The sequence below is a fragment of the Pseudomonas azotoformans genome, assembly GCF_001579805.1.
Taxonomy (GTDB): Bacteria; Pseudomonadota; Gammaproteobacteria; order Pseudomonadales; family Pseudomonadaceae; genus Aquipseudomonas; species Aquipseudomonas azotoformans_A.
Genome location: NZ_CP014546.1, coordinates 6,792,760 through 6,849,947 on the forward strand (window position 1 = coordinate 6,792,760; position 57,188 = coordinate 6,849,947).

Here is a 57,188-nt window from a genome sequence, read left to right on the forward strand (position 1 = left end):
CCTGCTGCTGGACGCCACGCCGATCACCGACGCCGGCGCCCTGCTCACCCTCTACCAACCCAACCGCATCGGCGAACAGCTGTCGGCGCTGCACCATGACCATGCCGAAGGCTTTGACGCGCTGCTCGGTGAATCCCCTGTCATCCGCACGCTCAAGGCCCGCGCCCAGCGGGTAGCGGCGCTGGATGCCCCGTTGTTGATCCAGGGCGAAACCGGCACCGGCAAAGAGCTGGTGGCGCGGGCCTGTCATGCCATCAGTGCGCGCCACAGTGCGCCGTTCCTGGCCTTGAACTGCGCGGCGCTGCCGGAGAACCTCGCGGAAAGCGAGTTGTTCGGTTATGCACCGGGCGCCTTTACCGGCGCGCAACGCGGTGGCAAGCCGGGGCTGATGGAGTTGGCCAACCAGGGCACGGTGTTTCTGGATGAGATCGGTGAGATGTCGCCGTACTTGCAGGCCAAGCTGCTGCGGTTTCTCAACGACGGCAGCTTCCGCCGCGTGGGCGGCGACCGTGAAGTGAAGGTCAATGTGCGCATCCTCAGCGCCACCCACCGCGATCTGGAAAAAATGGTCAGCGAAGGCACCTTTCGCGAAGACCTGTTCTATCGCCTCAACGTGCTCAACGTCGAAGTGCCGCCATTGCGCGCACGCGGCCAGGACATCCTGTTGCTGGCCCGTTATTTCATGCAGCAGGCCTGCGCGCAGATCCAGCGTCCGGTGTGCCGCCTGGCACCCGGCACGTACCCGGCGCTGCTCGGCAACCGCTGGCCGGGCAACGTTCGGCAACTGCAGAACGTGATCTTCCGCGCCGCCGCCATCTGCGAAAGCAGCTTGGTGGACATTGGCGACCTGGATATCGCCGGCACGTCAGTGGCGCGCCAGAGCGACGGTGAAATCGACAGCCTGGAACAGGCGGTGGAAGACTTCGAGCGCAACCTGCTGGAAACGCTATACACCAGCTACCCTTCGACGCGCCAACTGGCCAGCCGGTTGCAGACCTCGCACACGGCGATTGCCCATCGGCTGCGCAAGTACGGCATCCCGAATAAGGTCTGAGAACGACATCGACTGTACTGAAAGCGCTACAGCGTAACGATATCGCTACAACCCTGTTTTTTGCGCGCCATGCAAGGCTTTGATCCGCATAGGCTTTTTTTCCTGCGCCCAGCTGTAGCGAAATCGCTACAGTCATAATGCATAACGCTATAACCAATTTTATTAACTCATTGATTTATAACGAATAAATAAGATTGGCCGCGATATTGCTAAGCAACTCCCCATTATTCCAATCCCGTCCACCAGACGAATCTGGCCTTGAGGAGTTTCCATGAGCGAGTTGCGTTTCACTGAAGATCACGAATGGCTGCGCGCCGAAGCTGACGGCAGCGTCACCGTGGGTATCACCGCTTTCGCGCAGAACGCGCTGGGTGATGTGGTTTTCGTGCAACTGCCGGAGTTGCAGGCCTATGACAAGGGCGCCGAGGCGTCCACCGTTGAGTCGGTCAAAGCGGCCAGCGGCGTGTACATGCCTTTGGACGGTGAAGTCCTTGAAGTGAACGACAAATTGGATGGCAGCCCGGAGCTGGTCAACGAAGACCCGATGGGCGAAGGTTGGTTCTTCCGCTTTAAGCCGGCCGATGCCGGTGCAGTCGCTAAACTGTTGGATCAGGACGCGTACGACCGCCTGATCAAAGCCAACGCTGAAGCCTGAGGAGCGCGCCATGTCGATCAACATCAGCACCGCCAACGAATTCATCGCCCGTCACATCGGCCCGCGCCAGGAAGATGAGCAGCAGATGCTCGCCAGCCTGGGCTTCGACTCCCTGGAAGCATTGAGCGCCAGCGTGATCCCGGAAAGCATCAAGGGCACCAGCGTGCTCGGCCTGGAAGACGGCCTGAGCGAAGCCGACGCACTGGCCAAGATCAAGGCCATCGCCCGCAAGAACCAACTGTTCAAGACCTACATCGGCCAGGGCTACTACAACTGCCACACGCCGTCGCCGATCCTGCGCAACCTGCTGGAAAACCCGGCCTGGTACACCGCCTACACCCCGTATCAACCCGAGATTTCCCAAGGCCGCCTGGAAGCGCTGCTGAACTTCCAGACCCTGATCAGCGACCTCACCGGCCTGCCGATCGCCAACGCCTCCTTGCTCGACGAAGCCACCGCCGCCGCCGAAGCCATGACCTTCTGCAAGCGCCTGAGCAAGAACAAGGGCAGCAACGCCTTCTTCGCCTCGATCCACAGCCACCCGCAAACCCTCGACGTGCTGCGCACCCGTGCCGAGCCGCTGGGCATCGACGTGGTGGTGGGCGATGAGCGCGAACTGAGCGACGTCAGCCCGTTCTTCGGCGCCCTGCTGCAGTACCCGGCGAGCAACGGTGACGTGTTCGACTACCGCGCACTGACCGAGCGCTTCCACGCCGCCAATGCCCTGGTGGCCGTGGCCGCCGACCTGCTGGCCCTGACCTTGCTGGCCCCGCCGGGCGAATTCGGCGCCGACGTGGCCATCGGCAGCGCGCAACGCTTCGGCGTGCCGCTGGGCTTTGGTGGCCCGCACGCGGCGTATTTCTCCACCAAGGATGCGTTCAAACGCGACATGCCGGGCCGTCTGGTCGGTGTGTCCGTCGACCGTTTCGGCAAGCCGGCCCTGCGCCTGGCCATGCAGACCCGCGAGCAACATATCCGCCGCGAGAAAGCCACGTCGAACATCTGCACCGCCCAGGTGCTGCTGGCCAACATCGCCAGCATGTACGCCGTGTACCACGGCCCCAAAGGCCTGACCCAGATTGCCCAGCGTGTGCACCAGCTGACCGCGATCCTGGCCAAGGGCCTGACCGCCCTGGGCTTGAAGGTCGAGCAGGAACACTTCTTCGACACCCTCACCCTCAACACCGGCGCCAACACCGCCGCGCTGCACGACAAGGCGCGTGCCCAGCGCATCAACCTGCGTGTGGTGGATGGCGAGCGTGTGGGTGTGTCGGTGGACGAAACCACCACCCAGGCCGATATCGAAACCCTGTGGGCGATCTTTGCCGACGGCAAGCCCCTGCCCGCTTTCGCCCAGACGGAAAACACGCTGCCAGCCGCCCTGCTGCGCCAGTCTCCCGTCCTCAGCCACCCGGTGTTCAACCGTTATCACTCGGAAACCGAGCTGATGCGCTACCTGCGCAAGCTGGCCGACAAGGACCTGGCGCTGGACCGCACCATGATCCCGCTGGGCTCGTGCACCATGAAGCTCAACGCCGCCAGTGAAATGATCCCGGTGACCTGGGCCGAGTTCGGTGCCCTGCACCCGTTCGCCCCGGCCGAACAAAGCGCCGGCTACCTGGAGCTGACCTCCGACCTGGAAGCCATGCTCTGCGCGGCCACCGGTTACGACGCGATCTCCCTGCAGCCGAACGCCGGTTCCCAGGGCGAGTACGCAGGCCTCTTGGCCATCCGTGCCTATCACCAGAGCCGTGGCGATGAGCGCCGCGACATTTGCCTGATCCCATCGTCCGCTCACGGCACCAACCCGGCCACCGCCAACATGGCGGGCATGCGCGTGGTCGTGACTGCGTGCGATGCACGCGGCAACGTCGACATCGAAGACCTGCGCGCCAAGGCCATCGAGCACCGCGACCACCTGGCCGCGCTGATGATCACCTACCCGTCCACCCACGGCGTGTTCGAAGAAGGTATCCGCGAAATCTGCGGCATCATTCACGACAACGGCGGCCAGGTGTACATCGATGGCGCCAACATGAACGCCATGGTCGGCCTGTGCGCACCGGGCAAATTCGGCGGCGACGTGTCCCACCTGAACCTGCACAAGACCTTCTGCATCCCTCACGGTGGTGGCGGCCCGGGCGTCGGCCCGATTGGCGTCAAGTCGCACCTCACGCCGTTCCTGCCCGGCCACGCGGCTATGGAGCGCAAGGAAGGCGCGGTGTGTGCGGCGCCATTCGGCAGCGCGAGCATTTTGCCGATCACCTGGATGTACATCAGCATGATGGGCGGTGCGGGCCTCAAGCGTGCTTCGCAACTGGCGATCCTGAATGCCAACTACATCTCCCGTCGCCTGGAAGAGCACTACCCTGTGCTCTACACCGGCAGCAACGGCCTGGTGGCGCACGAATGCATCCTGGATCTGCGCCCCCTCAAAGACAGCAGCGGCATCAGCGTGGACGACGTGGCCAAGCGCCTGATCGACTTCGGCTTCCATGCGCCGACCATGTCGTTCCCGGTGGCCGGCACCTTGATGATCGAGCCGACCGAAAGCGAATCCAAGGAAGAACTGGACCGCTTCTGCAACGCGATGATCGCCATCCGCGAAGAAATCCGCGCGGTGGAAAACGGCACCTTGGACAAGGACGACAACCCGCTGAAAAACGCGCCGCACACCGCTGCTGAACTGGTGAGTGAGTGGACGCATCCGTACACCCGCGAGCAGGCGGTGTACCCGGTGCCGTCGTTGATCGAAGGCAAGTACTGGCCGCCGGTTGGGCGGGTGGACAACGTGTTTGGTGATCGCAACCTGGTGTGTGCGTGCCCGTCGATCGAGCTTTACGCGTAAAGCAGTTTTAAGCGGCAAGCTTCAAGCGGCAAGTTAGAAGCCCCAGCGGCTCTTCCTTGCAGCTTGTGGCTTGTAGCTTGCGGCTGCCACATAACAAGAAACCGGAGAACAACCATGTCCCTTAGCGTGTTCGACCTGTTCAAGATTGGCATCGGCCCCTCCAGTTCCCACACCGTTGGCCCGATGCGTGCCGCCGCTCGATTCGTCGAGGGACTCAAGCGTGACGACCTGCTGAGCGCCACCACCAGCATCAAGGTGGAACTCTACGGATCGCTGGGCGCCACCGGTAAAGGCCACGGCAGCGACAAGGCCGTGCTGCTGGGCCTGGAAGGCGAACACCCGGACACCGTGAATACCGAAACCGTGGCCACCCGCCTGGCGCAGATGCGCAAGGACGGCTGCCTGAACCTGCTCGGCGAACACAGCATTGCGTTCAACGAGAAAGAACACTTGGCGATGATTCGCAAACCCCTCGCCTACCATCCCAACGGCATGATTTTCCGTGCCTTCGACGCCGCCACTATCCAGATCCGCAGCCGCGAGTACTACTCGGTCGGCGGTGGGTTTGTGGTGGATGAAGACGCCGCCGGCGCCGACCGGATTGTCGAGGATGCCACACCACTGACCTTCCCCTTCAAGCATGCCAAAGACCTCCTCGGCCATTGCACCACCTACGGGCTGTCCATCAGCCAGGTGATGCTGACCAATGAGAGCGCCTGGCGCCCAGAGGCAGAAACCCGCGCCGGGCTGCTGAAGATCTGGCAGGTGATGCAGGACTGTGTGGATGCGGGCTGTCGCAACGAAGGGATTTTGCCCGGCGGTTTGAAGGTCAAGCGTCGCGCCGCGGCCCTGCATCGCCAGCTGTGCAAGCACCCGGAGTCGGCGCTGCGTGACCCATTGTCGGTACTCGACTGGGTCAACCTTTACGCCCTGGCCGTCAATGAAGAAAACGCCAACGGCGGCCGCGTGGTCACGGCGCCCACCAACGGCGCGGCCGGCATCGTGCCGGCGGTGCTGCATTACTACATGCGCTTTATCCCTGGCGCGAACGAAGACGGCGTGGTGCGTTTCCTGCTCACCGCCGCTGCCATCGGGATTTTGTACAAGGAAAACGCGTCGATTTCCGGCGCCGAAGTCGGCTGTCAGGGCGAGGTCGGCGTGGCCTGTTCCATGGCGGCCGGGGCGTTGTGCGAAGTCTTGGGCGGCAGCGTTTCCCAAGTGGAAAACGCCGCTGAGATCGGCATGGAACACAACCTCGGCCTGACCTGCGACCCGATTGGCGGGCTGGTGCAGGTGCCGTGCATCGAGCGCAATGCGATGGGCTCGGTCAAGGCGATCAATGCGGTGCGCATGGCCTTGCGCGGTGATGGGCAGCACTTTGTGTCCCTCGACAAGGTCATCCGCACCATGCGCCAGACCGGCGCCGACATGAAAAGCAAATACAAGGAAACCGCCCGTGGCGGTTTGGCGGTCAACATTATCGAGTGCTGACGCCTAACGGCGCGCCAGCACGTTTTTCAGGAGCTGAATATGTCCACCGAAACCCTGTTGAAAACCCCTCTGCACGCCCTGCACATCGAACTGGGCGCCCGCATGGTGCCCTTCGCCGGCTACGACATGCCGGTGCAATACCCCTTGGGCGTGATGAAGGAACACCTGCACACCCGTGATCAGGCCGGGCTGTTCGACGTGTCCCACATGGGCCAGATCCGCCTCACCGGCGCCAATGCCGCCAAAGCCCTGGAAACCCTGGTGCCCGTCGACATCATCGACCTGCCGGTGGGCATGCAGCGCTACGCGATGTTCACCAACGACCAGGGCGGTATTCTCGATGACCTGATGGTGGCCAACCTGGGTAACGACGAACTGTTCCTAGTGGTCAACGCCGCCTGCAAGGACCAGGACCTGGCCCACCTGCGCCAGCATATCGGCGACCAGTGCACCATTGAGCCGCTGTTCGAAGAACGTGCGTTGCTGGCCCTGCAAGGCCCTTCGGCGGTGAAGGTACTGGCGCGCCTGGCACCGGAAGTCACCAAGATGACCTTCATGCAGTTCGCCACGCTGCGCCTGCTGGGCGTGGACTGCTACGTCAGCCGCTCGGGCTACACCGGCGAAGACGGCTTTGAAATCTCAGTGCCCGCCGCCAATGCCGAAAGCCTCGCGCGCAGCCTGCTGGCCGAGACCGAAGTACAGGCCATCGGCCTGGGCGCCCGCGACTCGCTGCGCCTGGAAGCCGGCCTGTGCCTGTACGGCCACGACATGAACACCGACACCACACCGATCGAAGCCAGCCTGCTGTGGGCGATCTCCAAGGCCCGTCGTGCCGACGGCGCCCGTGCCGGCGGCTTTCCGGGTGCCGACAAGATCTTCACCCAGCAGCAAACCGGTGTGAGCCGCAAACGTGTAGGCCTGTTGCCACAAGAACGCACGCCGGTGCGTGAAGGCGCAGAAATCGTCGACGCCGACGGCACCGTGATCGGCAGTGTGTGCAGCGGCGGCTTCGGTCCGACCCTCGGCGGCCCGCTGGCCATGGGTTACCTGGACAGCGCCTTCACCGCACTGGATACCGAAGTCTCTGCGTTGGTACGTGGGAAAAAGGTGCCACTACGTGTAAGTAAAATGCCATTTGTGCCGCAACGTTACTACCGTGGTTGATTGACTGTTTCTATAAGTAACGCGATTGCGTTAACGCGCACTAATTTGTAACGCAATCGCCATAAAACAGTGCACTCTCGATAGTCTTTTTTATAGGGATCAAGCTATAACAAGTGACCAACTCTATCGAATAAGTCGGATCCAGAACATTCACCCAAGTGTCATAAGCCCCAGCAAAACCTGGGCTTTTGGCAGGGCTTGTTTTTTCTCTATTAGTTGGCGTAGAGTTTGCCCACTGTGTTTGCATGGGTCGCTTGGAACCTGGACCTGGGCAGTAGCTGAAGTAGTTGTGCTACAACCCGTTCGACGTCTCTTACTTTCCTGCAACCCAGCCCAGTACTCTTTCCTGCGAAAGGGGCTGTCATTAATTTTTAGCGTCAAGGAAATAAGAAAATGGCTGAACGTCAGAGCGGTACCGTCAAGTGGTTTAACGACGAGAAAGGGTTTGGTTTTATCACTCCAGAAAGCGGTCCGGATCTGTTCGTGCATTTCCGCGCTATTCAGGGCAACGGCTTCAAGAGCCTGAAAGAAGGCCAGAAAGTGACGTTCGTTGCTGTGCAAGGCCAAAAAGGCATGCAGGCTGACGAAGTACAAGCGGAAGGCTGATCCCTCCTGCGACAAAAAGCCCCTGATGGTGACATCAGGGGCTTTTTTATGTGCGTTTGCTCGTAAAATGGCTTTTTTCACAAGAGAGCCCTGCCATGTCAAAACCCCTGCTGAGCCCTCAAGGCGAATTTCCCGCCGTTGGCCTGGGCCGTCGCCTGGCAGCGATGTTCTATGACTTTCTGTTGTGCACTGCCCTGCTGATCGTTACCGCGTTCGTCTACAAACTGATCTGGATCGCGTTTGTCGGTGAAGCGAAGATGCGCACCCTGACCGAATCCGGCGCGCTGGACGGCGACCCGTTGCTGTCGACGATTCTGCTGTTCGTGCTGTTCGGTTTTTTCGCCAAGTTCTGGACCCATTCCGGGCAGACCCTGGGCATGCAGGTGTGGGGCGTGCGCGTGCAGAACGCCGATGGCTCACGGATCAGCCTGTGGCAGGCGCTGTTGCGCTTTGTGGTATCGATTGCGTCGTGGTTGTGCGTGGGGCTGGGGTTTATCTGGTCGCTGGTTGATAAGCGCAAACGCAGCTGGCATGACATCTATTCCGACAGCCAGCTGGTTCGCATCCCCAAACAGAAAAAGTAACGACTCAGGCGTTGCCGGCCAGTTTCAGGCGGGCAGCCTGAGTGAAATCAAGCATGCGCTTGAGCGGGCGCACGGCCTGCGGGATCACTGAGGGCTCGACGAAGATCTCGTTGCTACCCTCGCGCAGGCACTGCAGCGTGCGTTCCAGCGTGTTCATCGCCATCCACGGGCAATGTGCGCAACTGCGGCACGCCGCGCCGTTGCCGGCAGTAGGCGCCTCGACAAAGACTTTATCCGGGCACAGCTGCTGCATCTTGTAGAAGATGCCGCGGTCGGTGGCAACGATGAAGGTCTTGTTCGGCAGGCGCTGAGCGGCAGCAATCAATTGGCTGGTCGAACCTACGGCATCCGCCAGTTCGATCACCGAGGTCGGCGACTCAGGGTGCACCAAAATCGCTGCATCCGGGTACAGCGCCTTCATGTCTTCAAGCTGCTTGGACTTGAACTCTTCGTGGACGATGCAGGCACCGTCCCACAGCAGCATGTCGGCACCGGTCTGGCGCTGGATGTAGGTGCCCAGGTGTTTGTCCGGGCCCCAGATAATCGTTTCGCCGTTGTCCATCAGGCTTTCGACGATTTCCAATGCACAACTGGAAGTCACCACCCAATCCGCCCGGGCTTTGACCGCCGCCGAGGTGTTGGCGTACACCACCACGGTGCGCTCGGGATGTTGGTCGCAGAACGCTGAAAACTCTTCCACCGGGCAACCCAGGTCCAGGGAACACGTGGCTTCCAGGGTGGGCATGAGGATGCGCTTTTCGGGGGTGAGGATCTTGGCGGTCTCGCCCATGAAACGCACGCCAGCGACCAATACGGTCTTGGCCGGGTGGGCAGCGCCGAAGCGAGCCATTTCCAGGGAGTCGGAGACGCAGCCGCCGGTTTCTTCGGCCAGGGCCTGGATCACCGGGTCACAGTAGAAGTGGGCCACCAGCACCGCGTCTTGAGCCTTGAGCTCAGCGGCGATGGCGGTACGCAGGCTCGCCTCTTCAGCGGCGCTGAGGGCCTTGGGCTGCTTGGCGTCGAGGTGGGCTTGAACCAGAAGGCGTTCGGAAATTTGCGTCATGTTCGCAAGACCTGCAGGCGCAGTTGCGCGAAAGTCGAGTGTACCACCGGCTCTGGAGCCCTTCGGGCGCCGCCGGACGAAGTGATTGTGTTCATCAAGCACGGGTTAAGGTGAAGCTGCGCAAGGCTACAGAATATCCAAGGGTTTCAAAAGCCTAATCTGGCATTCGTCGGTGCGTCTGCCGGGCAAAAAAAAGGCGCCTCCATCACTGGAGACGCCTTTTTTACAGCCGCGTCAGCGTGCCAGTGCGGACGGATCTTCCTGCAACATCACCGAAGCATGCAGACTGGCCAGGGCTTCCTTGACAGTGGACTCCTCCAGCGCATCCTTGGACTTCTTGCTTTCCTTGGCCGCGTATTCGAGCAACACCAGATAGTCGCGCTTGACCGACGCCTCTTTCGGCACCGTGGTGTCTTCCACCAACTTGCCCATCACATATTGCTGCGTGCGGGTGTTCTGGCTGGCACTTTGATCGAGGGTTGCACTGGCCAGCAGGCCGTCCTTGTAGGAAAGCTTGGCCGAACTGCTGGCCTTGTCCTGCACTTGTACGTAGCGATAGTTCTGCGACTCTGCGTTGCCGTCCAGGGCAGGCGCTTTGCCGCCCTTAAGCCCCTTATGGAAACTCGCGGACAGGCTCGACTGCTGGTCCTGGCTGACACTACGATCCAACAGGCTGTTGCCGCCGACGCGGGTCTTTTGCGAGACCTCGTAGGCGAAGCTGTCCACCTCAGACGGGCGCATCGGGTTAGGCGATTCGCTGGCCTGTTTGATGGATGCCTTGAAGTCCGCCAAGCCGGTCAGCAAGCCCTGGTCGGTCGAATTGCGCGTCAACGCTTCGGGCAGGGTAACGCCCTGTGGGTAATGGCTGTTCATGGCACTGAAAGCGTCTTTGAACATCGCCATCAGCTCTGGCTTGGCACTGCCGCGCTCCTGCGCCCGGTCGAATTGGGCGAGATAGCTTTGCAGGGCCTTGGCTTGTTGCTTGGCGTTGCCGAGGATCGCGGCGTTTTTCAGGTCGACGGCCAGGTTCAGCTCGCCGAGCGGGCCACTCATGCGGGTGGTGCGGCTTTGGCTGTCGGCGTGGAAGGCCAGGCTCAGGTCCTGGCCGTCCAGGGATTTGAGCGTGGCATTGAGGTCCACCGACGCCAGCAGCTTGGTGTCAAACTGCGTCAATTGGCTCAGGTCGAGCTTCGGTGGCATTGCCGTCAACCCATCCACGGCGGACTGGAAGGCGCTGCCCAGTTTGCCGACGGCCTTGAGCTCCTCATCGGTCAAGGTGCCACCGTCTACCGTCGCTTGCACACCCAGGCCATCGGTCTGGCTCGAGAGGCTGAAGGTGACGGTCTTGCCGCTGGCGGTCTTGATGCTGAGGCTGACCTGATTGTCGGCCTTGGTGTGCAGCAGGCCCTGATCAACTTTGATTTCACCCGCGTTCGCCGCGCGGTCGGCACTCGCGAACATCACCGACTGGGAAACCGCTGCCCCGCCCTTGGCGAACTGCGCAATCAGGCCGGCGCCCAAGCCACTGAAGCGGCTGGCCGTCGACTGCGAATTGAAGTTGGCGTTGAGCGACTTGCTGAGCGCGTCCTGGCTGTCACTTTCCCAGGCGCGCACGGTTTCTTGACCCGGTAATTGTCCGCGACGGGAATAGGTGTCGGAAAGCGTATCGGAGACGACGTTGCCCAGGCTGACGACTAAAGAGGGCCTCTTCAGGCTGACTTCAACGTTGTGCGTCAGGGTTGCAGGCGGCGTTTCTGTCGGACGGGCGATAAGCGTATTGCCGGTATTAATAGGCGAAAGCGTGGTCATGACGATCCCTGTCTTGAGCTGGACAATGCTCAATTTAACCAAGACTTCGATCGATTGACAGCACGTAGATAGCAAAGAGCCATGCCAAAAAGCTGGCTCCTTGCGGTTTTGCGAAAGTCAGAACCGGTAAGTCACCGATCCACCGAACCCATTGGCGCTGTTTTCATACTTGGCATCGTAGGTCAGCCCCACCTGGGAAAGGTTCTGATGGACCTTGATCGGCTCCTCCTTGAGGTAGGAATACGCCACATCGAACGTCAGGTTGTCGACGGGCGTCCAGCCGGCGCCCAGGCTGAAAACAGTGCGATCCCCCGTAGGAATCCGCACGGAACGGTCGGTGTTGTTGGTCGGCGTCTGGTCCACCGAGAAACCGGTCCGTAGTACCAGTTGTTTGTTGACCCGATACGCCGCGCCGATGGCGTGGGACCAGGTGTCATGCCAGTGCTGTTGTTCGGTGATCGAGCCCAGGCCGCCGAATTGAGCGGTAAGGTCGGACACGCCGTCGTTGTTGATGGTGATCTTCTTCAACTGGCTCCAACGGGTGTAGGTGCTGCCGAGGTAGAGGGTCCAGTCGTCATTCAGTTGATGGGTGACCGAGAAATCCACCGAGGAAGGCGTGGTCACGTTCAAACTGGCGTCATAACGCTGCGGGCCACCGTCAAAGGCATCGGAAATCAACCCGGAGGCGTGGGTCTTGCCGGTGAGGTGGTACACCACCTGCGAGTGGTAGGTCACGCCGATACGCGTACTTTCGAGGGGTTGCACCAGGATACCGGCGTTGAACCCGGTGGCGTTGTCGTCGCCTTTGACCTTCACGCTTTCGCCGGCTCCGCCACCCAGCGGCACATTGGAATCCAGCTCGCCACTGATGCGGTTGAAGGTCGGGCCGAAGCCTACCGACACCTTGTCGTTGAAGGCATAGCTGACCGTCGGCTGCACGGTGATGACCGAAACCTTGCTCTTGTTGCCGAAGCCATTGCCCTGGAAGCTGTGCTCATAGTCAGTCACCAGGCCGAACGGCGCATAGATGCCCAGGCCAAACGCCCAGTGCTCATCGATGGGCGTGACCAAGTAGCCCATCGGCACGGCAATACCGGGCACCATATCGCCCTTGTTGGTGCCTGGGTTGTCGGCACCGAACTGCGAGGAACTGGCGTTCTTGATATCGGTTTTGGCATCGAGGTAAGTCGCACCGAGACTGACTTCATTCTGCTTCAAGCGAGACATGCCGGCGGGGTTGCCGAACACGGTACTGGCGTCTTCGGCCGATGAGGAGCGACCGGCATAGCCCGTGCCCATTGAACTGATACTTTGTTCATTGAGCGCGAAACCACCGGCGAACAGCGGGGTTGAGGCAAGGGAAACGGCGAGCGCCAAGGCGCCTTTAAGAGTTTTGTTATTCATTATTAGGACTCGAATTGTGGGGCAGCGACGAGGAAGCTACCAACGTTCGAGCGGGGGGTTTATGAAGAGTTTTTCATGCGGAGGATTGTCGGACAATCCTATGTATATCAAAGACTTTTGTTGTTTTATCGTTTCTTTTTCTGACCTTTAACCCCGGTTGTGACCAGGCAGTTCCAGGCAGCCAACAGAGACCGCTGGCTGCCGGGTCGCCCTACACGTTCCAGTATTTATTCGCCGCCGCAATCGTCGCAAATTCCGTCGCGACCACATGGCCAATGCTGATCAGCATTGCCGCGTCATTGGCATACACATCGCGCAAGCGACCGCGTACCGCTTCATCGGGTTGGGTAGCCTTGATCACCAGCCGCGCCATTTTGATAGCCAGCTCGCGCCCCTCTTCGGGAGTTGCGGTGACCAGTGAATTGTTGGGTATCAGACTCATCAGGCATTTCCTTTTTTTAGATCGCACAGTGCGATGGCGCAGAGGATTCTAATCACTGTCGAGCCATATTGACAATATTTGTTGTCGTTATTGTTTTTTCTCCATGAACTGGATTTGTTAACGCTATACTCGCCCCTCCCAATCGCCAGCGAACCTGACCGCCCGTGAGTACCAAAAGTGACATCCTGCAGCTTCTCCAGCGCGAGCCACTGACCGTGGTGCAGCTCTGCGAACTTCTGGCCGTGACCCGCAATGCCGTGATCGTGCAGCTCAAACAGCTGGAGTCGGAGGGGTTGGTGCGCCGCAGCAAGATCCGTCCGCCTAACACTGTGGGCAAGCCTCCCGTGATCTTCGAAGCCGCACCGGGCAGCGAAGACGTCACCTCAACGGCTTATCAAATTCTGCTCACGCAGTTGCTGGCCACCCTGAAGGACCGCTACAACGTCGACGAGCTGGGTGATGTGCTGGAACAAACCGGCCGCCAGTTGGCCCAACGCGCTGGCCTAGCCAACCCCGTGGATTTTGACAGCGGCTTGCGTGCGGCCATGACGGCCGCCGACGCCTTGGGCGCGAGTACCGAGGCGGTGCCCCAGGGAGGTGGTGTGATGGTGCGCAACTTCACCTGCCCAGTGGGCAGCGTGGTGCGTGAAGAACAGTGTGTGTGCAGGGCGATGGCCGCGTTCTTTTCCGAAGCCACCGGGATGCCGGCGAGCGAACAGTGCTTGCGGGAGGATCGGCTGATTTGTCAGTACTTTATTGAGCACAGCGCCTGACAGGATTTCCCGAGAAATAAAAAAGGCCCCGGACTCTTTACGAGCCGGGGCCTTTAACGTTTCGAACAGGCAAAAAAAAACCCGGAAATCCTCACTTGCGTGGGCCTTCCGGATTTTCTAAACCGCCAAAAATGGTGGGTCGTGTGGGATTCGAACCTACGACCAATTGGTTAAAAGACAATTGAGGCGTTGGATTACGGAAGTTTCAGCAAAAGCCTCTACAACGCGCGTTCTGTCTGGCGTCGCAGCCTCTAATGAACCCACATTAGAGGCTACAGACCATGAAAACCACTGCTATCGCAGATACCAAAGGCGGCGTGGGCAAGACCACCGTCTGCGCGAACCTTGGCGCTTTCTGCGCCGACGCCGGGCTTCGAACACTGCTCATCGACCTTGACCCTACTCAACCCTCCCTCTCGTCGTATTACCCCCTGCTCCAAGAGGCAGAGGGCGGTATTTACGACATGCTCGCGTCCAACGTCATTGATCCTGCTCGTGTCATTTCCAGCACCACGATCTCGAATCTGTCGTTGATCCTCTCGAATGACGTTAACAACCAACTGAACAACCTACTTCTACAAGCGCCCGATGGACGGTTGCGTCTCCACCACCTAATGCCAGCATTCCAGGATCAATTCGATCTGGTGTTGATCGACACTCAGGGGGCCAAGTCGATCCTGGTGGAGATGGCAGCCTTGGCGTCGGACCTGGTGGTCTCGCCCCTTGAACCGAACATGCTCGCTGCTCGGGAATTCAACCGCGGGACGTTGCAGATGCTGGATGGCCTTCGCGCTTACGAACGGCTGGGTATGAAGATCCCGCCCGTGAAGATCGTATTCAACAGCACCGACCTGACCAACGACGCAAAAATGATCGAGCAATCGGTGAGGGAGGTCTTCAAAGACAGCTCCACGATCAATGTTCTGGAAAGCACCGTACCGGCTGCTGTGGTGTTTCGAAACGCTGCGTCCCTAGGCAAACCCGCTCATCGCTTGGAATACCGGCAACCCGCCCACCGTGAATCTCCCTCAGCTTTGGCGGTTATCAAAAGGTTGGCGATCGAGGTCTTCCCAGAATGGCGCGCACGCTTCGAATTGGTCACTCAGGAAGCGGTGATATCGCTTGTGAAGGGGGCACGTTGAGATGGCGAAGACTCCAATCACCGAAGCAAAAACCATCACCGCCGAGGTTGTGCTTGAGCTGAGTACGTACCACAACGCCAAAGACCTACGCAGCCTGCAAAGCAAGCTCACATCCACCGCTCGGGAACTCCATGGTTTCTCCAATAGCATCACGCTACGCGGCCGGATCGCGGGAAAATTGAGTTTTGAACAACGCCAGCTTCTTCGAGATGCGGCCAAACTGATTGAGTCCATCGGACTCAACATAGAACACGCGAAGGAGAAACGTCAGCGCTCTGAGGTGGCAGCCAAAATACGCCAGAAAGACCGTGATACTGCGGCGAAGAAACTTGTTGAATATGCCTATCCGCTACCCAGCGACACCCTTGGGCATAAGCTGGAAATCATTCGGCTGGCATTGGTGTTGAATCGAGCGGGATGCTTTCAGTCATTTTATTCGCCAGTTGAGTTTTCACTCAAATATCGGAATTACGTCACCGACACACCTAAAGTCATTGCTCGGAAACGCCAAAAGCTTTTTTGGGAAGCCAGGGTTTCCGCATTACGTGCCGACCTGAAATACGAAATTCAAGAACACCTGGCAATACAGAGTGAGGCGACTACTCAGGAGCGTTTCCTCGCCTTGCAGCGGCAGGTTGAGACATTTTATGTCCAGGTTTCAAACGACCCTTACGAAATCGAAACCCTCCAGCTTTGGTCGCAAGCCCTGTCCACGACAGAAATGCTGGAGGCTGATCAATGATGGACCGGCAGAAAGTCCTCGACCGCGTCGCCAAGTGCTTCGCCTTGGCCAACTCAAGCGGCGCCTCACCGAACGAGGCTCAAACTGCGCTGCGTCAGGCTCGAGCCCTGATGAAGCAGTACAACCTCGAAGCCATCGAAATAGCAGCTCACTCTATTGGGGACGTCAGCGTACCCACCGGCACCCGTCGCGCACCTCAAGACTGGCTGCACCACCTTGCCCTGATCTGCGGGCAGGCGTTTGACTGCAAACACCTCGCGTATCACAGCCAGGTGCAGGGCTGGTCATTCAAGTTCCTAGGCCAGGGCATTTCGCCAGAACTTGCAGCCCATGCCTACTCAGCGCTTCACCATCAACTGGTGGCAGCACGGCGAGAGCACGTCACGCGGCAAAAGCGCTGCCTGCTAAAGACCAAACGCCGCCGGGGCTTGCTGTTCACTGAGGGATGGCTGAACGCGGTGAACTACAAAGTCGCTAAGTTTGCCGGCGCGATGGACGATGAAGCCGACCAGGCGATAAACACCTACCTGGCACACCATCACCCGACACTCAAGACGTCCGAGATCCAGTCTCAAAAAGCCAAAGGACACGACGCCAACTCGTTGGAAGCCGGATGGCGACAGGGCCAGCAGGTGCAACTCCATCGAGGCGTGGGCAAGACACGTCAGGCCGAACTGGAGTACGTGGAATGAACCACCTCGACTTGTCACCTCCCTACTCTATAGAAGCAGAGCAAGGTGTTTTGGGCGGGTTGCTGCTGGACAACAACACCTGGGACCTGCTGGCGGACAGACTGGACTCTGTGGATTTCTTCCGGCATGAGCACCGATTGATCTTCCAGACGATTGCGACGCTTGCCAGCCAGGCCATTCCATTCGACGTCGTGACAGTGCTCGATGCTCTTGAAGTGCCCGAGGAGGCTGGCGGCCTCGGCTACCTGGGCGAGTTGGCTAAAAACACACCCTCGGTCGCCAACATAGAGCATTACGCATCCATCGTGCGTAATCGCTCCCGCCTTAGGCAGTTGATGTCGCTCGGCTACCAATGCTCCCGCCAAGCGACAGATCCTCAAGCCAATGCCGCCGATGTTCAGGAGTCCATTGAACAACAGCTGTTCGCTCTCGGCGGAGACAAAGCCGCATCGGAATTCATAAACATCCACCAGTGCCTGATAAACGTCGTGGAACAAATCGACGAACACTTCAACGGCAACGTGACGGTGACCGGTGTGCCTTCGGGCTTCGATGATCTGGATGCGAAAACTTCAGGGTTCCAGGACGCGGACCTGATCATTCTCGGCGCACGACCGTCGATGGGGAAAACCGCTTTGGCCTTGAACTGCGTGGACGCGGCTCTGCAAGCGAAGCCAAAACACACGGTTCAGATTTACAGCCTGGAGATGCCTGCAAAGGCACTCATTTATCGGCTGGTGGCCATCCTTGGCCATCTTGATCTTGGAAAGCTCCTGAAGGGAAAGCTCGACGATGACGATTGGCCAAAGTTGACCTCTGCGGTAGCGCGCATAAACAGCTATGGCGAGCGACTGGTCATTGATGACGCCTCAGGCATGACGCCTGCTGCCCTACGAGCCAAATCACGCAGAGCAGCGAGACGCTTCGGCCACCCTTCTCTCATTCTGGTCGATTACCTGCAAATGATGAACTGCCCTGGTCAGGAAAATAGAGCCAATGAAATTGGCGCCATCTCCCGCGCGCTGAAGGCCTTGGCCAAGGAGATGAACTGCCCGGTGATGGCCCTCTCCCAACTCAACCGTGAACTGGAACGCCGCCCGAACAAACGCCCGATCAACGCGGACTTACGTGACGGCGGCTCCATAGAACAGGACGCCGACCTGATCATGTTCATCTATCGAGATGAGTGCTACCACCCCGAGACCGAGCATAAAGGCGTTGCTGAAATCATCATCGGCAAAGCCCGCAATGGGCCCACCGGTACCGTCAGAACAGCGTTCATCCCCCACCAAACCCGTTTTGCGAATCTAAACGCCAACAGCGCCTGGCAAGGAGCCGCTGTATGAATGCTTTAACGCTGCCAGGTATCACCCATTGGTGCCTCTGCTGCAAGACTCACCACACCCACCAGCAGGTTCGACACTGCATACCTCACCCAACGCCTTATGAGGAGGAGGTTGAGGTGCTGGTTTGCCCCTACTGCGGCAGTTGCGACGTTGAAGAGTTGATCGATGCGCCACTTCACCTGACCCATCCGTCCCTGACGCAGCACTACAGCGTGGTGTTCCGAGTCCCTGGAGCCCGTGAAGCCGCACGTCAATTTCTGTATGAACTCGGGACCAAGTTTCCTGGCGATCAGACGCAGATTGTCGCGATCCAGACAGGCCACGCCTTGGCTAAAGAGGGGTCGGAACCATGATCGCCAGCCAATTACGTGGCGGGGGCGAAAACCTTCGTCAGTTGGTCGTTTTTGCTGAGGCTAACGGCTGGACGGTGTCACGCACACGAGGCGGCCACATCCGGTTTACCAAGCCTGGGCTTGGGTCGATCTACACCTCATCAACTTCCAGCGACTATCGCGCTGGACTTAACGCCAAAGCACGCCTTCGTCGTGCTGAACGCGCCATGCCCCAAAGCATCCAGGAGGAATAATGATGTCGAACCCACAACCCCGTAAACGTGACGAAAAATTCGTTGTTCGCCTTCCGGCGGGCATGCGCGATCAGATCGCAGCAAGGGCGAGCGAGAACGTGCGGTCCATGAACTCTGAATTTGTTCATCGCCTGCAAGCCACAACCAAACTGGAAGCAGATCTGGACCGTGCGCTACGCACCATTGATCAGCTATTGGCAATCACAGGTGCAGAGCGTTCTGGAGACGGGACATGAAAGAGTCCCTGATACAGTCCATGAAGGAAAAGATCATGCAGCCGGCGTTTGAATCCAAGGCCCCGGTAGTCGCGCGCATGAGCGACCCACTCGTCGACACGCCAATGGTGCTCACGCTGGATGAAACTCTGCCCTATGACGAAAACCCGCGAACCACACGCAACCCCAAATATGACGAGATAAAAGACTCGATTCGTCAGCGCGGCCTTGACGCCCCTCCTCCGGTTACTCGAAAACCTGGCGAGGAGAAATTTCGTATTCGGAATGGGGGGAACACGCGGCTAGCGATTCTCAACGAGCTGTACCAGGAAACGGGAGAAGAGCGGTTCTTCAAGTTTCACTGCCTTTTCCGGCCATGGGACGCGGATCGGGGGGAAATCATTTCTCTCACCGGGCACCTGGCAGAAAACGACCTACAGGGAGAGCTGCTGTTCATTGAGCGTGCCATGGGGGTCGAAAGAGCCAAGACGTTGTATGAGGCAGAATCACAAGAGAGTATTTCCCTGCGGGAGCTTTCACGTCGTCTGGCTGCTGACGGCTATCCCGTTTCTGCATCTCATTTGAGCCGCATGCAAGAGACCATCCGGCATCTTCTCCCCTCGGTTCCTGGACTACTGTATTCGGGGTTGGGAACAGATCGAATCATAAAACTGTTGGCGCTAAGAAAATCCGCCCTTTTGTGCTGGGAACGAAACACCCAGGACAACGACAAAAGTTTGAGTTTCGAAAGAGTTTTCCAGGATGTCCTGACACAGTTCGAGGGTGATGCGGAGGAGTTCTTATTCCCACGTTTCCAGGATGAGCTGATCCATCAGCTTAAAACGCCCCTCGATCTTGGTTACGAGAAAATCCTTTTCGATATCACGCAGAATCAGGATCAACTGCGTCGTGCAACGCCGGTCATTGAAACCCCAGCACCAACGCTTGATAGCACGGCCAGCAAGCAGGCAAAAAAACAGCACTCCTCAGACGATCGAGTTAACTCGCTGGAGCCAGAAACGCAGAATCACAGCGAACAACCAATACACGCTCCCCCTGCACTATTGCCATTACCCACCTCGCAGATGAGTGCCGAGGAAGTGCAATTACGGCTCGAAGGTCATGTTGTCACCCCAGTGTCGACAACGGCCAAAGTGGTGCAAATAAAACAGCGTCTGGCAGCAATTGACGGCGAAGAGCTTCCCGACTTCAACACCAACGCGCTCGTGGCGATTCCTGTGCAAGCCGGTGGCCTGCACCCCATTTCTGATCTTTGGTATATCGAGCGTGAGATCGATACACCCGAACTGCTCCGCATCCACATTGCGCAGTTGGCCAGGGAGATTCTCAACTCTGTGAATGCCCCCGGCGAGGCCCACGCCGTTAAAGGAGGGATTGGATTCGCCTACAGCCACGCCGATGATGAAGCAGAAATGTCGGTTACCGCTCAACACACCGTGACGTTGCTGCATTCATTGAGCGGATCGGTTGCGATCGCGCTGACTGCAATCACCCAACAGCCCGAACTGCAGATCGGCGCTCTCGCCGACTTCGAATTCGCCGCTGGCCTTGGTCAGCTCCTGTTGGGGCAACCACTCGCCAAAGATCAGCCCCCTAGCCATTCAGGCCGCCTGAGCGATGAAGCACTTGTGAAGCTATTTCGTGTTATTCGCCTGTCAAGGCGCCTGATTGATCTTGAAATCACGGCTCTCCAAGACCCTGCGTACAAGATCGACAATTGATGAGAAGCGTTCACCAGAGGAAGTCGTAATGTCCAAGACGCCGATTAATGAGGCCATCCTGTCTCAAGTGCTCCACAACATGCGCAATGGTCAGCTACGACGCTGCATAGAAATGGGCCTGGAACCCGAACTACTCGCCCAACTCCAGCAGCCGTCGGTATTGAGTTTACTGCTCAACACCCCTGTTTCCTGGTGCACGGTGACCATTGATGGAGATATGGTGAAAAAGCTTCTCAACGGAGCCCAACGTTCAGATGAAGAGGTTCGTATGCTTGAGCGCGCCCTGCGTCTTGGCGCGACCACGCAGATGCTGCAACAGTTTTTCGGCCTATCCCCGCAAGATGTTGCTCTTCAACGTCTGATGATGGGCATTACCGCACGTCGTGGCCGTTGGCGCGAATTCAGCGAGGAGATGGATACGCAGCTTTGGTATCGCTGGACTGACCTGATGAAGGAACATCACGTCGACTTAAAGGACACCTCAGCCCTACTCAATGTCGCTATGTTGGTGGCTGAAGAGCTGAATGCACCTCAGAAAAATGGTGCAGAGGATGATGGTCACGACAGCCTCAGCCTGGCCGTCATCTGGAACCGTATTCAAAACTGGATCAGGGAGGGCCTCTATCCTCCTCCCAACGGTGGCATCTGGAATCCCCGTAAACTGCGAATGCTCAAGACTCCACACCAACGTGGACGGCTCAAAACATCGGCAGAAGGTGATGCCGAGCTATGAAGGTTTCCCGACTTCCATTGTCGTCGATTTTGGACTCGGCCAAGGGTCACCTTGAGGCTCACTTACTGAAGAAAAAAGATGAGGCGGCTCCCGGAGCCCAAGGCGCCTCCTCCTACTCAGGCATTATCTTTAGCGGAAATCCTCATGAGACGGTGCCCCGCCGGCTATTGCTGGACAATCGGCTCAGCCCCCTAGAGAGAAATACCTGGCAGGTGTTTCGTCTGTTGATCAATGACGATGGCCTGACAGCATTTCCCACCTATGACCAACTGCGGCCCTACCTAGGTATGCACCCCGGAAAGCAGGCCTCGCGGGAAACCATCTCCAAAGCATTGGTTCTGCTCCGCCTGACACGTTGGCTCAGCCTGGGCAGACGTTTACGCAATGACCTCAGCGGCCAGATCCAGGGCAACGTTTATCTACTGCATGACGAGCCGATAACGCCAGCTGAAGCCATAGAGCTCGACAAGGATTACCTACAGCTACTCACCCAGTCCGTTAACCATCAGACCAAGGTGATTCGAGAAGTCGCCCAGATTGCATTGAGGGAGTTCGCGGCAGACTCCGATGTTGGTCAGCGTTTGCCAACTCGTCTAGACATCATCGAATCTCATATCAACGAGCAGCCTTGGGCAAGCGATCTGGCTTCAGCATCTCCCGAAGCACCTGAGTTCGGAATCCGAACTCAGCAAAACAACTCCCCGCTATCACTGAGTTCGGATTCCGAACTCAGTGAAAAAAGCCTCACAGAAACCATTCCCGCGCCCAGTTCGGAATCCGAACTCAGTGGAAAATCGCGGAGTACGCACTCAGTTCGGAATCCGAACTCATATAGTACGTATACAAATACAAACAAAGATGTTTGTAAAAAGCTTGTACATGTACCCCCTGACTCGCAGGAAACCGCTGGAGACTTTCTCGCGGCGATGCACCGTCTGCCGCCAGATCAAAAACACACGGCATCGCAGGCACTGCAAAAAGTCCCAGAGAACTTGAGACCGGCGCTCGTTGAGCAATGGGCACACCGATGCAACTTGGGTGATGTTCGCAACCCGCTTGGCTACCTGATGACCCTAGTCACCAAGGCAGTACGCGGTGACTTCAACAGCCAGTGGGTACCTGGCGAGATGCCTGCGACGAATAACGGTCTTGCAGGCCAAGCAGATACGGCTACCGGTCAGAGCACGCCTGCTCCAGAGGCAGGTCATCAACCTAACATCGTAAATATGCCCCCCAGCGCGGAATCGATGAAGACAGCGAATCAGCAACTCAGTGAAATGATGCTGCTTTTGAGAGCTGTCCAGCGGAATTCGCCTGACCGTCGGACTTGATCAGGGAGCCGCTACGGAATCCTGGCCAAGTGATGTGCGCCACATCACTCGGCCAGGATCCGGCACCTGAGTTGGTAGCAACACAGGTGTTGTGGCCCACAACACCCAGCCAGGATCCGGCAGCAGGGTTGGCAGCAACGCAGGTGTTGTGGCCCACAACACCCAGCCAGGCCCTCAACCGAACAGCAACAAATCCCCTTCCGTCGTAAAACCTATTTCTTGCTGCTCCCCCACCAGCCCGGTTGCAGCATGAGCACATTCCCGTCTTTCCAAGGATCAACCGCACCATGGCTGACAGTCTGCGTTTCAACATCGGTTCACTGCGCAGTGACGTGAACCTGACGCTTCATACCCACCACGCAGCCCGAATCTGGGTAGGGCGCCCAAAAAACGAGCTGAAGCCCGGCATCATCGGGTTAACCGGTTTTTGCAATCTCATTAAAATCATTTCTCGCGGGGCGTCACAGGATGACCCGTACTCGGACTGGTGGCTGCTCCAGTTGGAAGAGAAGGTCGAAGGTTCGAGTGTTGCGCTGAGCGAGATCAAAGAACGCCTGAACTCCGTTATGGCCACCCTCCCCCCGGCCATCAGCATCAGCGAGAACCTCTCCATTCAGCCAGTCAGCTTACCGCTCTACATTGCCAACCCCATCGGCTTCAAGGCCGCCTCACTGCTAGCCGATTATGACGAGATCGTCAGGCGCATCCTGCTCGGCCACCATGTCGGGCTGGTAGGCCGGCGCGATATGGAAGGCTGGATTGATGAAGGCGCAGCGCTGATGCGCAAACTCTTCGGGCCTGGCCCAGCTCTACAAGTACTCCGGTGCCGCACGCGACGACTTCGCCGCCAACAACGCCAAAGCTGAAGCCGCCCGGAAAATGTACGAGCGATACGGAGAACTGCCGCAGGACATCCTTGAAGGCACCCGCCGCTCGAACTTCGCTCCACCGATCATTCGCGGCCAGCAGGCGAACGAGATGGAAGATGATTTTGATGACATCACTGAGGGCTGATCAATATGGCCCAGCCCACGCCCAACCATGGATCGCTGCAACAGACCGCCTTCCAGCCACTGCAACAGGAGGCCTTCCAGCGCCTGCAACAGGCTGCCTCACTAAAGGGCCTTTTAAAGCCTTTTAAAGGTAAGGGGGAGCTGGCCCAGTTTGCCGATCTATGTCGAGCCCAAGAGTTAGAGTTGAAAGCGCTTGCCCAGGAAGTGCTGAACCAAGCTCGGCGGTATCCATTCACGCTGGTGGCAGTCCGACTGACCGAACAGAACACCCAGGCCGGCACCCAGTTTCTGAGATGGCAGCAGGTAACTGATCGTCGGATGGGCGTGGGGGTCTGGGCTGAAATGATGGCTGCTCCAAAAACACCGGAATCATTGCTGCAAGATCTTTACGCCATAGAGCTTCAACGCATCACGCTCAATATGCAGATGAGCCTGGTGCACTCAATCGGCAAGCAGGCCGCTGAGTGTGTAAAAAAAATGGGCCAGGCAGAGGCTGTATACGACGCTCGGTTGCAGCAGCTCAGCAATCCACCCCAACACATCTAACCTCGGAGAATACTCATGGGTACCCCCGTACAAGGCTGGGAAGGCAATATCGGCTCCACACCGGAGTTCAAGGAATTCCCCAACGGCAACAAAGACCCGCGCCGACTCTTGCGAATCAACGCTTACTTCGATAACTCTATTCCAGATGGCAAGGGGGGATATGAAGACAGGGGCGGGTTTTGGGCAAGCGTGGAGTGGTGGCACAAGGACGCTGAGCACTATGCCCAGCTTTTTCAGAAAGGCATGCGTGTGATGATTTCTGGTCGTGCGGTGATGGATCGCTGGAAAAACGATGACGGAGAGTTTCAAGCGTTAAAAATCCAAGCCAATCGAATTGGTATGTTGCCGCATCGGGTCACGATGGTGAACCTCGCGCCGTCGCAGACTCAAACCTCGCTGCAGTCCAACGGGCCTCAGCCAGCACCGCAACCGACCTCTGGATCTGATGATTATCCGGACCCTGATGAGCTGTTTGATAGGGGGTGAAATTTTTCCGGCCCATTCGTGACGCTGCTGGTGTTAGGGGAGCTGACTCATCGGCTCCTCAACCTTGTTCGCTAACCGATGAAACTCGGAGCTACGATTCCTGAGTAATTACCTCCCCCCGATGCCTGGTCCTCAATATTAAAAAGCCAGTACGCTGCGTACGATTTGCCTGATACTACACGCCGTCACTCGGCCTAAATCAGGACTTTCGTTCATGGACGACTTTCTACAAATCTCGGCACTGCTGCGCGCAAGACATCAGCGGCCGCCAGGCTTCAACCTCTTTTCAGTACTGCGCAGTTCAAGTGACGAGGTTCGGCTTCACTCGCGTTTCCTGGCATTCTTGCTCGACCCAAAAGCTAGCCACAATCAGGGAACAGCTCTGCTGAATCTCCTGTTGAAACGAGTGGGAATCCAGAACTTCGATTCAAAGAGTGCGAATGTCGAGGTCGAGTACAAGAACATCGACATCCTCGTTCGCAACCAATCCAATCAAGCAGTTATCATCGAGAACAAGGTCTACGCCCGCGACCGTGACGAGCAGTTGTGGGACTACCATCAGCAAATGCTGGGGGAAGGCTACCGCGATATTTGGACCTCATATCTCACCCTCGATGGTGCCGAGCCCAGTGAACAGAGCAAAAAGTCGCTGCCTGTAATTCTTCTCAGCTACGAAGCCGAGATCATTTCTTGGCTGAAGGACTGTATCCCACTGGTTGCCCGAGAGCCCGGCGTGCGGGAAAGCATTTTCCAGTACATCGAACTACTCCAAAAGCTTACATCCAGCGACCAGAGCGAGATTTACATGAGCAAGCTGAAAGAGCAGATTTTGCAGGGCGAAAACATCTTCGTAATCGCTGACATCAATCATGCATTCCAATCTGTTTTGGCCGACCTTCAATTTGATATTTGGGAGCGCATGACGGCTTACCAAACGCGCCAGTATCCGCACCTCGGCAACCCTGTTGTCTCAGCCACGAAGGAAGCAGTTTCTGACTTTTATAAAAAGGCAAAAAACAATAAATACATCGGGCTCATCTTCCCCTTCAACTTTATGCAGGGTGGCGTGTACATCGAGGTCAACCACCGGCTTTACGTCGGTTATTGCTGTGATGGTGGGCAGTATCCCGTAGACCGCGAACGCCTATTTGATCTATGCCGGGATATCGCACCCCGCAATCGTAATACGAGCACTCTGTACTGGAGATACTCAAAAATTGATGTGAACCTCCATGCCCCCTCCAATGAAGACTTGGCACTCCTTCGAGATCCGGAAATGAGGGAATCGATTGCCATCAGCTTGATTGATGACGCCCACGAACTCTGGCAGCGTGCTCACCAGAAATTTGCCTGACCACAGAAATAACATTCCAGGAAGACCACATATGGCAAAGGGCTGGAGCAACGAAGAGCTTCTCGCATCTGTTGAGGCCTACCGACAAATGGCAGAGAAGCACGAGGCCGGTGTTGGCTACTCGAAAAAACAGGTCTACAAGGAACTGGCCTCTCGATTTGAGCGCACACCGAAAGCCTTCGAATACAGAATGCAAAACATCTCTGCAGTGTTCGATGAGCTGGGTTTGCCATGGATACCCGGCCTGAAACCTGCCGTGAATGTGGGTACCGCGATGAAGGCGACGCTGATCCAGTTCATTCAGGGCAAGACTCCCGAGGATGACAAATGGCCTGAAGGCCTGGAAGACAGTAGCAACTGGGAGAAAGCCCTTGCAGCTGTGGAACAGCTTGGAGGCAGCGCCAGTCGAAAACAGGTCGAAGCTTGGATTCTCGCCCGAAACCCGACGTACAACTCCAAAAATTTGGCCGACCTCTACATGATGTCTGTTAACTCCCGCGCCCGCACGGGCTACTCACCAAACGAAAAGCCCCGACGGACTGATCAGGGCAACCGCTACGACAGACTGTTCAAAGTCGGTAAGGGCACCTTTGAACTTTATGATCCTGCCAAGCATGGCATTTGGGAAATTTACCCTGACGCATTATCGGGGAGCCGATTTGGTGTGTCTGTTCGCCAGGTTACGAATCCTGTTGAAGAAGCACTTGCTGTCGCCCAGACTGCTGCAGAGCAAGCGGACATCTTTGACCCCACAGACGTCGCTGATGCCAGAAAGCGCGTGACCGCCGACATCATCCGTCGTCGAGGGCAGCCCGCTTTCCGCAAAGCGCTATTGCAAGCCTATGGTGAAGCTTGTGCTATCACAGGCTGCAATCTGACCGCTGTACTCGAAGCCGCGCATATCCACCCTTACAAGGGCGATCACACCAATGTTGTATCAAACGGGTTGCTATTACGGACGGACATTCACACCTTGTTCGACCTGGGGCTGATCGCCATTGAGTCCGACACGATGCTCGTACGGGTGTCGCCAAAGCTGGAGGGCACCGACTACGACAAACTAAATGGATCTCTGCTTCGCCAACCCGAACACCACGCTCACCGAGTGAGCTCAGACGCCTTGGATTGGCACTGGAGCCAGTGCGGTTGGTGCGATTGAGGATGGAATGCGACTGCCTGGGAGGTTCAAAACGTGGGAACCGTTAACCCGTAGAAGAAATCGTCCCCTCTGCGAGGGGACCGCGGATGCCCTTAGGGGTCAACCCCATCAACCGGCACGGCCGGAACCAATGGCGACGTCTGAACACCTTCGCCCAGCAAGGCAAAAGCTCCGTACATATCCAGATACTCTCAGATTAATCAAAAGTGACAATTTCGTAAACTCGCCCCGGCCCTTATCCACCAGGGGTCATATACACTCGGCGCATTCACTCGGGTTGCCAGTCGATTTGACACAGAGACGCTGATAGTCGAAAATCGGCCTCAATAGCGCCCGATCCTCTGGGGCTGGCTTGTCCAGCTCTATGTTTGGGCCTTCTTATTTTTGGAACATGGACGTTGCAGCAGCTCGCGCCACCAAAGCCATTCCGGACGTATGCAGAACTCGTTGCGTTACTGATTGGACGAGGCATGAGTATTGCCGATCCTGCTCGCTCAGAACGTAAACTCGCCCAAGTGGGGTACTACCGTCTCAGCGGGTACTGGTTCCCAGCACGTAATTTTGTGAGAGACCATCAGCAGAATGTCGTGCTGTGTGGTGTAACCAATAAACCCCTTCGACAAAACACCTTCCTCCCGGGTACAACATTCGACGACGCATTCAGTCTTTATCTGTTCGATAAAAAACTACGCCAGCTAATGCTTGATGCCATAGAGCGAATCGAAATCCATGTCCGCACTGTGACAGCCCATGAAGTCGGGTATCACGGGCCATTGGCTTATTTAGACGCCAGCTTCATTGTCCCCAAGCAAACTCAAAACTGGACGGACAGAAACAAGAAGCCGCGTAATACCTGGCTGGAATGGCTTGAGCGTCAAAAAAGCTTGGTTGCCAGGAGCCAAGAAGACTGCATCGAGTGGCACAAACAAAACCACAAGGCTATCCCGTTTTGGGTAGCAATTGAGGCGTGGGACTTTGGCACCCTTTCCAAGTACTACGAAATCCTCAAAGGTAACCACCAGAACCGTATCGCGCAGCGTCTGGGTGTATCAAATACTAGGACGCTCAAGCTATGGCTCCAAGAAATCAACACCCTGCGAAACCGCTGCGCGCATCACAGCCGCATTTGGAACCAGGCCTCATCGAACGCCCTTCCTGAGCTTCCCGCCGAGCCTTACTTCCAAGCGTTAAACTTGGATCACAATGCCATGACCCGTCTATATGGACAGATCGCTATCATCTGGTTCCTCGTACAACGTATCGGACCAAGCTCTGACTGGATCCGGCATGTCGCAGATGTCATTGACTCCAAACCTAACCTGCCTGGCTGCCCGTTCGCATCACTTGGCCTACCCTCCGAAGATGGGTTCCCACGACAGTTGTTCGGCATCTAGTTTTCAGGCTTGTCTTCAACAGCGATGCAATCGCTAGTTATCAGAAATAGCACTCAACGCCGAACAACCATTTCTCATTGCTGCCTACCCGCACGACCGCGACAGTCCTTCTCCGTACATCCGAGATGGGACACCCATGAAGCTGCTGATCATCGAAGCCCCCGGCAAGCTGAAAAAGCTCAAGCCGATGATGAAAAAACTGCGCCCCGGCGAAGACTGGGAGGTAGTCGCCAGCGGCGGGCATATTCGTGACCTTCCTGCGAAAGGTCAGGACGACACATTGATCACCACTGGCGTAGGCAAAGACCTCATGCCTGTCTACGAAGTCCTAGATAAAAGCGCCAAGACAGTACGAGCTCTCAAAGCTGCAGCGAAACAGGCCAACGAAATCTACCTGGCAACTGACCCGGATCGTGAAGGTGAAAGCATTAGTTGGCATATCCAACAAGTGCTGCGGCTCAACACTTACAAGCGGATTACCTTCAGTGAAATCACCGACAAGCGCGTTGCAGAGGCGCTGGCCAACGCTCGGCAAATAGACCTGAATAGAGTTGCATCACAGGAATGCCGACGCGTGCTTGATCGCCTGGTGGGCTACCTGGTGACGCAAGAGCTGCGCCGCCTGATGGGCAAGCCAACCTCTGCCGGCCGGGTTCAATCCCCTGCGGTCTACCTGGTGGTGTTGCGTGAGCGAGAAATTCGCAACTTCCAAGTGATCAACCACTTTGGTGTGCGCCTCTACTTTCTGAACATAACTGAGGGCACATATTGGCACGCAGACTGGCAACCGGTTCCAGATTTCGCCAACGAGGAGTTCCCCTACGTACAGGACTCCAGCCTGGCGCAGCGTGTGGCCAATGCTCGCAATGTTGTCGTCCAGTCGTGTGAGGACCGTCAAAGCGAGCGCCATCCACCCGCGCCATTCATCTCGTCAACGCTGCAACAGGCTGCGAGCAACGCGTTGAAATGGGATCCGGAAAAAACCATGCAAGTGGCTCAACGGCTATACGAACAGGGCGTCATCACCTATCACCGTACAGACAACCCCAATGTTCCAGACGAGGCCATGGAGGGGATTCGGGCAATGGCCAGCGCTTTGGGGGTAAAGACTGTCGATGCCCGCAGGCTGTTCAAAGCGGCCGAAGGCGCCCAAGAGGGTCACCCTGCAATCACACCGACTGATTGGATGGATCGCAACGCCGGTGAAAATGACGACGAACTCGACCTGTACAGGCTGATCTGGACCCGTGCCCTCGCCAGCCAGCTGGAAGCCGCCGTATACGACGTGCGCACAGCGATGCTGCTCGGTATCGGGCCACAAGGTAAAACGCTGAACTTCACCGCCAAAGGCCAAACCCTGCGGTATCCCGGCTGGCTCAAATTACTCAAGGCAGACGATACGGACGACGAGCAGGATCCAGAAGCGAGCAATCCAGTGCCTGCTCTGTCCCCCAAACAAATTCTCAGTGTGCATTCCGGCGAACTGCTGCAAAAAAAAACGCAATCACCGCCCCGCTACACCAAAGCCAGTTTGATCAAGGAAATGGAGCGCCGTGGCATTGGCCGTCCCAGCACCTTCGCGTCAATCCTGAAGAACATCACCAGCAAAGGCTTAATCGAAGAAAAAAGCCGCAAACTGGTACCCGCCCCGCTGGGGGAAGAAACCATTAGCAAGCTTGAAGGCTTTTTCAGCTTCCTAGAGCTGGATTTCACCCGGGAGCTGGAGCGTGACCTGGACAGGATTGCTTTGGGCCAGGACACTTACGGCGCGGTGGTCGCACGTCTTTACCAGCGACTGGAGGGCGAACTGTCGCAGCAACGAGGATTACCGAGCGTTGGCTTGAATTCATCTTTCCGCACGGCTCAATCGACAACCCTATACACGTGCACCAAATGCCAGCAGCCTCTCGTCAGAAGGCAAAAAAAGGGCGATGGCAGCTATGATTTCTGGGGCTGCACAGGCTTCAAATCCAATGGCTGCAAAGTCAGCTATCCCACCGTGAACGGCAAGCCTAACTTCGATAAATCAAGGGGGATGTAACCCCGTGGCTCAGCCGACGTCACGAGCGAGCAGCGGCCGTCCACGCCTAATGAACCGCCAACCCCATCTGCTTGGAAGTGTGGTGTTCGATGGCTACGACTTCGGGCTCCAGCTGCAGTTTCTAGAAGGCGCCAACAAACTTCTGCTCGAACGTGGCGGCTTTTACATTCGCAACAGCGATCATCCAATGCACCGGTTCTGGCGTGTGCCCAAGGACAAACTGCTGAGTGGATTAGACATCTTGTTTCATCGGTTAATGGAACTGGCGGACGGTCGACTTCAGGACAGCTGGCAATCGTTCTACCAGAAGATCGAAACCGCGCAGAGCGCGCCTAATCGCCAGGTATTCACTCATGGCATGAGGCTTCGCCTCGCCCCCCTTGCTCAAGGCGGCGTTCTGTTATCTGGTGACTACCACCCTGGCGCAGTCGCCGTTACGCGCCGCATGCGTGGGGTCTTTCTTGGTCAGTCCAAATCCTGGCGAATCGAGGCCAGCGCCGAGCTGGTGCGCAGCAACCTCATTCTTGAGTTGGGAATAGCAGAGGACCAATTCGAGATCCTGGACACGGTTCAAGAACTGCTGACCGACGGATCTATTGTTCCCGCCGATACCGTCACCCGCATCAGCCTCGGAGGGCCGCCCCAGGAGCGAAACGCGCCATCAGTGCAGGAGGATGTCTCAACCGATGTGTACCTCGCGGCCATTCCAACTATTGAACGTACCGAGATCACTGCCGAAAAAATCGCTTTGGAGCTGAACAGTCACTCACTTCTGGATCATCAGCCCGCCGGTATCCAGCACCTTCTGCAACGCACCAGTGCGTTGCTGGCAGACGACATGGGACTTGGTAAAACGCGCCAGGCCATCATTGCTGCTGCGATCAGAGCTGTTGATCGGCCCGTTTTGGTAATCACGCTGTCGACATTGATCATCAACTGGAAGCGGGAAATTCAAATGGTGTACCCACAGGCGCGTATCGGTATGCAAGTGTTTGACCCGTCGTCTCAGTGGATCATCACCAACTACGAACGGCTGGGTGACTATGTGCTGCGGGCAGGCCACTTCGAGGTGATGATCATTGACGAGGCTCATCGTTTGAAAGAGCCCACAGCCGCCTGGACACGTCATGGGTTCGACATTGCGGCCAAGGTGCCCAACCGTTACCTGTTGACCGGTACACCGGTCCTTAATCGAGAATCTGAGCTGCATACCCTGCTGCGCCTGTCGGGCCATCCGGTTGGGCAGTTGCCGCTCAAGGCGTTCTGCGAGCAGTTCGCCGGCAGCCAGGACTTTCGCAAAAACCTGCGCGACGCCATTGGCGACTGGATGCTTCGTAGACGCAAGGATGTGCTGCCAGGCCTGAAGGGCAAACAGCGGCAGACATTACCCGTTGAACTGCCCGCAGAGCAGCGCCACGAATATGACCGGATTCGATGTGAGGACAGGCCGGGGCTCGCCAGATTAGGGGCATTGCGTCAGCTGCTGGAGCAGGCAAAGGTTCGGGTTGTGATGGAGTTGTTGAGCGAGCTGGATGTGGAGGACAAAGTCATACTGTTCTGCGAATTCAAAGGCACCGTAACAACCCTTCACAAGCTTTGTGAGGAGGCTGGCTACGGCTGCGCCACAGTGGTTGGCAGTGACACTGTCACCAAACGGCAGAAGGCAATCGACAAATTTCAATCCGATCCATTGACGAGAATTTTCGCCGCTACTACCTCGGCAGCCGGAACAGGCAATAACCTGACCGCCGCGAATTACGTGATGTTTCTTGGACTACCCTGGACGCCCGGTACGCAGGACCAGGCAGAGGATCGCGCCTATCGCAATGGCCAATTACGAATGGTCGTGGTGAAAATCCCGTTGATTGAAAACTCCATCGATCAGATGCTATGGCAGATGCTGCTCGACAAGAGGCAGTTGGCCCAGGACCTTATTGAGCCTGACATTGCGGCGACGAATAGAGCAAACCTGGCAGCCCGTCTTTAGTCGGTACTGCCCGTCCAACCAACTATTACCCTGCCCCCTTAGAATCTGTTTACTGCTGCTGCACAGTCTTCCTACTGCCAATGTGCTCTCACCATCAACAGAGGCTTCTTGGCACATGATCAGGCACTTCATCGCTCTCGCGTTTCTCGCACTTGTCGCCGGCTGCACGGCGCAGACTACGGACCAAACACCCACACCAGAGGTCGACAGTCATCGCAGCACTGAACCGCTTAAACCGGATCTATATGCTGACGGCGCCGTAGCAGAAAAAGAACCTGTCGTGCGCTACGGGCGCTATACCTTGGTCCGTACCTTGCCCAGCGCCGACCAGCGCGACTTATTGGCTCAGATCATCGACGTCAGCATTCCGGCCAACATGCATCCGAGCGTGGGTGACGCCATGCAGTACGTTCTGGATCGCTCGGGGTATTCTCTGTGTGCGATGGACGCCGACCTGGCCAGCAATCTCTACAGTCGGCCGTTGCCATCATCCCAATACAAGCTAGGCCCAATGACTCTGCGCAATACACTGCAAGTGCTAGCTGGCCCTGCATGGCAAGTGAGGGTGGATGAGGTTAAACGTGAGGTTTGTTACGTCCTACGCCAGGGGTATCAAACCCCGCAGGCATAGCTCTGACCTTGTCGACAAGCCGCCTCATCTACAATGGCCTCGACACCCACGATCCGAACAGAGAGAAGGTGAATGAACACCACCGATGAGGTTTATCAGATTCTGCGAGACGCAAGAGCCTTGGCCAGACGGTATTACCACATCACTGGCAAACCGCTGGGAGTCACTGGCGAGGTGGCAGAGTATGAAGCTGCGCGAGTGTTAGACCTGAAACTGCAGCTCGCCCGCCAAGCTGGTTACGATGCGACAGAGGTCAGAAACGGCGCGACGCTGAGGATTCAAATCAAGGGCCGGTATTTTCCAAATCCAAAGCTTCGAGGTGGCCGGGTTGGCTCAATAGATTTGAAACAGGAATTCGATACCGTTCTGCTAGTGCTGCTCGACGCGGACTACAACGCCTTTCAGATCTATGAGGCGGACAGATCCGCCGTTGAAGCTCTTCTGACCAGACCTGGATCAAAAGCCAGGAATGAGCGTGGATCAGTCGGCATCAGCCAATTCAAAGCAATCAGCTCGTTACGCTGGGAGCGTGCTTGCGAAGAAGCCGAAAGTTAAACCCCGAGCCCATCGACGCTACGGCTGATTATTTGTAGAAGCTCAGCCCTTTCTCCTATCCCTCATCGTCCAGCCCTACGCTGATTTTGCGCATCCCTTCTAAAAACTCGGGACTGAACCCAGCGCTTGGCACAAGCCTGGGGACGATCAGATCCAGTTGCCTGAACTGATCATGCTGTTGAATAAGCTCAAGGTAATGCTGAAGCTTTTCAGGTGCGGCCGTAGGGCGCGTCAGGTGTTTCTTTAGCCGTTCAGCAAATCGATCCACGTCTTCTTTTTGTGGAAAGTCCGTGTCGTACTCCAGCGACCATAGCTCACCCGCCAGCGTTCTCTGGGACCAGCCCATTCGCGCGATCAGGGCTTTGATTTCTTCTTGGAGCCGATGCGTTTCTGTCCCCATTTGTCTCCACGCCCGCAGGTAATGTCTGGGTTCTCCCCTCGGGAGACAAACCACTTTAGAAGGATTTAAACATGATTAGTAAAATGACTCAGACCGACGCAAAACGCATCTCGGCAGCCAATAACCAAGGTGCTGGGTGGCCTAGCAAAAATGATGGAATGGAGTCCGGTGGCGGGCGCCAAAACAATCCACCTGCTCCGCGTCGTTAACTCAGGTCATCACTGACCCAGAGACCTACGACTGGCCCTGCACTGCTTGGCTGCTTGATCAAAGGCAGCCAAGTATTTATAGGTTTGCTCGTTGAAATCTTTGACTTTGTAATTTTTTTGCACCTCTCTGAGAGCGCAGACACAGTCGTCTTTCTTGCCCAGATAAGCTGACGTTGCCAACGGGCGCTGCGAGCCACTCACACACATTTCAACAATTGCGTATTCGCTTTCGATGGAATATCTATCGTTCAGACCCGCATAGCCAGCTACCTTTGCCGTAGCAAACACGCCTACTCCCAGAGCAATTACCGCAGTGCCTACTGACGCCTTGATTTTCCCGTAGTGATGTCCGGATAGAGTCGCCTTGCAACCTCCGCAGCTGACATTTTCCAAATTCAAATTATTGTTTTTCGAACACGCGGGGCATTTGATGAACATAGCTTTCCTTGCTTGGTGTGACTCGTTGTACCAACTCATCCAGTGACAAGTGTGCATGGACCACAGACTAGTGGCATATCGCCCTCAATGGGAGCCTCTCAATGGAGAAATAAATTTTGCAAAGTATTCATACGGCGATAGGGCAAGGATCAGGTCCACGGCGTTGAATATTTTGTTTAAACTACAAACCGTCTTTTGCCATGGTTGGCACTGAAGCAATTCCACCCCGCTGGCTACTGGCGGTCATCAGTAGCGCCCGGTGACGCGGTTTACCCGTCACCAACCCCAAAGCACGCATAGCTCCGGGAAGGGCGTGCGGACCTGGTTGAGGATTCTCCCTGTGTCTCCCTGTTCCAAGCAGACACGCAGCCGTCAACTCGTGATAAGCGAGTTTCAAAGGCACATAGGGTTCTCTTGAGGTTCGAAGCACGGTAGTCGTAGGGCCGCACTGGTGTTGCGGCCCATGCTTTTTAAAGCTCATCCGAAAGGTAGCCTGAAGGTCTTGGGAAGGATCGTCAGGCTACCTTTTGGTAGCTGCTATTCCTGGCCGGTGGCCCGCCGGCGAAACGCAGGGCTCCCTTTGTGCGCGGATGCGTGCCTTCTGTTTGCTGGCCTCAGCCACGATAATTGGTCAGGTGAAGAATACGAGACGTCCTGATCACAGCCCAGAGATCAGCGTCGCGTCAGCTCTCACAGGTGGTTTTTTTTCTTAAGCTTTTGCCCTCTAGAGCCGAGCGTAACTGTTGGCCCAGTTAATCTCGGCAGCGTCCTCTGTGCATGTTGCCTCCGAGCGTTGATGCAACTACATGCGCTAATCGACCTTTACTTACTTTTATCAAAAATTGTGACTGAGCATTTTCGGCCCAAATACACGGCATAAATACAACAAAACTGAGCTTAAACGTTGCCTTTACTTGAAAAACCCGACGAAATAGCTATGAAAGTATTGCAAAAAAACTAAAGATATTTTCATGGCTTACATTTTTTAGCTAAAAAACCACGTAGCAAAGCGGCTCTATAGTAGCTACCGACATAATCACCCCCTCTCAAAATCCAGAACGAAAGCAATCAATCCCCCCCAAAATTGACATAGCAGCAATACCAAAAAACAGTTATTAACCAACCCTTCGATATCTCGCAAAATTCTAAAAAACTGGTATTTCTAACAGTTACCTAAAATCTTTTCATGGGCTAATTTTTAGATGTAACCGTCAGATATTATTTTAATAAGTCTCGCGCGACCGATTATTCAAACCACTCGCCGACTCAACAAGCAACAGAGTAACCAACCAAACACGCGATAGATTTAGATAAACAAAGGACGAGCAAACATCGTACCCCCCAAAAGAATCAGCAATCCCTTTCATGATTAGATCAGGTGACTATTATGGCAAACCTTACACTTTTGAACACACCAGAAGACATCTCTCAGCGGCTATTGATAGCTCTACTCTCGAATGTAGGCCTTACCACTAAAATGAGTACGTATTATCCGAACACAGGCATTTACGTAATCACCACTGACGAGACTACAAGTCGAACGGTAAATCAAACAACAGCAGATGATTTATCAAAAATAGTTTCCAACGCAATTCAACAAGTGGCCTCAGCATCTGAAAGCACTAACTTTTTAATACTGACACAAGAAACAATCTACACGCTACCCACCACCCCCACTTTATACGACATAGGATTCAATTACCTTTTTCAGGCCCCAACGGATGAGCAAGGAGGAGACTTAATTTACTTTCAAGGCCATGCCACCCCGAGTGTATATGCCCGCCGGAGGTGACGTTCGCTAACAATCGTCTTTGGAAACTTCCCCAGGCCCTTGAAATATTTACAAGCCTGGGGAAACAGTATCAAAAGCTGAAAAATTAGATATCTAGTTATGACACATACAAATTACTGACCATATGGACCTATAAAAGAAATAGTGTAAGCTCAATAAAGAAAACTCTATTTAATTCCATTCTATGTACCAATTTAAGTGGAGTTCCGTATGCAATTTTGGGCCGAAGTATCGAAAGATTAGCTGTTGCGTTGCAAATAATTACCTTGGGCTTGACAACCCCGTAGTATTTTTTTCATGCTAAGTCCTATGTACCGCTGACGTCGTCAGCAACATGCCCATGTAGTCAGGACCCGCGAGACTACGATGCGGTTCACCGCATTGATCCAGTCCCAAGATCGCCATAGCTTCCGGTAGCGCGATCAATCGACATCAGTCGATGGAAGCACCTTATCCCCCACCCACGACGGGCCTGTCCCGTCTGGGCAGGCCTCTATATTTTTTTGGAGGTCTAATGAAAACAGAACTGGCTCTCTACCAAGCGTTGATCTCGATTAACGTCCCGGAAGAGAAAGCTAATGCAGTTATTGAATCCTTGGAGACCGATATGTTTTCACGCTTGGTTACCAAAGCAGATCTCACTGCAGCGACTGCTGAACTCAAAGCCGAAATCGCCCAACTGGACTCCCGGTTAACCATCCGTATGGGGTTCATGTTGTCGGCAGCAATCGGAGTCGGCGTCGCTGCAATGAAGCTTCTGTAGGTCTCACCTTCTGCTCCACCCAACCTCGCGGGGAACACTCCCCCGCTGGGCGAGGTGTTTCTCCGCTTTCTGTCGTTTCGAAATGGGAGAACCACCATGAGCAACGCTCAAACCAACGAAGCCAAATTCTTCGACCTGCACACCACCGGTATCGGTTACCTCAACCGTATCCGTGAAGTCCAACCTCGCGGCAAAGGCAAGCCAATCCTGTCTGTTGCCGTCGCTGCATTGCACGGTTCGTGTGATGACGCCGAATACACCTACATCGACTGCAACGTCGTCGGCACTGAAGCTGAATGCCTCATTCGTCGCTGCCAAGCAGCCGTAGATGCCGGCAAGAAGGTTCTAGTGAGCTTCCGAATCGGTGACATCTGGGCGGACGCATTTACCTACTTGAAAGGCGAGAAAAAAGGCCAACCCGGTGCAAGCATCAAGGGTCGCCTGCTTTTTATCGGCTGGATCAAGGTAGATGGAAAAATCGTCCACCAAGCCAAACCAAAAGACTCCGATGAGCCTCTGCCTAGCCAGTCTGGCGACGCTGAGAGTAGTTCGGATGATGATCAAAACTCAGCTGAAGCAGAAATGCGTCAGTCCGCGTAACAGAACCAGGATGTCTTTCGAGGCGCCGATCTAACACCACATACCCAAATAACTTTCACATCCGTCACCGGGAACTCACCTCCCGGCCGGGCCTGGTGATTTCCCGCTCCAGGAGAATCACCATGCACACCACCAAAACAGCTGACTTCATGAAACTCCCCGTGGTGCTAACCCCCGGGGCCTGGCAAGAAGCCGTGCACCTCGAAAACGCACCCGATACATCAGCCATCAGTAACCGCCTAAGCGATGTTGTCTGGATGGTGTACCGAGAACTGCATCTTCAACCTGACAGTACATCGCTCAACTTCGGTCTCTACCGGTTGCTGCCCTCCGGCGAAAGCCTTGATCGCTACTGGCTGGACCTGAAAGTCGAACGCATTGAATCGCCTCTCGGCGTTTTCTACCTATACGTATCACTCAAAGAGGAAACGCAAACCTCTTGCCCTTAACCCCACAGCCCTCCCCCAGCCCGACGCTGTCGGGCTTTTCTTCGTCGCAGTGTGGAGCTGCCCATGATCAACATCCCAGGCCAACTGGCCATCCGCACCATCAGCGGCCGCAATGGCGACTTCAACGTCGGGCGGCTTTCAACCTCAATCGGTGACTTTGTCATCAAGGACGCGCTCCTCGATCAGTACGGTGAAGGCAAGTACCACGGCGATTTTCTGATTACAGAAATCCGCCCGTCGTACTACTCCAGCGCCGGCCGGTTGGTCGTCGAAATCCGCGCCAAGCTCGACAGCATGAGCCTCAACGAGGTAGACAACCTGACTGCAGAAGACGCAGCCAGGCTTTCACCGAATGAGCCTGATCCGCTGGATGAAGAAGCACCGGAGAAAGCCCAACCAGGTACAAATCCACCAACCGCATCTGCGGAACCAGATGACGCTCCTTTCGGGATGACACCGTCAGATAACACCAACGACCTGGAGTCAGACTCTGCGCTATTCGGCACGATCTGGCCCCTCGGCGATACGGTCAGGCTGGACACCACCGTTGACCGCAAGCAATTGCGCCAACAGTGCAATCGACTCACAGAGCTCGGCTACGTGCACAACTTCAAACTGCAGGTTTGGACGATCTCCAATACCTGACAAACCGCACACCACTGCGATCTACCACCACCCTTGAGGGGCTCCCTCATGGGCGCTCCTCGCCATTGCAGGAGCATCACATGAACCCAATCTTCACCAACCTGACGCCCAAAATCCTGAGCGACATCGAGGATCACCTCACCAACAACCAGGTATCGACTGATGAGGAACTGTGGGACCTCTTCATTGAGGAACTCGACCTGACCGCCGAACAAGCTGACGCCGCAGTGGAGCTGCGCCCCAAATATCTGGTGCGGCTCTATCTCAAGGGCTACAGCCCATTATTTGAAAACAACGCCGTCTGGTTTGACCCGAAAGATAAAGCGTTCAAATCAGACGTACTGCAGAGCGCTAACTGCTAACACATCACACCCGAGGGGCTTCACTGCCCCTCAGGGCGGGTTCCCCTCCACACCGGAGGATCACATGCCCAACCTTACCCAGCTCTTCCCAATCGAAGAATGCCCCGACCTGTACGTCGACGCCTGCGCCTGCGACGAGCAACGCAACCTGATCTTTCTCTCCGCCTGGGGCCGTGACACAGCGCTACAGGAATTCCTGGCCAGACTGACCCTCGGCTCGACCGAGAACGGTCTGGACCAGTTTCACATCCTCGTCGACGGCCGCAGCATTCCAGTCTTCCCCAACGTCGACCTCCTGGAAAAACGCACCACCCGGCAATTTCGTGGAACGTTGTTCGGCAGCCTGGTCCATCTATGGCTGTTCGACCGGCGCTGCGTGCAGCCAGACCGTGCAAACCACTTCGCCTATGCCTTGCTCGAACAAGGGCAGTCGGCACACCAGCGGCTCTGGCCGCTCATCACCGAAACCTGCCCGCTACCGCTGCTGCCGCATTGGCGTGAGCCGGTATTGCAGGTGCTGACCCAGCACAACATGTTGCAAGCCCTTCCTGGGGCTCACGGCGCCGTCACCGCCTGGCGATTGTCGCTGCAACTGGGTGTCCTCGAACCAGCCCTCGGCGACCTCATTCGCCAAGGACAACTCTCGACCCACGCTCATTCAGAGCCTTGCTGAAAGGAGCCCAACCATGGCTTTGATGTTCCCCCGCCTAGCCCGCAACTTCGCGCGCAACGGCTATTACCCCACCGACGAAATCACCTTGGAGCGCACGCTACAGGCACTAGCCCCCTCCCCAACCGGAAAAATGCGCATCTTTGATCCGTGTGCCGGCGAAGGTGTAGTCCTAGCCGAAGCCGCACACGCAATCGGGCGAGACCGCGTAGAAACCTACGCAGTCGAATACGATCAAGAACGTGCCGAGCACTGCAAAACACTGCTGGACCGCGTGCTGCACAGCGACCTGATGGACACCATGATCAGCCGCCAGGCGTTCGGTCTGCTCTGGCTCAACCCACCTTACGGCGACCTGGTCGCCGACCACTCCGGCGCCTCGCAGTACCAGGGCACCGGTCGCCGTCGGTTGGAGAAGATGTTCTATCAGCGCAGCCTTCCCCTGCTGCAATACGGCGGAGTGCTGGTGTTCATCGTTCCGCACTACGTGCTGGACGCCGAACTGTGCGGTTGGCTGTGCAACCACTTCACCGAACTACGGATTTACAGCGCGGCCGATCCAACCTTCAAACAGGTGGTGATTTTCGGTATTCGCACTCGACGCCAAGACCTGGCTCAGCCGCGAGAAATCACCCACATACGCAAACGACTGCAAGCGATCGGCAACGGCGAACAAACGGCAGAAGCGCTACCGGCCAGTTGGCAGGAGGAGCCTTACAGGATCCCGCCCGCAACAACTGACCTCGACCACTTCTACCGCCTCACGCTGGAGCCCGAACAACTCAACCAAGAGGTCCAACGGCTGCGCGGCATGTGGCCAGACTTCACCCTGCACTTCGGTCAACTCGGCGCCCAGCCGCGGCCCCCAGTACGAGAGCTATCCCGCTGGCACCTGGCGTTAGCGTTGGCTGCCGGCGCGATCTCTGGCGTGGTCACATCGAAAACCGGTCGCGTGCTGGTGCTCAAGGGCGACACCTACAAAGATAAGGTCCGCAAGACCGAATTCACCGAAGACCAGGACGGCAACGTCTCCGAGGTTAGGATCCTGACTGATCGTTTCGTGCCCATTATTCGGGCGTGGGACATGACGCCAGGCTCCATCAACCAGGGACGCGTCATCACCATCAGCTCATCAGCGGACCCATCGCCTGAGCCTGACAAACCAGACACTGCCGTGATCTTTGACCCCGGCCGCGTAGTGCTCACCCGAGCCGTGCATCACCTCTTGGAACACGGACAACTCGACCCAACCCCATACCTGCGACGACACATCTCCGGCGACTGGGGCGAACTGCCCAAAGAAGACTGGGAGCGCAATCAAGACTCCCTGACCTCAGGGGATCGTCTGCTCTCCAGCTACAACATCACCGCCGGCGACGAAACGCGGCTCTGGATCATCACCGAAGCCGACCGAAGCGTGACAACCCTGTTGTTGCCATCGGACTACTGACCAAGCCGTACCTCAACCAACCCGCAGGGTATTCACCATACCCGCCGGGGTGTCGTGCATGCCCTGTTTCATTCCTGATGGAGAAACAACCATGAACGACCTCTCACAAGTCCCGACAGCGCCTCTGGCCATCGGTCTGACCGAATTCATCAACGAGTTCGGCGACGAACTGCTGGACTCACTGAACCGCTCCAACCCACCGGTCTACACCGGCCATATCAACGAAACCCACCAACGGGTGATGAACACACTCAAACGCCAACCGTTTCCCGCCCAGGCGGAAGTGGTACAGGCCGTTGCAGCACTACTGCTCGACCGCAACGAACAGGCCGCCATCATCAACGCCGAAATGGGCACGGGTAAAACCATGATGGCCATCGCCGTAGCAGCCGTTATGCACAACGCTGGTTACCGGCGCCCCCTGGTCGTGTCGCCCCCGCACATGGTCTACAAATGGCGCCGGGAAATTCTCGAAACCATCCCGGACGCACGCGTCTGGGTACTCAACGGGCCAGATACCCTGGTCAAACTCCTCAAACTGCGCGACCAACTGGGCGAGCTTCACGACGGTCGACAAGAGTTCTTCATCCTCGGGCGCGTGCGCATGCGGATGGGGTTCCATTGGCGCCCAGTGTGTTGGCCACGTCGATCTGGAGGCGGACATCATTGGGCAAGTTGTCCCGACTGCGGCCGCCTACTGGAAGATCTCGAAGGCAACCGGATCACACTCGAAGCATTTCAACGAGAGGAACGCCGTCGAAGCTGCCCTCAATGCCACGGCCCACTCTGGACGCTGATGCGCCCAGGCAAAACCGAAAACGGCACCCGCCGAGCGACCATCCTCAAATCAATGTGCCGGATCCCAACCATCGGCCCAGTCCGCGCTGACAAACTGCTGAACGACTTCGGGGAAGACTTTCTCGCCTCAATGCTGGTCGACAACATCAGCGAATTCATCAACCTGATGGACTCCCAGGGCAACTTCGTCTTCAACGACCGCCAAGCCAAACGCATGGAGCGCGCGATGGCCAACATCGAGTTCGGCTTTGGCGAAGGCGGCTACCAACCCACCGAGTTCATCAAACGCTACTTGCCGGACGGATTCTTCGACCTGCTCGTCGTGGATGAAGGGCACGAGTACAAAAACAGCGGTTCGGCCCAGGGCCAAGCCATGGGTGTGCTGGCAGCGAAAACACGTAAGTGCGTACTGCTGACCGGCACCCTCATGGGTGGTTACGCCGACGACCTGTTCTACCTCCTGTTCCGCATCCTCACCCGTCGCATGATCGAAGACGGTTACCGACCCAACGCACGCGGCAGCATGGCCCCGGCGGCAATGTCCTTCATGCGCGATCACGGCGTGTTGAAAGACATCTACACCGAGCGGGACAACGAATCGCACAAAACGGCCAAGGGCAAAAAGCTCACGGTACGAACGGTAAAAGCCCCGGGCTTCGGCCCCAAAGGCATTCACCGGTTTGTGTTGCCGTTTACCGTGTTTCTTAAACTCAAAGACATTGGCGGGAACGTGCTGCCGGCGTATCAGGAGGAGTTCATCGACATAGCCATGTCTGTGGAACAGGCTGCGGCCTATCAGCAACTGGCCGGAAAACTGACTCAGGAGCTACGTCAGGCGCTGGCGCGACGGGATACGACCCTCTTGGGGGTTGTGCTCAACGTGCTGCTGGCCCGGCCGGATTGCTGCTTTCGACCGGAGATCGTTAAACATCCGCGTAGTAAGGACACGTTGGCCTTTGTGCCGTCGGTCTTTGCGGATGAACAACGGATGCCGAAGGAGCAGGCGCTGATTGACCTATGCCTCGCGGAGAAAGCCCAAGGCCGTAAGGTACTGGTTTACACCGTGTACAGCGGCACTCGTGACACCACATCTCGACTGAAACGGTTGCTGGAACAGGCCGGGCTGAAGGTGGCGTTGTTGAGGGCGTCGGTGGATACCGCCAGGCGAGAGGATTGGATTCTCGACCAGGTGGATCGTGGGGTGGATGTGCTGGTCACTAATCCGGAGCTGGTTAAGACGGGATTGGATCTGCTGGATTTTCCGACGATTGTGTTTTTGCAGACGGGGTATAACGTTTATACCTTGCAGCAGGCAGCTCGGCGGTCGTGGCGGATTGGGCAGAGGCAGGCTGTGCGGGTGATCTTTTTTGGCTATGCGGGAAGCTCGCAGATTGCGTGTTTGCAGCTTATGGCTAAGAAGATTGCGGTGGCGCAGAGCACGTCGGGGGATGTTCCGGAGACTGGTTTGGATGCTTTGAATCAAGATGGGGATTCGGTAGAAATGACCCTCGCTAGACAACTCATTGCAACTTAACCAAGAAGGCCATCGCAAGATGGCCTTGCTCTTCTGCCAAAAGCAACGTATCCCAGCACACGAGGCAATTCAACTCCAACGTATCCTTTCCAAGGAATGGCTCAGAATTCAAGGATTCAGATTGATGTCAATTTCTACAGCAAGTTTTTTCCACCCTTATTCAAACTTCCTCCATGGTGCTGCTTATAACCTGCACCAAATTCTGGAAGGCCTGGGGGTCGCCTCATCAAGCTTCATTGAACGTGATAGCGCAGGAAAGATTATTGGTAGCTACTGGTCGCCCGACCAAGCGGTGGTCATTACCCTGGGATATCTGGTGTTACTTGCACTGGTGATGATCCCTTGTCTGGCAGCAGCGTCTTATACGGTGGGCAACAAGCGGGGGCTGATCATCTTCTTCGCGGTCTTGTTTCTTCCGGGTGTATTGAACTGTCTGGGACTATTTCCAACCATAAATTACCTACCCACGCGGTATACGATCGGAGGCGTAGGCAGCCTGGGCAGCGAAGTCGGACTCATTCCCCTGCTGATGCTATGCGCCATCATCGGTTGGGCTGCCATGGTTCTGATCTATGACAACTTCAACCTCACCGAACGCTCCCGCCAGATCTACGATCACTTCTGGTTCCCCCTGGCATTGGTAGCTGCGGTGTTTTTCGTCGCTGACAACGGCGCCAACGAAAACGCCACCTTGCTGAAAGAAGCCACGGCGAACACGCAAGACGCCAGCGGTTACTTACTTAGCCAAATAAGACGCTACGACGATTATTGTAAGGCCAATGGTCTGAGCGACCTGAGATCTTGCCAGTGGAGCCGCGATTCGCAGCGGACATTCACCAACATCAAGGAAGGTGGAGCCGTCTATTTCATAAACTTTGCACCGGACGCTTCAAAAGGGTTTTACTCCGTAGGTAGCAAGACGATAAACAATGAGGATGTAATCGCTATTCGTACAGAAATCGCCGCATACAACCGTCGATTGTGCCCAGTGAAGTACTTTTCCAGCGAAATATCCCAGTCGGCCCCGCTATCCAGCACTTGTGAACAAGCCCCATCACGCTATTGCTCTGCGCAACCTGATGGCCCTCCAGGTCTTGTGGAAGGCAGTATCGGTAGTCGCACGGTGGCATTGGCCAGCGAGTGCATCATCCCCCGCCTCGTAGCGGCTAAACCCTACTTGCAAAAAATGTCCGCTATGGTCGGGCAACATGACAAAGCCAAGAATCATCGTTGGCTGTACTTTCTTGCCATCGCGGTAGCAATTGGTGCAAAAGTGGCTCTCGCGACTACCAAGCTCTGCTTGATTGATTCACGACCTATGACTGATAGGCGTCGTGTTGCTCGGATTATTCAATACCGTCTGGGCCAATGCGTACGGTTGTTGGTGCGCGCATTGTTCGAATGCAGCCGATGGGCAGGGGTCGTTGCAAGCCACTTATACAAGCTTTTGAAAAGGGTATAGGTGCGGGCTCCCTATGGAACGACGCTACCGGTCAATAGCGTCCATTCCGGCTGTCTACTAAATTCGGGCCTATTCACCCATTCATGTGTAGCAATCGGATGAGGTCCATGATCACCACCGCCTGTTTTTCCGTGCGTAACGATCCGGCAAATAACTAGTTCGAACAGCCAAGAGGCCACGGCGGGATCAGCCTCCAGACCTGGTTGTTTACGGCCATGCGACATAAACGCAATCAGCGCTGGATATTCAGCATCAGCATCCTAAGCCGTATGATTGGCAACCGTTACCGGCAGGCTTGGAGAAGTGATGATTTGTCTCGACTGTGTTACCCACCCGACGCTAAAAGGCCACATTCGCGAAAATGGTGAGGGTGGTGTCTGCCACTACTGTGGGACTGAAGGTACTGTGGTGGATAGAACGCTGATCTTCCAGCAGATATTGGATCGCGTCGCAGAAAATACGGCCACTGAAGATGATCTTTCTCAGTATGAGTATTGGATGCTGTTCGAAGGTGGTTCCGATGACATTCCGATAGCTTCTCTTGACGTAGTCTTATCTGAATGGGCAGAACTAGGCGAGGAGCCTTTTTTTGACGACTTGTACGACTATGCTCCAAATTACTTCAAAACCAATGACCGGGAAATGGATCGTCACTATTTTGCCGACGACGGGGCATTGGAGAGGAATATCTTTGAGGACAAATGGAACAGTTTTATCCAAGATATCAGGCACACACATCGATTCTTCAATGCTAGCGCAGGGAAATTTCTCGAGTCGGTTTTTGGGATTCTTTGTCGTGCTGATGGATCATTAAAAACTGAGTGCATACGAACAATTTCCAGAGGTGAGCCGCTGTATCGTGCTCGCTCGGCTTCAACACGCGAACAGGTTATGAAAATAATTAAGGCACCTGCGAGCGAGTTTGGCCCGCCACCCAAAGATAGGGCCGGCAGCCAACGGATGACTCCGAGTGGAATATCGACAATTTACTGTGCTCTTGAGCGAGAAACATGCTTAAGCGAGATTCGCGCCATCACCGGCGACAACGTCGTAAGCATTGCAATAACACCTATCGAACGTCTCGTTTTGCTCGACTTAACGAAGCTTGGCCGTATTGATGTCCCTCAGCTATCTATTCTCGATAAGGGTTATCTGGAGGCAATGCACCTTAAAGCCTTCATCAGTTCCCTGGTGAAAAAGATGTCTAAGCCTAAGGGGTCGAATGACGAGCTCAGCTATCTTTCGAGCCAGGTTGTATTTGAATACTTGCGACTGCGCTTTGGTTGCCAGGTCGAGGGGCTAATTTTCCCTTCCGTGCAGACCGGCGAGATCGGCAAAAACATCGTTTTGTTTCCTGAAGCAAGCATAATGAGTGGAAGAAACTTTCCGCTGGATAACGACTACGTTGAAAACGCAGAAGCACCGGTTAAACAACCGTTCGAACCGACAGCAAGGCTTTTTTGTGTACCTGACTCATTGAGGTACCACAAGGTCACTGCAATTATTACTCAGGCGCATGAGTACAAATATAGCGAGGATTTGTTCCTCAGTGATTTGGCTCGAAATCGCCTCGGGGTGCGTTGAGATCGCGAACTAAAATAGAGGACTACTGAATTGACCTGAGCTTTCATAGAGACATCGAATGACTACTTCTGGCCGATATCTGCTGTTGGCGATCGGCAGCTTCCAGCCGATTCTGTTGAAAAAGTCGGCCATGGCTTCCACGGCAGAAAAGTACGCGCCTGAAATTGAATTCTTTTCTCTGAGCAGAGGTCGCGGTAGGGGTGGCAGGTAACTGCCATCCCTACCGCGACGGTTGCGCAAGACGGGATGCCTGACCGCTTACACGGAACGGTCTCGACTGGCATGCCCATTTCGGCCCCAGCCGGAACCGACCCCTGATTGGTTGCTACAGCCTTTTATGAAACAGGCATTGATCAGCCGCACTCGTGACGCGCTTTACAAGTCGCGGTAGTCCTCCGGGTATTCAATCCCATGCAAGAACCATAGACTTTTGGCATTGGTCTCATGAGGTGCCTCATTAAAGATGAAGGCAGGGCATTCCTCATCTGCTTTGTCGATCAGCTTAGCCACCAGATCAGCGTTGCGGCGCTGTTGCACTGACAGCTCTACGTCCTCGGCCCCGGCTTTTGAGGGCAGGGGCTTGGGGTGTACCTGGTCGATTTCTGTTCTATCAGTGATTGTCAGTAGAAGACCGTTTGAAACGGTGAGGAATGACCTGATCATCTGACGCTCATTGAACGACAGCACAGCGCGTAACCCCATCAGCACCAAAGAACTGGTCGCGGCAAGTTGTAAGGATCAGCTTCTAGCTTCGCCGCGATATCGCGATCAGACACACGGCGCAACGCCTCGGCTGCCACAAACTGAGCGCGCATCGCAAGAACCATCAGCTCGATCCGGGTCATGCCGTGCGATGCATATCGGGTACCGACATAGTCAGGGAAATGCGCGATAGCGCCGCGAAGGCGATCGTCGTGCGCAGTCGAAACCTCGCCGATCAGCGCGTCTGCTAGCTTGACAAGGTGGTGCGACAATTTCCGGTATTGCGCCTCGGTCCAGCCGCGCGCGGCAAGTGCCCCTTTGAGCGCCAGTTCGGCGGTCAAGCAGATCGTCTGTACGGCAGCGTCGATATCGATGTCACCGGCGAGGATACGAGCGGTCGCCGCGAGGGACGAGCGCGCGTTGGCGAGTAGCTGAGGCGCATCCCCAGTCCCATGCTCCAGATCACTAACCCCATAGGCGAAATCCCACAGGTCGGCGACGCCATAAAAGGCACGCCAACCCTGTTCTGGATATTGTTTGAATATAAACTCCAGCTCATCGTGCGATATCTCGATGTAGTCGAGGAGGTCAACCGAAACGGTCCCATATCCGATGGCGATTCGAACCGGGTACATCTGGTCACGCAGCGCCACGCCGCCCTTGAGCATCGCTGGCACCGAGAAATCACCTGCGGGATAGAGCGTATGGTAGATCGCCATAAGCGGGTCCCACATCGCCTTGTCGAACACATCGCCGGAAATGCCGTTGGCCTTCATCCAGGCCATCGCCACGTAAAACGGCCGCTGGTGCAGTTTCAAGTCCTGCGTGATCAGTTCGTCGTCGCGTTGCCGCACGAACTCCTTGTCGATGGTCTTCGTCATAAAAACTTCTCCGCCAGTTTGGGCTTAACGCGGTGAGATGCGCTCAAAATAAACGCAACGATCCTAGACGCTTGAATCGTGCCTCTCTCTACGGCCTCAGCCCCGGTTTGCGGCCGGAGCTTGGGGTGTACCTGGTCGTTTTTCTAGGCGCCTGCGCGAGGTATCCGGTACTGGACTTGTCCAGCATGGATAGCCGATGTTGCTTGGCTCATTGCATCCCGCTCAGCCTGCGCTGCTGTCGAGCCGGTTCCCATGAAGCGTGAATTCGCTAGTGATCCATCCGTTAGGCCAATAATGGCTTCACACTGGAAATGCCCTGGAGCAACTATGTCGACCGGTCTTATGGTTACATCGTGCTGGTCATCAACTTTTTGTGTCGGCATATTCTTGTCCTGCTTGATCATGGGGGAGTGAAAAGCATCCCTCTCTAGGTCCTCGGCCCAGCGCGAGGGCTGGGCTTGGGCGGTACCGCGACTTCAGTTATTGGGGCAGACGGTTGAACATCGTGATTGAAGGTTCGATGATCAGAGCGTCATCTTTCGCTGAATAGAAGATTTTTGGACCAATCCCAGTCTTCGCTTTCAAGATGCCGTCTTCGACCTCACCGACACTTAACCCAAGTACCACGTTGTTTTTTGCATAAAGCTCCTTGACGGTGAAGTGCTTGCCATCTTGATCGATAACCAGCTTCAATCCGCCTCCGCTGCGCTCATTGCTCCAGACGCCGACGTACTTACTGACGCTACTTACGGTTGCTTCGGGATCAGAGCAACCAACGAGCGCGAGAGCTAGCGTAAAACCAACCAAGGCTTGTTTCATGAGTGTCATGAGACTTTTCCGTGACTCGTGGGTGTGGTCGTACTCTGAGTTTTTTGGTCAGTGGTGAAGGGTATGATCAATAGTTTTAGTGTTGAAATCTTCCAGTACGCCTTTGACCAAATCCATCGCATCAAAGTTGAAGTTGAGCACGCTACTCGAATGCACGTATTGAACGTCAAGGCTGTGAATTTTGACTCGTTGACCTGACGGCAAGACGATGAAGGTACTTGGCGGTGTGAGGGTGATGGTCAGAGGCGTGCCAATTTGGCTTTCGTCGAAGGGCACGTTTCGGTCAAGCCATGTGGCTGCAGGGACAGGGGAAGCCGTGCTGTCTTGCAGTAGCGACTCATGCAGGTTGATGACGGGTTCTGTTGCCAAGGTGGAAGCCGTCTCATCGTGTTTACTGTCTAGGTTAACCCCAAGCTCAAGGTAATCCGTCTTGTTCAGGATGCCTTGGATTTCGACCTTCTGTATGAAACCATCCCAATCAGACCCTTGAGGATCACGAAGCCGCTTGAGGCTTATCCCGTAGAAGTTGCACAGGTTCACCACACCGCTCTGGAATCCCATAGTGGTGAGCAATACGGCTTGGCTGTTGGGAATGTCAGTGAGCAAGCCAAGCAGGTTGCGTGCGTGGATAAGGTCGATGGTGGATTTGTAGTATTTGCACTCCACCAACACCTGATGCTCCACACCGTTTTTGAGGTAGCGCCAGTACACGTCGATCTGGTGAGCAACGCCTGAACGCCCGGTGATTTGGACGTCATGCAGTACCTCAATCGTCTCAACCTCTTCAGTGGCTAGAATCGCTTGGTAGACCTGCTGGGCAACCTTCTCGTATTCGGTACTGTTCTTTACGTCGAGCATGCGGTTTTCCTATAGCGCGTCAGGGTCAACCGCGACCCACGCTTTTGCACCGTTGTATTCATCGCCGCCCTGGGCCTTGAAGACCAGTCCGGACTTGTCCACGCCGCAGGCGCCTGGGCGTTCGCTGGACGGATCACGCAGCTCATTCTTCCAGCCATACACCTCACCTTCCCACACCAGAACGACGCCCTCACGGTGTTCCTTGTTGCCTGCTCGCCACTTCGCGGCGGTCGAGCGTAGCGCCTCGATCAGTTGTGCCATGGTCAAGTTTTTCGTTGTTATTCGGCGTCGGCCGGTGCGTAGTCGTCGGGCTCGCCCAGCGCGATCTGCGCCGCCGCGCCGATGAAGTTCATCGGATTATCCGCCTCATCTGCCATCAGGGCGCGCAGGCGAATCTTTTCGACGTTGTTGCCCTCGCAGGACAGCCAAGCGTGCCGCGCTTGGCGGTAGGCATTGAAGCCATCCAGCTTATGGTCATCCAGGGTGATGGTCAGCGGTTCAGTGAGCAGCGCCAGGGGCTCGGTGCGGATGTACTTACGGGAAGTGGTGGCCATATCGTCATTCCGTCGATGAGGTGGACGCCAGAGGGGCAACCTTCTACTGCCTCGGCCCAGCGCGAGCTGGGCTTGTAGTGTACCAGGGCGTTTTCCCTTAACTCGGTATACGGCTGGACGCTTGAAATACCAACTGCATTGCTGCTTTTTGAGCAGCCCTTGAATGCGCGGTCGAATCTGCCAGCAAATGCGCTTGAAAGCGCTCTAAGGCTTTAATGAACTCCGTTGAGAGCCAGTGGTAATCAACCAGTACTACTTGGCTGCGAGGGATGCCATATGCCGTCAGTACGGGATTGAGCAAGCTTTCATCCGCTGGTGACTCACCAACGACGTAATAGACCAGCTTCGCTTTACCTGCCCTGTAAAGATCAGACTCTGCTGCTCCGGTATGAAGGATGGCGCATCTTGCTGCCCAAAGGTCTTCTGCGTTGAAGGCAAAAGCTTTGCCATTCAACAAAAAACTATTAACCCAAGCCTTAAAGCCGCTCCCGCCAGGCTCACCAGCTGCATTCAGCCATGACATGTGATCGATTGCTGAATAAATTAAGGCAATGGCATGTGTATCGTTTCCTGCCTTCATTAGTGCGGTGATGGCTGAAAGATGGGACATAAAGCTGTTGAATACTTTTCTATCGAGCTCCTCGGACATTTCTCTTTCCCTTTACCACTACATGTTGTGTTCGATCAGCTGATTAGCGACACCAGATGTAGTGTCGTGGTCTTTTCCTGCTTGGTCCTGGGGACGCACAAGCGTCCTTCTCCTACGCACTTGGCCCCACGTTTGACGGCAGGGCTTGGGCGTGCCTGATGCGTTTTCCATTGTGTCTGCAACTGTAGGCAACGGACTCGTAAAAATCTGTTCTCGACAGGCCCCGCATATGCAGGGCATGACGGATCATTCTTTAATCAAAGCTCCCCAATCAATGCCATCGCGATCTTCAACGACGATGTTGATACAGCAAAACAACTGGTCGCCAGAACGAAGGTAGTTGAACAAGCGCGACTTCACTACGCCGGATACACCTGCATGACCTTCCATTTCTGGAATATACACCACGTCCCCAACATTAGGGATCAAGGCAAATCCTGCCTCGCTATCGAAAGATACTCCGACGATATCGCCGTCATCTGAGGGACGAATCTGCCCTTTATGCAGCTGTTGGTAATCAATGCTGTATTTCACTGTTCACTCCTTGAAGTGAGGCATGTGAGCTACATGCCTCTCTACTGACCTAGCCCAGCGGTTTGACGGCTGGGCTTGGGGTGTACCTGGTCGTTTTCCTATGCATCAGCGATTTCGGCTCTCATGGTGATTATCCTCGGCAAAAGCCGTTTCAGAATTCCGTCGATCAATTCGGTTATCTGCTCACATTCATTCTTCGTAAAACGCAAAAATGGTGCACCGCGTATGTCTGTTAGCGCTTCAGAATCTAGGCGCCATGGTTGAACTTTATGATGCTTGCTGTCCGAATGTGCGTATACCTCGTGACGGAGGTCCATCAACTGCTTATGCAGAGCTATCGCGCGTTCATCTTCAGGCAAAGTACCCTCTGGAAGCATTGGCCATCCGTAGCTTTTGGTGAATGCTCTGGCATAGCTAACAACGAGTGCTGTAACAAATGCGGATTGCTGCATATAGATAGAGCCCCGACGCTCCCAAGGTGCTGAGTGCCAGCCTTTTTTCAGCAAATGCTGGGCATATTGGCGCGCATGACCCAGATCCTCTGCGGCGACGTAGAGGCGTTCATACAATCTCTGCTTCTGTTCACCAGCGGCGTTGGGAATGTCCATTTGATGAGGCGTTTCCTTCTCGTTTCTGTGCGCGAAAATCGCACCCTTCGCTACGTCTTCGGCCCCGGTTTGGCCGGGCTTGGGGTGTACCTGGTCGGTTTCCTCGATCAGTTCACTTGGGCGTCCGGGGTAGGCTCGAAGGCCACTTTCTCAATCGAAGTCCTCTCAAGGCCAGCTCGATCCAGCAGAACGCGGTGGTGCATCCAGTCAATGCCTAGCACCCGGTAAATGCCAGCATCACCTTTCACTTTTGCTGTGTACTCGGGCTCTGACGGCATGCTCCCGTATTTGCTCTTGGTTGCCAACAACATAGTTTGACACAGCCCTTCTCGTAAATCGGGGCCTGTAGGATGACCCGGGATCCACACAACAGCAACATAGACTGACACAGACGGGTCGCACTTCAAATACGGGGCCCGATTGGTAACAACATAGATTGACACAACAGCGAGCGTTCATTCAGGCACGAAATATTATGTGAGCGCGACCGGTCACTCACCTGTGCGGAAATAGTCTTTTTTCAACACAGGCTCAGTGCGATGTCTAAATCCGTGCGCAACCTTCGACCGGTCCCCATCAGCACATAAACTGTGTTTTTTGTTCGAAATAAGCAGCCATGGGTGAAGGAAACACCCAGCGTTGTTCGGACCCAACCACCAGGCGGGAAGCGGCCTTTACTGTCTTGGATAACGGTCAAAGCGTAAACGAGAGCAGGTATTAGCTGTCTATCCGTAATGGCTTTTCGCTGACGTGTTGTAATGTCGAGATCCAATATTGCCCAATCAGCAACAAGACAATAGGCACGGGAAGGAAAATGCAGACTGGCGAGGGCCACAGCATCTGAGGTGGTAAGTTGGCACCCGTCTATTTTCTCACCCGCAGAAAGCACTGAGACAAAATCTGCCAGGTTCATTTGTACCTCCGGCCGATCAAAAAAAACTGATTCGAACGAGAAGCATCATTCAGCTTAGCTCCCAGCGACACACGAGGTTCCTATGCCGACCACTGGGCCATTTTACAGCTGGTCCGCCTTCTCCCCTCATCCCACTGAACGGGATGATTTCTATCTAGCTGTCACCAGATAAAGTGGTTTACGCCAGTACCCGGCTATGCCATTGCCGTGCTTGAACCTTACCTCGCGGTAGGTTCCGATGTGGGTGAAACCTAGTGCTTCATGGATGCCCGTGCATGCCGTATTCGGCAAGGCGACGCGGGCATAGGCGCATGAAATCCATGTTACTCAAGGAGCGGTAGAAGCCGTTTGGCTGCGACTGAATCAAAATGACATGCCCTCAGACACTTGAATCAGCATTTCTTCGACTAGATGTGTGCCAAAGGTTGTAGTGGCCACCGCCGATGGGCTTTCTCCTAAAAAACGGGCTTTGGGTTTGGAAAGCCATTGTTTGGCCTTCCCTTTGTCACCGAAGATCACCTCGGCCATGGCGCTAATATGTGCAAACCGGAACAGGCGATCGCTCTCATGCAACGTTAAAAGCTGATTGGCTGACAGTTTTGTTTTAAGCGTTTTGGGTTGAATGATTCTGTCGCGTTCTTCGTCGCTGAGGGTTCCATCATCACAAAGCATTTTTATCAGGCTGACCGAGAAGCCAGCTACTATCATGTCGTGAATGTCCAGATCCGAAGCATTGACAGAGATATGAAGAAGCGTCTCCAGACGCATGCGGTAAGCATGATAGACATCCTGACTCAGGACGCCAGCAAACATGGGCCGCACTGATATTGTGTTGTGCACGGGCGTCAGCACTAATGTGCCATTCGCTACCGTTAGCTCCAGGTCGTCCCCAACACCTAACCCCATTTGGTCAAGCAACTCTTGAGGCAGATCAATGATGATGTCGCCAGTTCCGTCCTCAGTTTTCTGGGATTTTACTATCCAACGCTCAGTTTCATTCATGATCGTCCGGCCCTCATCCGCCATCAGAGAATGACACACATCATTATGGTTGGGCCCAAAGCTGACCAAAGGAACGCGCAATCCGCTGGTAGACAGGCACTGCCGCTGCTCGAACGCCGGGTAGCGAGTGAAACAGCAAAAATGGGGCAATGGCTATACCTGCCTTTCCACCTTCACATGGCTAAGAGCCTGAGCGTGATCAGTTAACTACACGAAAGGATATGACATGCCCCCTGATGAGCTTTATGTTTCCGTCGACGTCGAGACTTCTGGGCCTATACCAGGCGAATACAGTCTGCTTTCCATTGGAGCTTGTCTTGTAGCCCAACCTGAAACGTCCATCTATCTTGAACTACAGCCTGACAGTCCGAAACACGACCCCGAAGCGCTGGCAGTATCGGGGCTGAGTCTGGAGAAGCTGGAGCGCGAGGGTCTCACTCCGCAACAGGCGATGCTGACATTTGATCAGTGGCTGAGATCGTCCTGCCAAACGGGGCAAAAGGTCATTTTCGTAGGACTCAATGCACCGTTTGACTGGTCATTCGTCAATTATTACTTCCACAAATACCTGGAAACCAACCCCTTTGGTTTTACCGCTATCGACATGAAGGCCTACTTTATGGGCGCTGTAGGTTGCAGCTGGAAGGAAACAAAATCATCCAAAATGACCGCTGCGCTGAAGCCACTCAGCGAACCGAACCATAACGCATTGGATGATGCCCGCTTTCAGGCAGAGCTCTTCGCCCTAATGCTAGCGGGTAACTATAAACGCTGACCTGCCTTCCACCGCACTGACTTGAAGTTCATCTGACCCAGGTTGCCTCAACATATCTGCCGTCCCTGAACGACCACGCCTTGATACCTTCTGGTTTTTCGGACTTGCCTACAATAATGGCTATTGGGTGCGGCAGATCCTGCGTGTAACGTGCAGCAAATTTGGAGAAACTACCGATGTCTGCCGGAGAGATCACCGGAACGGATTGGGGATGCGTATGCCAATAGCCCACCAGACGTAACCCTTGTTCGTTGGCAGCCTGGATCTCCTGACGGCACCGCGCCGCATCCAACTCTAGCCAAGACCAGCCTGACCGATCCGCGCGATGAGGCAACGTGGCCAAGGCCAGCAGCAAACCTTTCGGATCAACAGGGTTGACGAATAACTGTCCACCTCGCTCCACGCCAAAAAGGCCCTGCCGATGACTATCCAAGATGTCCGCGACAGCCTGGGACACCAATAGCTCGGAGTCCACCTCCGGCCATCGCCAGCGCCATGCGATATCCGTCATACCATTTCGTCCTTATCTTCCGGCCATCCGCGTTCGAGTAAGATTTGCTGCGTCCCCTCTGGCAGTTTGGGCCCATGGTATTGGCCTCCTAGGCTCAGCACATCTTCAGGCCTGTAAATGCTGCTGACCCAAGATGCAGTGGCGATCTTGCCGGTCAATGCGCGTAAGGCCGTGTGCGACACCATAGAGGCGATATTGGTCATTCCCAGCGAGCCGCCTGGGATAAAGCTCTCGCCACACGCGGGCAGTGGAACAACACCGCCTCCCGGCCACTCTGTAAATCTATGCAAAAAATCGCCGACGTCCGTGAACAACTGACGGCCATCAAAGGTGCCGGCTGGTGCGAATAGAGCATGGCCTACCTGGGTATACGGTTCGCTCCAGGCTTGTAAAAGCCCCCAAGGAGCGCCGCTGGATTTGGCTCGCCATACAGTGACCTCCGACTGCCAGTCTGCTGTCGTGATCACCACCAGATCTGCGTTATCGAACACTTCTGGTTTGCTACTCATCACTACTTCGGCAAAAGTCGAATAAGCGGTGCATTCTGTCGTCGGAAGATCTAACAGAATCTTGTCCCTCAACGCTGAGGCTTTCAGCCTCCCTAGGCTATCCGCTCCCAGAACGTGCCTCCCCAGATTGGCTGACACCAAAGTGTCAGGATCGATGAGGGTAAGGTGGCCGACACCGGATCGTGCCAATTGTATTGCCACCGTACTGCCTAATGAGCCAACGCCAACACAAACGACTCGAGCATTTTCAAGGTGCTGTGCAGTGCCGCTTATATCGCGGGACAGGATGGACGCTCGATCAAGCACATCCAGGGCAGTTGCTCGGACGAGCGCCGGAGGATGAGCATTTGCGATAGCTGGCCGCCGGCGAGCTGTACGCAAGCCAAACTTTGCCCCCCGCTCCTGCTGTACACCGAGCGAACGCACATTGAGACAATATGTTGGAGCATCTGCGCCTCCTGGAAGCTCCAGAACAATCCATCGACTCGCCAACGTTCCATGCAGCTCAAACCATGCCAGCAATTGCTCGGCATCGTCTGGTTGAAGGTGTGGCTTTAGCCACAGCAATAAATCTTCTGGATCCGGGGTGCGGATATCCGGATAAGTCTGAAGCTTGACGTAAAAACCGGGAGTTTCGGCCGCACGAATGACAGCAGAGCGCCCGACGACCCGTCGGTAATGCCCTTTGAGTGCAGCTACATTCGATGCTAACCAAACCGTTTCCTGACCGGATGGCACAGCTCGGCGCGGATCGCTGAGCGCAAACAACTGCGAGGCAGCCTGAGGTCGATCCAACAGTAAGAGGTTCTGGAATGACTGCCCGTGCTGAAACGACCAGTAGGTAGTGATCTCATTCTGAAATTCGATATCGCGTGTTGCCTGGTTTGATCCCATCTTGGACAACGAAACGATCTGGGCCAAGCGAGCAAGGCTGTCCTCTACCACGACCTCCGGGGAGCCCATGATGGGGCGTTCCTGAAAGCCATGAAGGCAAAGCCCCGACTTAGTGGCATGCGGCCAAACCAGCCATGGAGAGGGTTCGACGTTCAGCCGCAAGAGCCCGCGGGGAAAGTTGGAGGGGAAACCTATACGCAGTCGCCGCTCCTGCCCCGTGTAATCG

At 55.7% G+C, this 57,188-nt stretch carries 56 protein-coding genes and 3 pseudogenes (2 of these 59 only partly in view); 40 read left to right on the forward strand and 19 right to left on the reverse strand.

Features of this window, described 5'->3' with window-relative positions:
- The 7 genes from AYR47_RS31310 to AYR47_RS31340 all read left to right on the forward strand — a co-directional run.
- Positions 1-1,054, forward strand: the 3' portion of a protein-coding gene (locus tag AYR47_RS31310) for a sigma-54-dependent transcriptional regulator (RefSeq protein ID WP_016975437.1). Its footprint begins 455 nt before the window's first position; 1,054 of the gene's 1,509 nt are visible here — the last part of the coding sequence; its start codon lies off the left edge, out of view; its stop codon occupies positions 1,052-1,054.
- Positions 1,055-1,325: 271 nt separating this feature from the next.
- Positions 1,326-1,709: a glycine cleavage system protein GcvH gene (gene gcvH / locus AYR47_RS31315; RefSeq protein ID WP_010208126.1), complete on the forward strand. Its 384-nt coding sequence runs from the start codon at positions 1,326-1,328 to the stop codon at positions 1,707-1,709.
- A 10-nt stretch (positions 1,710-1,719) separates the two neighbouring features.
- Positions 1,720-4,557, forward strand: a complete 2,838-nt coding sequence (gene gcvP, locus AYR47_RS31320; protein ID WP_061449352.1) for an aminomethyl-transferring glycine dehydrogenase — start codon at positions 1,720-1,722, stop codon at positions 4,555-4,557.
- Positions 4,558-4,671: 114 nt separating this feature from the next.
- The gene (locus AYR47_RS31325; protein ID WP_033896361.1) at positions 4,672-6,048 is read left to right on the forward strand and encodes an L-serine ammonia-lyase; all 1,377 of its coding nucleotides are present in this window, start codon (positions 4,672-4,674) and stop codon (positions 6,046-6,048) included.
- A gap of 39 nt (positions 6,049-6,087) precedes the next feature.
- Positions 6,088-7,212: a glycine cleavage system aminomethyltransferase GcvT gene (gene gcvT, locus AYR47_RS31330; RefSeq protein ID WP_061449353.1), complete on the forward strand. Its 1,125-nt coding sequence runs from the start codon at positions 6,088-6,090 to the stop codon at positions 7,210-7,212.
- A 393-nt stretch (positions 7,213-7,605) separates the two neighbouring features.
- On the forward strand, positions 7,606-7,818 hold the full coding sequence (locus AYR47_RS31335) for a cold-shock protein (RefSeq protein ID WP_003365337.1): 213 nt from the start codon (positions 7,606-7,608) through the stop codon (positions 7,816-7,818).
- Between the two features lie 95 nt (positions 7,819-7,913).
- Positions 7,914-8,402, forward strand: coding sequence for an RDD family protein (locus tag AYR47_RS31340; RefSeq protein WP_033902224.1), 489 nt, complete (start codon positions 7,914-7,916; stop codon positions 8,400-8,402).
- A gap of 4 nt (positions 8,403-8,406) precedes the next feature.
- Here AYR47_RS31340 and nadA read toward each other — a convergent pair whose 3' ends face one another.
- The 4 genes from nadA to AYR47_RS31360 form a co-directional block, all read right to left on the reverse strand.
- Positions 8,407-9,465, reverse strand: coding sequence for a quinolinate synthase NadA (gene nadA / locus AYR47_RS31345; RefSeq protein ID WP_033902225.1), 1,059 nt, complete (start codon positions 9,463-9,465; stop codon positions 8,407-8,409).
- A 234-nt stretch (positions 9,466-9,699) separates the two neighbouring features.
- Positions 9,700-11,274 (reverse strand): lactate dehydrogenase, encoded by a 1,575-nt coding sequence (locus AYR47_RS31350; RefSeq protein WP_237142519.1) that lies wholly within the window; start codon positions 11,272-11,274, stop codon positions 9,700-9,702.
- Between the two features lie 117 nt (positions 11,275-11,391).
- Complete coding sequence (locus tag AYR47_RS31355) at positions 11,392-12,678, reverse strand: OmpP1/FadL family transporter (protein WP_033902226.1); 1,287 nt, start codon at positions 12,676-12,678, stop codon at positions 11,392-11,394.
- 211 nt (positions 12,679-12,889) lie between these two features.
- Positions 12,890-13,120: a hexameric tyrosine-coordinated heme protein gene (locus tag AYR47_RS31360; protein WP_033902227.1), complete on the reverse strand. Its 231-nt coding sequence runs from the start codon at positions 13,118-13,120 to the stop codon at positions 12,890-12,892.
- A gap of 164 nt (positions 13,121-13,284) precedes the next feature.
- On the opposite strand from AYR47_RS31360, the gene AYR47_RS31365 reads away from it, so the two are divergent.
- The 21 genes and pseudogenes from AYR47_RS31365 (at position 13,285) to AYR47_RS31465 (ending at position 33,588) form a co-directional block, all read left to right on the forward strand.
- Positions 13,285-13,893 carry a helix-turn-helix transcriptional regulator gene (locus AYR47_RS31365; protein WP_033902228.1) on the forward strand — a complete coding sequence of 203 codons (609 nt, stop codon included), beginning with the start codon at positions 13,285-13,287 and terminating at the stop codon, positions 13,891-13,893.
- Positions 13,894-14,174: 281 nt separating this feature from the next.
- Positions 14,175-15,035, forward strand: coding sequence for a ParA family protein (locus tag AYR47_RS31370; protein ID WP_061449354.1), 861 nt, complete (start codon positions 14,175-14,177; stop codon positions 15,033-15,035).
- A gap of 1 nt (position 15,036) precedes the next feature.
- Entirely contained in the window at positions 15,037-15,777 is a 741-nt protein-coding gene (locus tag AYR47_RS31375) for a hypothetical protein (RefSeq protein ID WP_061449355.1), read from the forward strand.
- Entirely contained in the window at positions 15,774-16,469 is a 696-nt protein-coding gene (locus AYR47_RS31380; RefSeq protein WP_061449356.1) for a DUF2786 domain-containing protein, read from the forward strand. Before AYR47_RS31375 ends, AYR47_RS31380 begins: the two co-directional genes overlap by 4 nt.
- Positions 16,466-17,815, forward strand: a complete 1,350-nt coding sequence (gene dnaB / locus AYR47_RS31385; RefSeq protein ID WP_061449357.1) for a replicative DNA helicase — start codon at positions 16,466-16,468, stop codon at positions 17,813-17,815. The genes AYR47_RS31380 and dnaB overlap by 4 nt, the downstream gene beginning before the upstream one ends.
- A complete protein-coding gene (locus AYR47_RS31390) occupies positions 17,812-18,168 on the forward strand; it encodes a hypothetical protein (protein WP_061449358.1) in 357 nt (118 codons plus the stop codon). Before dnaB ends, AYR47_RS31390 begins: the two co-directional genes overlap by 4 nt.
- Positions 18,165-18,401 (forward strand): type II toxin-antitoxin system HicA family toxin, encoded by a 237-nt coding sequence (locus AYR47_RS31395; protein WP_061449359.1) that lies wholly within the window; start codon positions 18,165-18,167, stop codon positions 18,399-18,401. The genes AYR47_RS31390 and AYR47_RS31395 overlap by 4 nt, the downstream gene beginning before the upstream one ends.
- 2 nt (positions 18,402-18,403) lie before the next feature.
- Positions 18,404-18,637 carry an Arc family DNA-binding protein gene (locus tag AYR47_RS31400; RefSeq protein ID WP_061449506.1) on the forward strand — a complete coding sequence of 78 codons (234 nt, stop codon included), beginning with the start codon at positions 18,404-18,406 and terminating at the stop codon, positions 18,635-18,637.
- Positions 18,634-20,358 carry a ParB family protein gene (locus AYR47_RS31405; RefSeq protein WP_061449360.1) on the forward strand — a complete coding sequence of 575 codons (1,725 nt, stop codon included), beginning with the start codon at positions 18,634-18,636 and terminating at the stop codon, positions 20,356-20,358. Before AYR47_RS31400 ends, AYR47_RS31405 begins: the two co-directional genes overlap by 4 nt.
- 28 nt (positions 20,359-20,386) lie before the next feature.
- A complete protein-coding gene (locus tag AYR47_RS31410; RefSeq protein WP_061449361.1) occupies positions 20,387-21,091 on the forward strand; it encodes a DUF2857 domain-containing protein in 705 nt (234 codons plus the stop codon).
- Positions 21,088-22,422 (forward strand): STY4528 family pathogenicity island replication protein, encoded by a 1,335-nt coding sequence (locus AYR47_RS31415; protein WP_061449362.1) that lies wholly within the window; start codon positions 21,088-21,090, stop codon positions 22,420-22,422. The genes AYR47_RS31410 and AYR47_RS31415 overlap by 4 nt, the downstream gene beginning before the upstream one ends.
- A gap of 287 nt (positions 22,423-22,709) precedes the next feature.
- Positions 22,710-23,436 (forward strand): annotated as a pseudogene (locus AYR47_RS31420) (PFL_4669 family integrating conjugative element protein).
- Between the two features lie 5 nt (positions 23,437-23,441).
- Complete coding sequence (locus AYR47_RS31425; protein ID WP_061449363.1) at positions 23,442-23,981, forward strand: DUF3158 family protein; 540 nt, start codon at positions 23,442-23,444, stop codon at positions 23,979-23,981.
- Between the two features lie 15 nt (positions 23,982-23,996).
- Entirely contained in the window at positions 23,997-24,467 is a 471-nt protein-coding gene (locus AYR47_RS31430) for a single-stranded DNA-binding protein (protein WP_061449364.1), read from the forward strand.
- A 214-nt stretch (positions 24,468-24,681) separates the two neighbouring features.
- Complete coding sequence (locus AYR47_RS31435; protein WP_061449365.1) at positions 24,682-25,821, forward strand: PDDEXK-like family protein; 1,140 nt, start codon at positions 24,682-24,684, stop codon at positions 25,819-25,821.
- Between the two features lie 31 nt (positions 25,822-25,852).
- On the forward strand, positions 25,853-26,980 hold the full coding sequence (locus AYR47_RS31440; protein ID WP_061449366.1) for an HNH endonuclease: 1,128 nt from the start codon (positions 25,853-25,855) through the stop codon (positions 26,978-26,980).
- A 470-nt stretch (positions 26,981-27,450) separates the two neighbouring features.
- The gene (locus AYR47_RS31445; RefSeq protein ID WP_237142520.1) at positions 27,451-28,374 is read left to right on the forward strand and encodes an Abi family protein; all 924 of its coding nucleotides are present in this window, start codon (positions 27,451-27,453) and stop codon (positions 28,372-28,374) included.
- Between the two features lie 136 nt (positions 28,375-28,510).
- Positions 28,511-30,415 (forward strand): type I DNA topoisomerase, encoded by a 1,905-nt coding sequence (topA, locus tag AYR47_RS31450; protein ID WP_061449368.1) that lies wholly within the window; start codon positions 28,511-28,513, stop codon positions 30,413-30,415.
- 49 nt (positions 30,416-30,464) lie between these two features.
- A complete protein-coding gene (locus AYR47_RS31455) occupies positions 30,465-32,402 on the forward strand; it encodes a DEAD/DEAH box helicase (protein WP_061449369.1) in 1,938 nt (645 codons plus the stop codon).
- Positions 32,403-32,517: 115 nt separating this feature from the next.
- Positions 32,518-33,027: pseudogene (gene pilL2 / locus AYR47_RS31460) on the forward strand (PFGI-1 class ICE element type IV pilus protein PilL2); the annotation flags it as partial.
- Positions 33,028-33,105: 78 nt separating this feature from the next.
- Positions 33,106-33,588: a DUF6998 domain-containing protein gene (locus AYR47_RS31465; protein WP_061449371.1), complete on the forward strand. Its 483-nt coding sequence runs from the start codon at positions 33,106-33,108 to the stop codon at positions 33,586-33,588.
- A gap of 55 nt (positions 33,589-33,643) precedes the next feature.
- Here AYR47_RS31465 and AYR47_RS31470 read toward each other — a convergent pair whose 3' ends face one another.
- Both AYR47_RS31470 and AYR47_RS31475 read right to left on the reverse strand, forming a co-directional pair.
- On the reverse strand, positions 33,644-33,988 hold the full coding sequence (locus AYR47_RS31470; RefSeq protein ID WP_061449372.1) for a hypothetical protein: 345 nt from the start codon (positions 33,986-33,988) through the stop codon (positions 33,644-33,646).
- 218 nt (positions 33,989-34,206) lie between these two features.
- Positions 34,207-34,635 carry a hypothetical protein gene (locus AYR47_RS31475; RefSeq protein WP_061449373.1) on the reverse strand — a complete coding sequence of 143 codons (429 nt, stop codon included), beginning with the start codon at positions 34,633-34,635 and terminating at the stop codon, positions 34,207-34,209.
- 1,672 nt (positions 34,636-36,307) lie between these two features.
- Here AYR47_RS31475 and AYR47_RS33535 point away from each other — a divergent pair.
- From AYR47_RS33535 to AYR47_RS31525, 11 genes and pseudogenes are all read left to right on the forward strand, one after another.
- A pseudogene (locus tag AYR47_RS33535) lies at positions 36,308-36,418 on the forward strand (hypothetical protein); the annotation flags it as partial.
- A gap of 523 nt (positions 36,419-36,941) precedes the next feature.
- The gene (locus AYR47_RS31480) at positions 36,942-37,190 is read left to right on the forward strand and encodes a hypothetical protein (protein ID WP_061449374.1); all 249 of its coding nucleotides are present in this window, start codon (positions 36,942-36,944) and stop codon (positions 37,188-37,190) included.
- 96 nt (positions 37,191-37,286) lie between these two features.
- The gene (locus AYR47_RS31485) at positions 37,287-37,790 is read left to right on the forward strand and encodes an STY4534 family ICE replication protein (protein WP_061449375.1); all 504 of its coding nucleotides are present in this window, start codon (positions 37,287-37,289) and stop codon (positions 37,788-37,790) included.
- 122 nt (positions 37,791-37,912) lie between these two features.
- Positions 37,913-38,239, forward strand: coding sequence for a hypothetical protein (locus tag AYR47_RS31490; protein WP_061449376.1), 327 nt, complete (start codon positions 37,913-37,915; stop codon positions 38,237-38,239).
- 63 nt (positions 38,240-38,302) lie between these two features.
- Positions 38,303-38,884 (forward strand): DUF3275 family protein, encoded by a 582-nt coding sequence (locus tag AYR47_RS31495; protein WP_061449377.1) that lies wholly within the window; start codon positions 38,303-38,305, stop codon positions 38,882-38,884.
- 80 nt (positions 38,885-38,964) lie between these two features.
- Positions 38,965-39,246, forward strand: coding sequence for a hypothetical protein (locus AYR47_RS31500; protein WP_061449378.1), 282 nt, complete (start codon positions 38,965-38,967; stop codon positions 39,244-39,246).
- A 64-nt stretch (positions 39,247-39,310) separates the two neighbouring features.
- Positions 39,311-39,919 carry a hypothetical protein gene (locus AYR47_RS31505; protein ID WP_061449379.1) on the forward strand — a complete coding sequence of 203 codons (609 nt, stop codon included), beginning with the start codon at positions 39,311-39,313 and terminating at the stop codon, positions 39,917-39,919.
- A 13-nt stretch (positions 39,920-39,932) separates the two neighbouring features.
- Positions 39,933-41,366: a DUF6094 domain-containing protein gene (locus AYR47_RS31510; protein WP_061449380.1), complete on the forward strand. Its 1,434-nt coding sequence runs from the start codon at positions 39,933-39,935 to the stop codon at positions 41,364-41,366.
- Positions 41,367-41,457: 91 nt separating this feature from the next.
- Complete coding sequence (locus tag AYR47_RS31515) at positions 41,458-43,698, forward strand: DEAD/DEAH box helicase (RefSeq protein WP_061449381.1); 2,241 nt, start codon at positions 41,458-41,460, stop codon at positions 43,696-43,698.
- A 19-nt stretch (positions 43,699-43,717) separates the two neighbouring features.
- Entirely contained in the window at positions 43,718-45,160 is a 1,443-nt protein-coding gene (locus AYR47_RS31520; protein WP_061449382.1) for a hypothetical protein, read from the forward strand.
- Between the two features lie 306 nt (positions 45,161-45,466).
- Positions 45,467-46,744: an RES family NAD+ phosphorylase gene (locus AYR47_RS31525; RefSeq protein WP_061449383.1), complete on the forward strand. Its 1,278-nt coding sequence runs from the start codon at positions 45,467-45,469 to the stop codon at positions 46,742-46,744.
- A gap of 375 nt (positions 46,745-47,119) precedes the next feature.
- Here the strand turns inward: AYR47_RS31525 and AYR47_RS31530 are convergent, their stop codons facing one another.
- From AYR47_RS31530 to AYR47_RS31580, 11 genes are all read right to left on the reverse strand, one after another.
- On the reverse strand, positions 47,120-47,407 hold the full coding sequence (locus AYR47_RS31530; protein ID WP_061449384.1) for a hypothetical protein: 288 nt from the start codon (positions 47,405-47,407) through the stop codon (positions 47,120-47,122).
- Between the two features lie 38 nt (positions 47,408-47,445).
- Positions 47,446-48,327: a hypothetical protein gene (locus AYR47_RS31535; protein WP_061449385.1), complete on the reverse strand. Its 882-nt coding sequence runs from the start codon at positions 48,325-48,327 to the stop codon at positions 47,446-47,448.
- Between the two features lie 480 nt (positions 48,328-48,807).
- Positions 48,808-49,155, reverse strand: a complete 348-nt coding sequence (locus tag AYR47_RS31540) for a hypothetical protein (RefSeq protein ID WP_061449386.1) — start codon at positions 49,153-49,155, stop codon at positions 48,808-48,810.
- Between the two features lie 48 nt (positions 49,156-49,203).
- Positions 49,204-50,013 carry a restriction endonuclease gene (locus tag AYR47_RS31545; protein WP_061449387.1) on the reverse strand — a complete coding sequence of 270 codons (810 nt, stop codon included), beginning with the start codon at positions 50,011-50,013 and terminating at the stop codon, positions 49,204-49,206.
- Positions 50,014-50,022: 9 nt separating this feature from the next.
- Complete coding sequence (locus AYR47_RS31550; RefSeq protein ID WP_061449388.1) at positions 50,023-50,274, reverse strand: hypothetical protein; 252 nt, start codon at positions 50,272-50,274, stop codon at positions 50,023-50,025.
- 17 nt (positions 50,275-50,291) lie between these two features.
- On the reverse strand, positions 50,292-50,567 hold the full coding sequence (locus AYR47_RS31555) for a hypothetical protein (RefSeq protein ID WP_061449389.1): 276 nt from the start codon (positions 50,565-50,567) through the stop codon (positions 50,292-50,294).
- A 97-nt stretch (positions 50,568-50,664) separates the two neighbouring features.
- Positions 50,665-51,216, reverse strand: coding sequence for a hypothetical protein (locus tag AYR47_RS31560; RefSeq protein ID WP_061449390.1), 552 nt, complete (start codon positions 51,214-51,216; stop codon positions 50,665-50,667).
- Between the two features lie 246 nt (positions 51,217-51,462).
- Positions 51,463-51,750, reverse strand: a complete 288-nt coding sequence (locus tag AYR47_RS31565; RefSeq protein WP_061449391.1) for a hypothetical protein — start codon at positions 51,748-51,750, stop codon at positions 51,463-51,465.
- A gap of 98 nt (positions 51,751-51,848) precedes the next feature.
- Positions 51,849-52,358, reverse strand: a complete 510-nt coding sequence (locus AYR47_RS31570; protein ID WP_061449392.1) for a hypothetical protein — start codon at positions 52,356-52,358, stop codon at positions 51,849-51,851.
- 520 nt (positions 52,359-52,878) lie between these two features.
- Positions 52,879-53,271: a DUF6957 family protein gene (locus AYR47_RS32655; protein WP_074321239.1), complete on the reverse strand. Its 393-nt coding sequence runs from the start codon at positions 53,269-53,271 to the stop codon at positions 52,879-52,881.
- A 363-nt stretch (positions 53,272-53,634) separates the two neighbouring features.
- Positions 53,635-54,273, reverse strand: coding sequence for an antitoxin Xre/MbcA/ParS toxin-binding domain-containing protein (locus AYR47_RS31580; protein ID WP_306533188.1), 639 nt, complete (start codon positions 54,271-54,273; stop codon positions 53,635-53,637).
- A 226-nt stretch (positions 54,274-54,499) separates the two neighbouring features.
- On the opposite strand from AYR47_RS31580, the gene AYR47_RS31585 reads away from it, so the two are divergent.
- Positions 54,500-55,048 carry a 3'-5' exonuclease gene (locus AYR47_RS31585; RefSeq protein ID WP_061434699.1) on the forward strand — a complete coding sequence of 183 codons (549 nt, stop codon included), beginning with the start codon at positions 54,500-54,502 and terminating at the stop codon, positions 55,046-55,048.
- A 28-nt stretch (positions 55,049-55,076) separates the two neighbouring features.
- Here AYR47_RS31585 and AYR47_RS31590 read toward each other — a convergent pair whose 3' ends face one another.
- Positions 55,077-55,559, reverse strand: a complete 483-nt coding sequence (locus AYR47_RS31590; RefSeq protein ID WP_019334922.1) for a Mov34/MPN/PAD-1 family protein — start codon at positions 55,557-55,559, stop codon at positions 55,077-55,079.
- Positions 55,556-57,188 carry the 3' portion of a HesA/MoeB/ThiF family protein gene (locus tag AYR47_RS31595; RefSeq protein ID WP_019334921.1) on the reverse strand. It continues 152 nt past the right edge of the window, so only the last 1,633 of its 1,785 coding nucleotides appear in the window; the start codon falls outside the window, past its right edge; the stop codon is at positions 55,556-55,558. Before AYR47_RS31595 ends, AYR47_RS31590 begins: the two co-directional genes overlap by 4 nt.

Bases quoted from the DNA above. Each gene is read 5' to 3' on its own strand.
- gcvH (WP_010208126.1), top strand. From the start codon at position 1,326: ATGAGCGAGTTGCGTTTCACTGAAGATCACGAATGGCTGCGCGCCGAA.
- gcvP (WP_061449352.1), top strand. From the start codon at position 1,720: ATGTCGATCAACATCAGCACCGCCAACGAATTCATCGCCCGTCACATC.
- AYR47_RS31325 (WP_033896361.1), top strand. From the start codon at position 4,672: ATGTCCCTTAGCGTGTTCGACCTGTTCAAGATTGGCATCGGCCCCTCC.
- gcvT (WP_061449353.1), top strand. From the start codon at position 6,088: ATGTCCACCGAAACCCTGTTGAAAACCCCTCTGCACGCCCTGCACATC.
- AYR47_RS31335 (WP_003365337.1), top strand. From the start codon at position 7,606: ATGGCTGAACGTCAGAGCGGTACCGTCAAGTGGTTTAACGACGAGAAA.
- AYR47_RS31340 (WP_033902224.1), top strand. From the start codon at position 7,914: ATGTCAAAACCCCTGCTGAGCCCTCAAGGCGAATTTCCCGCCGTTGGC.
- nadA (WP_033902225.1), bottom strand. From the start codon at position 9,465: ATGACGCAAATTTCCGAACGCCTTCTGGTTCAAGCCCACCTCGACGCC.
- AYR47_RS31350 (WP_237142519.1), bottom strand. From the start codon at position 11,274: ATGACCACGCTTTCGCCTATTAATACCGGCAATACGCTTATCGCCCGT.
- AYR47_RS31355 (WP_033902226.1), bottom strand. From the start codon at position 12,678: ATGAATAACAAAACTCTTAAAGGCGCCTTGGCGCTCGCCGTTTCCCTT.
- AYR47_RS31360 (WP_033902227.1), bottom strand. From the start codon at position 13,120: ATGAGTCTGATACCCAACAATTCACTGGTCACCGCAACTCCCGAAGAG.
- AYR47_RS31370 (WP_061449354.1), top strand. From the start codon at position 14,175: ATGAAAACCACTGCTATCGCAGATACCAAAGGCGGCGTGGGCAAGACC.
- AYR47_RS31375 (WP_061449355.1), top strand. From the start codon at position 15,037: ATGGCGAAGACTCCAATCACCGAAGCAAAAACCATCACCGCCGAGGTT.
- AYR47_RS31380 (WP_061449356.1), top strand. From the start codon at position 15,774: ATGATGGACCGGCAGAAAGTCCTCGACCGCGTCGCCAAGTGCTTCGCC.
- dnaB (WP_061449357.1), top strand. From the start codon at position 16,466: ATGAACCACCTCGACTTGTCACCTCCCTACTCTATAGAAGCAGAGCAA.
- AYR47_RS31390 (WP_061449358.1), top strand. From the start codon at position 17,812: ATGAATGCTTTAACGCTGCCAGGTATCACCCATTGGTGCCTCTGCTGC.
- AYR47_RS31395 (WP_061449359.1), top strand. From the start codon at position 18,165: ATGATCGCCAGCCAATTACGTGGCGGGGGCGAAAACCTTCGTCAGTTG.
- AYR47_RS31400 (WP_061449506.1), top strand. From the start codon at position 18,404: ATGTCGAACCCACAACCCCGTAAACGTGACGAAAAATTCGTTGTTCGC.
- AYR47_RS31405 (WP_061449360.1), top strand. From the start codon at position 18,634: ATGAAAGAGTCCCTGATACAGTCCATGAAGGAAAAGATCATGCAGCCG.
- AYR47_RS31410 (WP_061449361.1), top strand. From the start codon at position 20,387: ATGTCCAAGACGCCGATTAATGAGGCCATCCTGTCTCAAGTGCTCCAC.
- AYR47_RS31415 (WP_061449362.1), top strand. From the start codon at position 21,088: ATGAAGGTTTCCCGACTTCCATTGTCGTCGATTTTGGACTCGGCCAAG.
- AYR47_RS31425 (WP_061449363.1), top strand. From the start codon at position 23,442: ATGGCCCAGCCCACGCCCAACCATGGATCGCTGCAACAGACCGCCTTC.
- AYR47_RS31430 (WP_061449364.1), top strand. From the start codon at position 23,997: ATGGGTACCCCCGTACAAGGCTGGGAAGGCAATATCGGCTCCACACCG.
- AYR47_RS31435 (WP_061449365.1), top strand. From the start codon at position 24,682: ATGGACGACTTTCTACAAATCTCGGCACTGCTGCGCGCAAGACATCAG.
- AYR47_RS31440 (WP_061449366.1), top strand. From the start codon at position 25,853: ATGGCAAAGGGCTGGAGCAACGAAGAGCTTCTCGCATCTGTTGAGGCC.
- AYR47_RS31445 (WP_237142520.1), top strand. From the start codon at position 27,451: ATGAGTATTGCCGATCCTGCTCGCTCAGAACGTAAACTCGCCCAAGTG.
- topA (WP_061449368.1), top strand. From the start codon at position 28,511: ATGAAGCTGCTGATCATCGAAGCCCCCGGCAAGCTGAAAAAGCTCAAG.
- AYR47_RS31455 (WP_061449369.1), top strand. From the start codon at position 30,465: ATGAACCGCCAACCCCATCTGCTTGGAAGTGTGGTGTTCGATGGCTAC.
- AYR47_RS31465 (WP_061449371.1), top strand. From the start codon at position 33,106: ATGAACACCACCGATGAGGTTTATCAGATTCTGCGAGACGCAAGAGCC.
- AYR47_RS31470 (WP_061449372.1), bottom strand. From the start codon at position 33,988: ATGGGGACAGAAACGCATCGGCTCCAAGAAGAAATCAAAGCCCTGATC.
- AYR47_RS31475 (WP_061449373.1), bottom strand. From the start codon at position 34,635: ATGTTCATCAAATGCCCCGCGTGTTCGAAAAACAATAATTTGAATTTG.
- AYR47_RS31480 (WP_061449374.1), top strand. From the start codon at position 36,942: ATGAAAACAGAACTGGCTCTCTACCAAGCGTTGATCTCGATTAACGTC.
- AYR47_RS31485 (WP_061449375.1), top strand. From the start codon at position 37,287: ATGAGCAACGCTCAAACCAACGAAGCCAAATTCTTCGACCTGCACACC.
- AYR47_RS31490 (WP_061449376.1), top strand. From the start codon at position 37,913: ATGCACACCACCAAAACAGCTGACTTCATGAAACTCCCCGTGGTGCTA.
- AYR47_RS31495 (WP_061449377.1), top strand. From the start codon at position 38,303: ATGATCAACATCCCAGGCCAACTGGCCATCCGCACCATCAGCGGCCGC.
- AYR47_RS31500 (WP_061449378.1), top strand. From the start codon at position 38,965: ATGAACCCAATCTTCACCAACCTGACGCCCAAAATCCTGAGCGACATC.
- AYR47_RS31505 (WP_061449379.1), top strand. From the start codon at position 39,311: ATGCCCAACCTTACCCAGCTCTTCCCAATCGAAGAATGCCCCGACCTG.
- AYR47_RS31510 (WP_061449380.1), top strand. From the start codon at position 39,933: ATGGCTTTGATGTTCCCCCGCCTAGCCCGCAACTTCGCGCGCAACGGC.
- AYR47_RS31515 (WP_061449381.1), top strand. From the start codon at position 41,458: ATGAACGACCTCTCACAAGTCCCGACAGCGCCTCTGGCCATCGGTCTG.
- AYR47_RS31520 (WP_061449382.1), top strand. From the start codon at position 43,718: ATGGCCTTGCTCTTCTGCCAAAAGCAACGTATCCCAGCACACGAGGCA.
- AYR47_RS31525 (WP_061449383.1), top strand. From the start codon at position 45,467: ATGATTTGTCTCGACTGTGTTACCCACCCGACGCTAAAAGGCCACATT.
- AYR47_RS31530 (WP_061449384.1), bottom strand. From the start codon at position 47,407: ATGATCAGGTCATTCCTCACCGTTTCAAACGGTCTTCTACTGACAATC.
- AYR47_RS31535 (WP_061449385.1), bottom strand. From the start codon at position 48,327: ATGACGAAGACCATCGACAAGGAGTTCGTGCGGCAACGCGACGACGAA.
- AYR47_RS31540 (WP_061449386.1), bottom strand. From the start codon at position 49,155: ATGACACTCATGAAACAAGCCTTGGTTGGTTTTACGCTAGCTCTCGCG.
- AYR47_RS31545 (WP_061449387.1), bottom strand. From the start codon at position 50,013: ATGCTCGACGTAAAGAACAGTACCGAATACGAGAAGGTTGCCCAGCAG.
- AYR47_RS31550 (WP_061449388.1), bottom strand. From the start codon at position 50,274: ATGGCACAACTGATCGAGGCGCTACGCTCGACCGCCGCGAAGTGGCGA.
- AYR47_RS31555 (WP_061449389.1), bottom strand. From the start codon at position 50,567: ATGGCCACCACTTCCCGTAAGTACATCCGCACCGAGCCCCTGGCGCTG.
- AYR47_RS31560 (WP_061449390.1), bottom strand. From the start codon at position 51,216: ATGTCCGAGGAGCTCGATAGAAAAGTATTCAACAGCTTTATGTCCCAT.
- AYR47_RS31570 (WP_061449392.1), bottom strand. From the start codon at position 52,358: ATGGACATTCCCAACGCCGCTGGTGAACAGAAGCAGAGATTGTATGAA.
- AYR47_RS32655 (WP_074321239.1), bottom strand. From the start codon at position 53,271: ATGAACCTGGCAGATTTTGTCTCAGTGCTTTCTGCGGGTGAGAAAATA.
- AYR47_RS31580 (WP_306533188.1), bottom strand. From the start codon at position 54,273: ATGAATGAAACTGAGCGTTGGATAGTAAAATCCCAGAAAACTGAGGAC.
- AYR47_RS31585 (WP_061434699.1), top strand. From the start codon at position 54,500: ATGCCCCCTGATGAGCTTTATGTTTCCGTCGACGTCGAGACTTCTGGG.
- AYR47_RS31590 (WP_019334922.1), bottom strand. From the start codon at position 55,559: ATGACGGATATCGCATGGCGCTGGCGATGGCCGGAGGTGGACTCCGAG.